This is a genomic window from Staphylococcus canis (assembly GCF_016238445.1).
Taxonomy (GTDB): domain Bacteria; phylum Bacillota; class Bacilli; order Staphylococcales; family Staphylococcaceae; genus Staphylococcus; species Staphylococcus canis.
This window is the reverse complement of the sequence record NZ_JABANU010000017.1, coordinates 1-56,381: the sequence shown is the minus strand read 5'-3', so window position 1 is coordinate 56,381 and position 56,381 is coordinate 1. Positions and strand designations below refer to the sequence as shown.

General features: G+C 32.2%; 54 protein-coding genes and 1 riboswitch. Of the genes, 33 read left to right on the top strand and 21 right to left on the bottom strand.

From position 1 onward, the window contains the following. Window positions 1-170 precede the first annotated feature (170 nt). The 4 genes from HHH54_RS07640 to HHH54_RS07625 all read left to right on the top strand — a co-directional run bounded on the left by HHH54_RS07640 (window position 171) and on the right by HHH54_RS07625 (window position 6,892). Window positions 171-1,295, top strand: a complete 1,125-nt coding sequence (locus tag HHH54_RS07640) for a THUMP domain-containing class I SAM-dependent RNA methyltransferase (protein ID WP_198618255.1) — start codon at window positions 171-173, stop codon at window positions 1,293-1,295. Between the two features lie 37 nt (window positions 1,296-1,332). Beyond that, window positions 1,333-2,250 carry an EamA family transporter RarD gene (rarD, locus tag HHH54_RS07635; protein WP_198618254.1) on the top strand — a complete coding sequence of 306 codons (918 nt, stop codon included), beginning with the start codon at window positions 1,333-1,335 and terminating at the stop codon, window positions 2,248-2,250. Between the two features lie 285 nt (window positions 2,251-2,535). Next, entirely contained in the window at window positions 2,536-6,006 is a 3,471-nt protein-coding gene (locus HHH54_RS07630; protein WP_198618253.1) for a dynamin family protein, read from the top strand. After that, entirely contained in the window at window positions 5,999-6,892 is an 894-nt protein-coding gene (locus HHH54_RS07625) for a 5'-3' exonuclease (RefSeq protein ID WP_198618252.1), read from the top strand. The genes HHH54_RS07630 and HHH54_RS07625 overlap by 8 nt, the downstream gene beginning before the upstream one ends. Before the next feature lie 52 nt (window positions 6,893-6,944). On the opposite strand, the gene HHH54_RS07620 is transcribed toward HHH54_RS07625, so the two are convergent. Together HHH54_RS07620 and HHH54_RS07615 are read right to left on the bottom strand one after the other, a co-directional pair. Continuing rightward, the gene (locus tag HHH54_RS07620) at window positions 6,945-7,349 is read right to left on the bottom strand and encodes a ribonuclease HI family protein (protein ID WP_198618251.1); all 405 of its coding nucleotides are present in this window, start codon (window positions 7,347-7,349) and stop codon (window positions 6,945-6,947) included. Window positions 7,350-7,488: 139 nt separating this feature from the next. Next, window positions 7,489-8,199 (bottom strand): queuosine precursor transporter, encoded by a 711-nt coding sequence (locus HHH54_RS07615; RefSeq protein ID WP_198618250.1) that lies wholly within the window; start codon window positions 8,197-8,199, stop codon window positions 7,489-7,491. 171 nt (window positions 8,200-8,370) lie between these two features. Here HHH54_RS07615 and HHH54_RS07610 point away from each other — a divergent pair, with 171 nt between their 5' ends. From HHH54_RS07610 to brnQ3, 23 genes are all read left to right on the top strand, one after another. Next, window positions 8,371-8,592, top strand: coding sequence for a zinc-finger domain-containing protein (locus HHH54_RS07610; protein ID WP_232796286.1), 222 nt, complete (start codon window positions 8,371-8,373; stop codon window positions 8,590-8,592). A gap of 23 nt (window positions 8,593-8,615) precedes the next feature. Further along, window positions 8,616-9,728, top strand: coding sequence for a virulence factor (locus tag HHH54_RS07605; RefSeq protein ID WP_198618249.1), 1,113 nt, complete (start codon window positions 8,616-8,618; stop codon window positions 9,726-9,728). 25 nt (window positions 9,729-9,753) lie between these two features. Continuing rightward, a complete protein-coding gene (gene brxA / locus HHH54_RS07600) occupies window positions 9,754-10,188 on the top strand; it encodes a bacilliredoxin BrxA (RefSeq protein WP_198618248.1) in 435 nt (144 codons plus the stop codon). A 179-nt stretch (window positions 10,189-10,367) separates the two neighbouring features. Further along, entirely contained in the window at window positions 10,368-11,321 is a 954-nt protein-coding gene (locus HHH54_RS07595; protein WP_198618247.1) for a thymidylate synthase, read from the top strand. 13 nt (window positions 11,322-11,334) lie between these two features. Next, entirely contained in the window at window positions 11,335-11,811 is a 477-nt protein-coding gene (locus HHH54_RS07590; protein WP_198618246.1) for a dihydrofolate reductase, read from the top strand. 18 nt (window positions 11,812-11,829) lie between these two features. Further along, window positions 11,830-12,681, top strand: a complete 852-nt coding sequence (locus HHH54_RS07585; protein WP_198618245.1) for a DegV family protein — start codon at window positions 11,830-11,832, stop codon at window positions 12,679-12,681. Between the two features lie 18 nt (window positions 12,682-12,699). Continuing rightward, window positions 12,700-13,224, top strand: coding sequence for a peptide-methionine (S)-S-oxide reductase MsrA (gene msrA / locus HHH54_RS07580; RefSeq protein WP_198618244.1), 525 nt, complete (start codon window positions 12,700-12,702; stop codon window positions 13,222-13,224). After that, entirely contained in the window at window positions 13,221-13,646 is a 426-nt protein-coding gene (msrB, locus tag HHH54_RS07575) for a peptide-methionine (R)-S-oxide reductase MsrB (protein WP_198618243.1), read from the top strand. The genes msrA (HHH54_RS07580) and msrB overlap by 4 nt, the downstream gene beginning before the upstream one ends. Window positions 13,647-13,664: 18 nt before the next feature. Further along, window positions 13,665-14,165 (top strand): PTS sugar transporter subunit IIA, encoded by a 501-nt coding sequence (locus HHH54_RS07570; protein ID WP_198618242.1) that lies wholly within the window; start codon window positions 13,665-13,667, stop codon window positions 14,163-14,165. Continuing rightward, the gene (locus tag HHH54_RS07565) at window positions 14,165-14,386 is read left to right on the top strand and encodes a YozE family protein (protein ID WP_198618241.1); all 222 of its coding nucleotides are present in this window, start codon (window positions 14,165-14,167) and stop codon (window positions 14,384-14,386) included. The genes HHH54_RS07570 and HHH54_RS07565 overlap by 1 nt, the downstream gene beginning before the upstream one ends. Before the next feature lie 137 nt (window positions 14,387-14,523). Further along, the gene (locus HHH54_RS07560; protein ID WP_432813800.1) at window positions 14,524-15,966 is read left to right on the top strand and encodes a S41 family peptidase; all 1,443 of its coding nucleotides are present in this window, start codon (window positions 14,524-14,526) and stop codon (window positions 15,964-15,966) included. A gap of 85 nt (window positions 15,967-16,051) precedes the next feature. Continuing rightward, the gene (gene murG / locus HHH54_RS07555; protein WP_198618240.1) at window positions 16,052-17,122 is read left to right on the top strand and encodes an undecaprenyldiphospho-muramoylpentapeptide beta-N-acetylglucosaminyltransferase; all 1,071 of its coding nucleotides are present in this window, start codon (window positions 16,052-16,054) and stop codon (window positions 17,120-17,122) included. A gap of 15 nt (window positions 17,123-17,137) precedes the next feature. Next, entirely contained in the window at window positions 17,138-17,767 is a 630-nt protein-coding gene (locus HHH54_RS07550; RefSeq protein ID WP_198618239.1) for a phosphatase PAP2 family protein, read from the top strand. A gap of 375 nt (window positions 17,768-18,142) precedes the next feature. Continuing rightward, window positions 18,143-18,817, top strand: coding sequence for a response regulator transcription factor (locus HHH54_RS07545; RefSeq protein WP_198618238.1), 675 nt, complete (start codon window positions 18,143-18,145; stop codon window positions 18,815-18,817). Then, window positions 18,814-20,190 (top strand): HAMP domain-containing sensor histidine kinase, encoded by a 1,377-nt coding sequence (locus tag HHH54_RS07540; protein WP_198618237.1) that lies wholly within the window; start codon window positions 18,814-18,816, stop codon window positions 20,188-20,190. Before HHH54_RS07545 ends, HHH54_RS07540 begins: the two co-directional genes overlap by 4 nt. 86 nt (window positions 20,191-20,276) lie before the next feature. Continuing rightward, window positions 20,277-23,066, top strand: a complete 2,790-nt coding sequence (locus HHH54_RS07535) for a 2-oxoglutarate dehydrogenase E1 component (RefSeq protein ID WP_198618236.1) — start codon at window positions 20,277-20,279, stop codon at window positions 23,064-23,066. 13 nt (window positions 23,067-23,079) lie between these two features. Continuing rightward, on the top strand, window positions 23,080-24,366 hold the full coding sequence (gene odhB, locus HHH54_RS07530; RefSeq protein ID WP_198618235.1) for a 2-oxoglutarate dehydrogenase complex dihydrolipoyllysine-residue succinyltransferase: 1,287 nt from the start codon (window positions 23,080-23,082) through the stop codon (window positions 24,364-24,366). Between the two features lie 178 nt (window positions 24,367-24,544). After that, window positions 24,545-24,778, top strand: a complete 234-nt coding sequence (locus tag HHH54_RS07525) for a hypothetical protein (protein ID WP_198618234.1) — start codon at window positions 24,545-24,547, stop codon at window positions 24,776-24,778. A gap of 32 nt (window positions 24,779-24,810) precedes the next feature. Then, on the top strand, window positions 24,811-25,632 hold the full coding sequence (locus tag HHH54_RS07520; RefSeq protein ID WP_198618233.1) for a VOC family protein: 822 nt from the start codon (window positions 24,811-24,813) through the stop codon (window positions 25,630-25,632). Between the two features lies 1 nt (window position 25,633). After that, window positions 25,634-25,837, top strand: coding sequence for a DUF6501 family protein (locus HHH54_RS07515; RefSeq protein WP_198618232.1), 204 nt, complete (start codon window positions 25,634-25,636; stop codon window positions 25,835-25,837). Window positions 25,838-25,925: 88 nt separating this feature from the next. Continuing rightward, entirely contained in the window at window positions 25,926-26,723 is a 798-nt protein-coding gene (locus tag HHH54_RS07510; protein WP_198618231.1) for an ATP-binding protein, read from the top strand. A gap of 13 nt (window positions 26,724-26,736) precedes the next feature. Then, window positions 26,737-28,632, top strand: a complete 1,896-nt coding sequence (locus HHH54_RS07505) for a vWA domain-containing protein (RefSeq protein ID WP_198618230.1) — start codon at window positions 26,737-26,739, stop codon at window positions 28,630-28,632. Window positions 28,633-28,750: 118 nt separating this feature from the next. Further along, window positions 28,751-30,097: a branched-chain amino acid-like transporter carrier protein BrnQ3 gene (gene brnQ3, locus HHH54_RS07500; protein WP_198618229.1), complete on the top strand. Its 1,347-nt coding sequence runs from the start codon at window positions 28,751-28,753 to the stop codon at window positions 30,095-30,097. A gap of 80 nt (window positions 30,098-30,177) precedes the next feature. Here the strand turns inward: brnQ3 and HHH54_RS07495 are convergent, their stop codons facing one another. Genes HHH54_RS07495 through HHH54_RS07485 form a run of 3 tightly spaced genes read right to left on the bottom strand, consistent with a single transcriptional unit; the run spans window position 30,178 to window position 32,252 of the window. Next, a complete protein-coding gene (locus tag HHH54_RS07495; protein ID WP_198618228.1) occupies window positions 30,178-31,332 on the bottom strand; it encodes a toxic anion resistance protein in 1,155 nt (384 codons plus the stop codon). Next, window positions 31,329-31,967 carry a 5-bromo-4-chloroindolyl phosphate hydrolysis family protein gene (locus HHH54_RS07490; RefSeq protein WP_198618227.1) on the bottom strand — a complete coding sequence of 213 codons (639 nt, stop codon included), beginning with the start codon at window positions 31,965-31,967 and terminating at the stop codon, window positions 31,329-31,331. Before HHH54_RS07490 ends, HHH54_RS07495 begins: the two co-directional genes overlap by 4 nt. A gap of 12 nt (window positions 31,968-31,979) precedes the next feature. Beyond that, window positions 31,980-32,252, bottom strand: a complete 273-nt coding sequence (locus HHH54_RS07485; RefSeq protein ID WP_198618226.1) for an acylphosphatase — start codon at window positions 32,250-32,252, stop codon at window positions 31,980-31,982. 162 nt (window positions 32,253-32,414) lie between these two features. Between HHH54_RS07485 and HHH54_RS07480 the strand changes: the two genes are divergently transcribed. Continuing rightward, a complete protein-coding gene (locus HHH54_RS07480) occupies window positions 32,415-32,723 on the top strand; it encodes a DUF1033 family protein (protein ID WP_198618225.1) in 309 nt (102 codons plus the stop codon). Between the two features lie 175 nt (window positions 32,724-32,898). Continuing rightward, complete coding sequence (gene cspA / locus HHH54_RS07475; RefSeq protein ID WP_002433901.1) at window positions 32,899-33,099, top strand: cold shock protein CspA; 201 nt, start codon at window positions 32,899-32,901, stop codon at window positions 33,097-33,099. 75 nt (window positions 33,100-33,174) lie between these two features. On the opposite strand, the gene lysA is transcribed toward cspA, so the two are convergent. From lysA to HHH54_RS07435, 8 genes are all read right to left on the bottom strand, one after another. Beyond that, window positions 33,175-34,440: a diaminopimelate decarboxylase gene (gene lysA, locus HHH54_RS07470; RefSeq protein WP_198618224.1), complete on the bottom strand. Its 1,266-nt coding sequence runs from the start codon at window positions 34,438-34,440 to the stop codon at window positions 33,175-33,177. Next, a complete protein-coding gene (locus HHH54_RS07465) occupies window positions 34,440-35,510 on the bottom strand; it encodes an alanine racemase (RefSeq protein WP_198618223.1) in 1,071 nt (356 codons plus the stop codon). Before HHH54_RS07465 ends, lysA begins: the two co-directional genes overlap by 1 nt. 5 nt (window positions 35,511-35,515) lie before the next feature. After that, window positions 35,516-36,664 carry a M20 metallopeptidase family protein gene (locus HHH54_RS07460; RefSeq protein WP_198618222.1) on the bottom strand — a complete coding sequence of 383 codons (1,149 nt, stop codon included), beginning with the start codon at window positions 36,662-36,664 and terminating at the stop codon, window positions 35,516-35,518. Between the two features lie 104 nt (window positions 36,665-36,768). After that, window positions 36,769-37,491, bottom strand: a complete 723-nt coding sequence (gene dapD, locus HHH54_RS07455; protein WP_198618221.1) for a 2,3,4,5-tetrahydropyridine-2,6-dicarboxylate N-acetyltransferase — start codon at window positions 37,489-37,491, stop codon at window positions 36,769-36,771. Window positions 37,492-37,509: 18 nt separating this feature from the next. Continuing rightward, window positions 37,510-38,232 carry a 4-hydroxy-tetrahydrodipicolinate reductase gene (gene dapB, locus HHH54_RS07450; protein WP_198618220.1) on the bottom strand — a complete coding sequence of 241 codons (723 nt, stop codon included), beginning with the start codon at window positions 38,230-38,232 and terminating at the stop codon, window positions 37,510-37,512. After that, window positions 38,229-39,107 (bottom strand): 4-hydroxy-tetrahydrodipicolinate synthase, encoded by an 879-nt coding sequence (dapA, locus tag HHH54_RS07445; RefSeq protein WP_198618219.1) that lies wholly within the window; start codon window positions 39,105-39,107, stop codon window positions 38,229-38,231. The genes dapB and dapA overlap by 4 nt, the downstream gene beginning before the upstream one ends. Window positions 39,108-39,109: 2 nt before the next feature. Continuing rightward, window positions 39,110-40,096, bottom strand: coding sequence for an aspartate-semialdehyde dehydrogenase (locus HHH54_RS07440; RefSeq protein ID WP_198618218.1), 987 nt, complete (start codon window positions 40,094-40,096; stop codon window positions 39,110-39,112). 129 nt (window positions 40,097-40,225) lie between these two features. Next, a riboswitch (Lysine riboswitch) is annotated at window positions 40,226-40,401 on the bottom strand. A 187-nt stretch (window positions 40,402-40,588) separates the two neighbouring features. Then, a complete protein-coding gene (locus HHH54_RS07435) occupies window positions 40,589-42,199 on the bottom strand; it encodes an ABC-F family ATP-binding cassette domain-containing protein (protein WP_198618217.1) in 1,611 nt (536 codons plus the stop codon). 144 nt (window positions 42,200-42,343) lie between these two features. On the opposite strand from HHH54_RS07435, the gene HHH54_RS07430 reads away from it, so the two are divergent. After that, a complete protein-coding gene (locus HHH54_RS07430; protein WP_198618216.1) occupies window positions 42,344-43,240 on the top strand; it encodes a CvfB family protein in 897 nt (298 codons plus the stop codon). 63 nt (window positions 43,241-43,303) lie between these two features. Here HHH54_RS07430 and pepF read toward each other — a convergent pair whose 3' ends face one another. After that, on the bottom strand, window positions 43,304-45,115 hold the full coding sequence (gene pepF, locus HHH54_RS07425) for an oligoendopeptidase F (protein WP_198618215.1): 1,812 nt from the start codon (window positions 45,113-45,115) through the stop codon (window positions 43,304-43,306). Window positions 45,116-45,258: 143 nt separating this feature from the next. Between pepF and HHH54_RS11315 the strand changes: the two genes are divergently transcribed. Further along, window positions 45,259-45,582, top strand: a complete 324-nt coding sequence (locus HHH54_RS11315) for a hypothetical protein (protein WP_232796284.1) — start codon at window positions 45,259-45,261, stop codon at window positions 45,580-45,582. Window positions 45,583-46,314: 732 nt separating this feature from the next. On the opposite strand, the gene HHH54_RS07420 is transcribed toward HHH54_RS11315, so the two are convergent. Further along, complete coding sequence (locus HHH54_RS07420; protein WP_198618214.1) at window positions 46,315-47,568, bottom strand: aminoacyltransferase; 1,254 nt, start codon at window positions 47,566-47,568, stop codon at window positions 46,315-46,317. A 22-nt stretch (window positions 47,569-47,590) separates the two neighbouring features. Continuing rightward, a complete protein-coding gene (locus HHH54_RS07415; RefSeq protein ID WP_198618213.1) occupies window positions 47,591-48,853 on the bottom strand; it encodes an aminoacyltransferase in 1,263 nt (420 codons plus the stop codon). Between the two features lie 263 nt (window positions 48,854-49,116). On the opposite strand from HHH54_RS07415, the gene HHH54_RS07410 reads away from it, so the two are divergent. Next, complete coding sequence (locus tag HHH54_RS07410; RefSeq protein WP_198618212.1) at window positions 49,117-50,208, top strand: prephenate dehydrogenase; 1,092 nt, start codon at window positions 49,117-49,119, stop codon at window positions 50,206-50,208. A gap of 85 nt (window positions 50,209-50,293) precedes the next feature. Here HHH54_RS07410 and HHH54_RS07405 read toward each other — a convergent pair whose 3' ends face one another. The 3 genes from HHH54_RS07405 to HHH54_RS07395 all read right to left on the bottom strand — a co-directional run bounded on the left by HHH54_RS07405 (window position 50,294) and on the right by HHH54_RS07395 (window position 53,168). Next, the gene (locus HHH54_RS07405; RefSeq protein ID WP_198618211.1) at window positions 50,294-51,556 is read right to left on the bottom strand and encodes a Y-family DNA polymerase; all 1,263 of its coding nucleotides are present in this window, start codon (window positions 51,554-51,556) and stop codon (window positions 50,294-50,296) included. 138 nt (window positions 51,557-51,694) lie between these two features. Further along, window positions 51,695-52,102, bottom strand: a complete 408-nt coding sequence (locus HHH54_RS07400) for a sporulation protein (protein WP_198618210.1) — start codon at window positions 52,100-52,102, stop codon at window positions 51,695-51,697. 64 nt (window positions 52,103-52,166) lie between these two features. After that, the gene (locus HHH54_RS07395; protein ID WP_198618209.1) at window positions 52,167-53,168 is read right to left on the bottom strand and encodes an LCP family protein; all 1,002 of its coding nucleotides are present in this window, start codon (window positions 53,166-53,168) and stop codon (window positions 52,167-52,169) included. A 136-nt stretch (window positions 53,169-53,304) separates the two neighbouring features. On the opposite strand from HHH54_RS07395, the gene msrA (HHH54_RS07390) reads away from it, so the two are divergent. Continuing rightward, window positions 53,305-53,841 carry a peptide-methionine (S)-S-oxide reductase MsrA gene (gene msrA, locus HHH54_RS07390; RefSeq protein ID WP_198618208.1) on the top strand — a complete coding sequence of 179 codons (537 nt, stop codon included), beginning with the start codon at window positions 53,305-53,307 and terminating at the stop codon, window positions 53,839-53,841. 98 nt (window positions 53,842-53,939) lie between these two features. Here the strand turns inward: msrA (HHH54_RS07390) and HHH54_RS07385 are convergent, their stop codons facing one another. Together HHH54_RS07385 and glcT are read right to left on the bottom strand one after the other, a co-directional pair. Next, window positions 53,940-55,133: an AI-2E family transporter gene (locus HHH54_RS07385; protein ID WP_198618207.1), complete on the bottom strand. Its 1,194-nt coding sequence runs from the start codon at window positions 55,131-55,133 to the stop codon at window positions 53,940-53,942. 90 nt (window positions 55,134-55,223) lie between these two features. Continuing rightward, on the bottom strand, window positions 55,224-56,075 hold the full coding sequence (glcT, locus tag HHH54_RS07380) for a glucose PTS transporter transcription antiterminator GlcT (RefSeq protein ID WP_198618206.1): 852 nt from the start codon (window positions 56,073-56,075) through the stop codon (window positions 55,224-55,226). Window positions 56,076-56,381 lie beyond the last annotated feature (306 nt).

The window sequence follows — 56,381 nt, the reverse complement described above, 5'->3', positions numbered from 1 at the left end:
TTATTATAAGTGAGGGCTTTATTTTTTTGAAACAATATGTGTAAATTATATAAAGAACCCCGCTAAAATCCAATTTGGAATCTTAGCGGGGTTCTTTTGGAGCTGTATTTATGTCCCAGCCCCTTTCATTTTTATAAATTAATAACCATTAACAACAAGGAGGGAAAATGATGTATCAACTACTAGCAGTGTGTCCTATGGGTCTAGAATCAATTGTCTCTAAAGAACTTAAAGATTTAGGCTATGAGACACGAGTTGAAAACGGTCGTATTTATTTTGAAGGTGATGAAAAAGCTATTGTTGAAACAAATCTATGGTTAAGAACCGCTGATCGAGTAAAACTTGTCGTGGGTGAGTTCAATGCTTACAGTTTCGATGAACTTTTTGAAAAAGTTAAAGCTTTACCGTGGGAATTATTCATTCCTGAAAATGGTGCGTTTCCTGTGCAAGGTAGAAGTTTAAAGTCTAAACTACATAGTGTTCCAGATGTTCAATCTATCACAAAAAAAGCTATTGTTGAAAAGTTAAAACAAGCACATCATGTAAAAGGATGGCTTGATGAATCTGGGGCTACATACCCAATTGAAGTTAATATTCTCAAAGATAAGGTATTACTTACAATCGATACGTCAGGATCTGGATTAAATAAAAGAGGGTATCGCCTTGCACAAGGGGAGGCTCCAATAAAAGAAACCCTAGCTGCCAGCCTTGTTAAGCTTGCTAATTGGACAGGTGATACGCCGCTTATAGATCCATTTTGTGGATCTGGTACAATTGCAATTGAAGCTTGTTTAATTGCGCAAAATATTGCACCTGGCTTTAACCGTTCATTCGTTTCAGAGGAATGGGATTTTATCCCAGATGGATTATTCGCTCAATTAAGAGCTGAAGCTGATTCAAAAGCAGATTATGATAAAGAGATTACCATCTATGCTTACGATATTGATCCAGATATGATAGATATAGCTAAAAGAAATGCTGACGAGGTCGGTGTTGGGGATATTATACAATTCGACGTGAAAGATGTTAATACTTTAACCATCGATTATGATGGGCCAATTGGCTTAATTGGAAATCCACCTTATGGAGAACGTATTGGTGATCGTGACGAAGTAGAAGAAATGTATCGATATTTAGGTACGTTACTCAAACAAAACCCTCAATTATCACTATATATTATGACAAGTCATAAAGCTTTTGAGTATCTTGTGAATCAAAAAGCAACAAAGCGTCGAAAATTATTTAATGGTTATATTGAAACTACTTTTTATCAGTATTGGGCTAAAAAGAAATAATTTCATTGTATTTATAACTATAGAATAGGGGGATATTATGCAACCACAAGAATTTAAAAAAGGAATATTCTTTGCATTTTTAGCATATTTTATGTGGGGGACTTTACCTCTATACTGGGCACTTATACATGGTATTGATGCGATTGAAACTTTAATGATTCGAATTGTTTTATCATTGATTTTATTGGCTGTACTTGTACCACTATTAAAGCAGAAACATCAATTAACACTAGACCTTAAATATTTATTAGAGTATCCTAAGAAATTATTCATTATTATTTTAGCAGGATATATCGTTACGATTAACTGGGGAACTTTCATTTATGCAATTGAAGCTGGGTATGTTCTCCAAACAAGTCTAGGCTATTACATTAATCCTTTAGTAAGTATATTTTTATCGATGATTTTCTTTAAAGAACGATTCAGTCGATTAGAATGGTGTGCTATTATTATAGCAGCAGCTGGTGTTTTATACATGACAGTAAAAGTAGGGGAGTTACCGGTAATCTCTCTAGTACTTGCTTTCACTTTCGGGTTTTATGGTCTGTTAAAAAAACTTGTACCTTTAAATGCATTAAGCGGTATCACAATTGAAACCATTGCAACAACTCCAGCAGCTCTTATCTATTTATTTTATATTTATCAACATTCTGGATTAAGTGTTGGATGGAATTTATCAACATTCTGGTTACTATTTTCTGGTGCAGCTACTGTTTTACCATTACTTGCATTTTCTGCTGGTGCTATACGTATTCCTTTATCACTAATGGGTTTTATACAATACTTAGGACCAACAATTATTTTCATTCTAGGTATACTCGTATTTAAAGAACCATTTAACACTGACCAATTTATTACATTTTGTTTTATATGGTTAGGCATTATTATTTATGTTATTTCACAAATAATGAAAATTCGAAAACAGAAAAAAGTTTCAAAAGACCTCACTTTATAATATTAAGTAATCACATCTTTGGAATTAGAGTATAATCGTCATTGTAAGTTCCTCATTATGGGCCTTGCTATAATGACGATTTGCTATAGTTCTACACTTTTTATCATTCTCCATTTTTAGATATATGTACTCTCTTTTTAAATCCTTTGAAATTCTAACCCATATCTTTATATATGCCAATTGAATCAATGATTGTTATATTATAGTTTTAACGATAATTCTACTTTTGTAACATCGTTAAATGTAATACAATTAAAGATAGACTGAAACAAGGGGTATATATTAATGCAAAATCAAACTGAATTAGATATATTATATAAATTAAAAAAAGAAGTTGAAAAGTCAGATCATCATCAACTTGTCACAATGATAAATCAAATTATTAAAAAAGTATTTTTAAATCATTATACTCTAACATTTGTAGGCCACTTTTCAGCGGGAAAATCAACGCTAATTAATCATTTGATTGAACAGGAAATATTACCAAGTTCACCTGTACCAACAACAAGTAACACCGCTTTAGTAACAGTAGCTAAAGAAAATAGTATTACTGCTAATTTAGAAAATCAAAAATATACTATTTTAAAAGATTATAGTGAAGTCAAACAAATGAATAGGGAAAATTTTAATGTAGAATCTATTGATATCCGCTTCAAAACAAATCTTTTTAATGACGGTCTTACATTTCAAGATACACCCGGAGTAGATTCTAACGTACAATCACATAGTATGAGTACAGAAAGCTTTTTATATACAAGTAATATTGTCTTCTATACTGTAGATTATAATCATGTTCAGTCAGCACTCAATTTTGAATTTATGAAACGCTTAAATCAAGCTCGTATTCCTGTTGTCTTTGTTATCAATCAAATAGATAAACATCAAGATAATGAAATTAGCTTTGATACTTTTAAAACACGTGTACAAAAATCGATATCAGATTGGGATATTGACCTTATTGAAACATTCTATGTATCAAAATTCGACCATCCTAATAACCAGATCGATCAGCTCAAATCATTTATTCATTCTCATGACAACAATCGAGAATCCATTTCAGATTTTGTTAATCGAATTACAACATTCATTACTTCTAAACAATCAAGCTATTTAAATAATGCGATGGATTTCATTCTTGAAGAACTTAATATAGAAGCTGACGAATTTGATCATGCTTATAATAAATTCCAACAAAATGAAGCTGTCAGTGAAGAAGCAAAATTATTAAATGATAAATCGGCGTTAAAACATTATCTATATGAAAAACGTAAATCTATAATAGATAATGCCTATATCATGACACATGATACACGTGAACAAATACGTCACTATTTAGAAAGTATGACGAAAGACTTTAAAGTTGGAGGATTCTTAAATAAAAAGAAAAAAACCGAAGCTGAAAGGACAGTACGTCTTGAACAGTTAATGTCACAACTCCAAAATAAAATTACACAGAATATTTATAAACCAATGCAAGATGATATGGCATTTTTAACACGTTTTAGCAATGATACGAATTTAAATGAACATATACTTAATCAAGAAGTAAAATTGCCTGAAACATTAGTAACCGATTTATATCAAACTCAAATCAATATTAGTAATCAATATGTATTAACTTTTGCAGAAGATCTTATGAAATCAATCAGACAATTTATTTTAAAAAATTCTGAACCACTTGATGAGAAAATTGTCAAAACAGTTAAAGCTGATGATAATACTCATGTGGATAATGAAACCCAAAATCTATATGATCGTTATCTTTCACTTAACCAATTAAAAAGATCTTTGGATACTGAGAATTATAGACATTATTATATTCATATGGATGATTCACTCGATAAACTGATTGATAGAAAACGTATCGAATATCATCCTAAACATGAAGACTCTATTGACGAACACAAAAATAGTGATACGGAAATCAAAAAATCGTTATCATCAAGCTTTTCAAAAGATGAGGTTTTATCCGCTTTAGATTTACTTAAAAATGGTCCATTATTCCATAATACACTTCAAAATATACAAAACACTTTGAAACGTATGGATAATCGTATTATAAAAATTGGTGTTTTTGGAACATTTAGTGCTGGTAAAAGTAGTTTAATTAACGCTTTATTAGGCGATCACTATTTAGTGAGTTCACCTAATCCAACAACAGCAGCTACAACTGAAATATCTTATGGTAATCAAAATCATATTACTTTCAAAACACAAGCGTCACTGTTAGAAGAAATAAATAATGTGACTGACATTATCGGACATACTTTTAACTCAATTCAATCTTTTTTAGATTTTGACAAAACACAACTTAAAGCAAGTATTGATAAAAATCGTGTAGCATTTATTGAAGCAATTGAAAAGAATTATACTTTGTACGAAGATTTAGTCCAAAAGGGGTTAGAACATGCTATTTCTAAAGATGAAGTTAGAAAATGGAGCGCTGAAGATGAATATGCAACATTTGTAGATAAAGTTAGTATTCAATTACCTATTGATTGGCTTAAAGATAAAGTTATTATTGACTCACTAGGATTACATTCTAATAATCAACGCCATACACATGAAACCGAAAAAATCTTGACGACATCTGACCTTATTTTATACGTAAGTTACTTTAATCACTCATTTACTGATAATGACAAACTATTTATTGAACATATGAAAAATATTAATCAATTAGCTGAACAACAAGCATTTAAGATGGTGATTAATGCATCAGACCTGGCAGAATCTGAACATGATGAAGAAGCAGTTAAAGAATATGTAAGAAATGCACTATTAGATGTGCAAATGTCGCCTGAAATCTTTAGTGTTTCAAGTCGAAATGCATTGATAGATTCTGATGATGGCGTTGCAGCACTTAAAGAAAGTATCGAACATTTCACGAAGGTTGAGTCTAAACACGTATTAGAGCGTAACATAATGAACCAACTTGGATATGTACGCCATGCGTATCAAAATATGGTAACTGATTATGAGACGAATCATCATGAATTACAACAAAATAAACAACAATTAAAAACATTATCACAACCAACTATTTTCAATCAAGATCAAATCATTTCATCTTTAGTCCAAAAAACAAGTAATGAAATTGACGACCAATTGTATCATTTAAACGAAAGATTAAAAATCCAATTATTAGATGATGTTAAATCTGTATTTAATGGACAAATGACTGATACTAAAGATTTCAAACAAGAAAAGATACGTGCTTCAAAAATTTATTTAGATCAAATTCATCAAAAATTATATTTAGAACAAACTCTGTTAGTAGAACGAGTAAAACATTTTCATCGTAATACTTTTGAAAATGAGATTGCTCCAGTTTTAAAACAACTGCAACAGTATCATATTATGGTTGAATCAGATTTAAGTAAAAAAGTTGATGACATACAAGAGGCATTTCTCAAAATTGAACTAAATTCCTTTACACGTGAATTACCTAAAGTGTTAACTAAAAAACATATTTTAAACCCGCAATACCAAAAAGAAATTCATGAAATCATTAAAGATAACACGATAGAGCTTTTACAACCAAAAATTCATGATTTAAAGCAATCTCTTGAAGATCTATTAAACCGTTTAAAATCATCTTCAAAAGAACGCTTAAATGAAATGGAAGCAACAGCACAACACGAAGTGACCTCTATGATTCAATTCGACTTAGATGATGAGCAAATTAATGAAATTAAATCACTCATCAAACAGTTTGATCAAACCATATCAATCGAGGAGGCGCAACATGTCTAACAAAATTTTGTTAGTTGACGGCATGGCTTTACTATTTCGTCACTTTTATGCTTCAAGCATTCATAAAAACTATATGTTGAACTCTGAAGGAACACCTACAAATGGTGTACAAGGTTTTGTGAGGCATATTTTTAGTGCCATTTATCAAATCAATCCAACACATGTCGCTGTGTGTTGGGATATGGGAGCTACAACATTTCGAAATGAAACTTTTAATGATTATAAAGGACATCGACCAGAACCTCCTGAAGCTCTGAAACCTCAATTTAATCTGGTTCATCAAGTTTCAGAGGCATTACAATTTGAAAATATTGGTGTTAAGAATTATGAAGCAGATGATATCATTGGTACTTTAACAAAATATTTATCACATTCTGAAACAAATGAAATTTATATTATTACGGGTGATAAAGACTTACTACAATGCTTGGGTGAACGAGTTAAAGTGTGTCTAATCAAAAAAGGATTCACAGAATATAATGTTTATAATAAAGAGCGATTTGAAAATGAATATGGTATAGTACCACATCAATTAATTGACGTAAAAGCATTCATGGGAGATACTGCAGATGGCTATTATGGCGTGAAAGGAATTGGAGAGCGAACAGCTATAAAACTTATTCGTCAATACCATTCTGTTGATGGAGTTTTACAACATTTAGACGAATTAACGCCTCGCCAACAGTCAATGATTACACGCGATATGGATCATTTAAAAATTTCTTATTTCTTAGCGACAATTCATACAGACGTGCCATTTACTTTTTCAAATATAGAAAACCAACTACGCTATACTTTCAATAGTATGCATGTACTTGATGTTTGTGAAAAATATGAGTTGAACGTCTCAAAAAATTATATTAACAAATTATTTAAATCTAAATAATAGTAACAAAAGCATGCCGTTAAAAGTGACGACATGCTTTTGTATTTCAATTTTACTTTGATTTATTATTTTTGAGTTGAAATAATGCATTTTGTGCTAAATGGTTCGCTTCTTTATTTTGAGCACGAGGCACCCATTTTACAATACTTAGATCAAATAATTGAGCTTTTATGAAATATTGTTTTAAGTAATTCTGAAATACAGGATTTCTCACAAACTCCCTTTCCACAGCTTCTTCAATTAATTTTGAGTCAGTATGGAGTAATGCATTACGTATATTTAGACTGTGTGCTTTATCTAATGCTAATAACATTGCTTCCCATTCAGCACTATGATTATCCATCTCACCTAAAAATCCTGAATATGTCTCTCTAACATCGTTATCCACAATTGCTATACCGTAAGTACTCATACCAGGATTTCCGTTAGAAGCAGCGTCAAAATATATTTTAGCCATATGTTCATCTCATTTCTATATATATTCTAACAAGACTTCAAATATAATGTTATATGATATTAATATAACAAAACAACTAATCTATTTACTTCAAAATCTGCATTATTCATTTGAAAAACATGAACTCAACACTTTAGTACTATTTGATAAATGTTTCACTTTCGTTTATTTTAGAACGACGATACATTGATTTCGCCCAATAACCAAAGGGAACATTGAGTACAGTAGCTAAAAGCTTTAAGAAATATGTTGTGATAAATATCTCAAAAATTACTGCGTTTGGTAGCGGACCTCCGACAAAAGCAATAACAACAAATAATGCCGTATCAATAATTGAGCTAATTGCTGTACTGCCGTATGCTCGAATATAAAAAGTTCGATCAGAACTAAAGATTTTGCGTATTGTACTAAATATAAATACATCAATATGTTGACCAATGATATATGCCAATATAGATGCAAAAGCTATACGTGGTACGACACCAAAAATAGATTTTAATGCTGAATGTGCAACATCTGCACTACTGGGATGAAAAGCGAGAGAAACTTGCATTACGATAATCATAACTAAAGTTGAAGAAAAACCAAGCCACACCGCTTTTTTTGCAACTTTTCTTCCATAAATATCATTCAAAATATCTGTTGCTAGATAAATTGAAGCAAACATAACATTACCAAGTGTTGCTGAAATCGTAAAAATATCAACAGTTTTTAAAACTTGAATATTTGCGATAATTGTTCCAATAGCTACCCATGCATAAAGTCCTTCTTTCCCAAAAAAACGAAACATAAGAACCATTAATATAAAAGTGGTTAAGAAGGCAACTAACCCTAATAATTCATTATACATTTAAACATTCCTCCTAAATTTTGATGACGCGGGTGTTTAGAAACCGCTTCGTTTAACAACTCAACTATCATAATGCATAATAAATACTTTTTCAACAATGAAATTTTATTCATGCAATTGTTGAGTCAAACGCTTCAATGTCCTATAAAATCGTGTTATCATAATTTAGAAATGCAGTGTACCATATTTAGTGAAAGGGTGAGACATGTGTTAACAGATTCTAAAAAAGAAGCAATTAATCATATCGATAGATTAATGTATGAATATTGTCAACATTGTTTGATTAAAACGCATTTACGTAAACATAAAAATCGAACGCAAGCTCATCACTTTTGTATTAATGAATGCTCAATAGGGAAGCAAATTCAACAACTAGGTAATGAACTGCAATAAGTTATCTATAAGGGAGGTTGAGTATGGAGGTTATTAAAGTTGAACCTACACCGAGTCCAAACACAATGAAGCTCGTACTTTCTGAAAAGAGAGAAGATAATCAATCTCAAACATTTACTGAAATCGATGATGCGAATCCACAATTTATAAATACAATCTTAGCAATCGAAGGTGTAAAATCAGTTTTCTATGTAATGGATTTTATTGCTGTCGATAAACAACCTAAAGCAGATTGGGAAGCGTTACTTCCAAAAATCACTGCCGAAGTTAATGGTAAAAGTGATGATCCAATAGCACAAGAGCCAGAAGAACACTTTGGAGAAGTTAAGGTTGAAGTTTTAAAGTTTAAACAAATTCCTTATCAAATTAAACTCACTACACCTGCAGAAGAATCGCGTTTACAGTTAGAAGACCGTTTTATTGATGCAATGATGAAAGTACAAAAGCCAGATGATAATGTAATATTCCTAAGAAAGTGGGAAGACATCGGTATTCGTTATGGATCATTCGACGAAATTTTAAAAGATGTTGAAGATGAAATGAATGCTATGTATCCAGATGAGACATTGAATGCTTTAATCGAACAAGCCCTTTCATCTAATACTGATACACCTATCAAAACTTATCATCATGTGACATTGTCACAGTATCAAAATGAAACTGATTGGAAAGTTCGTTTAAATATGTTGAAGCAATTCCCGACACCTACAAAGGACGACTATAGTTTACTGAATTATGCTTTAAATGAGTCAAAAGTGCCTTTACGTAGAGAAGCTATTGTCTTGCTAGGGATGATAGAGGATAAAGCAACCCTTCCTTATTTATATCAAGGATTACATGATCAAAGTCCAGCGGTGAGACGTACAGCTGGGGATTGTCTTAGTGATTTAGGGTTTAAGGAAGCACTTCCTGAAATGGAAAAAGCATTATCTGATTCTCAAAAAATTGTAAGATGGCGCGCCGCTATGTTCATTTTTGATGAAGGCGGACCTGAACAACTTGAAACATTAAAACAACATCAAAACGACCCTGCTTATGAAGTTAAATTGCAAGTACAAATGGCCATAGAGCGTATTGAAAATGGAGAACAGGCACTTGGTTCAGTATGGAAACAAATCGCAAATCGAAATCAGTAAAAATGAATAAAAGGAGATATCTATAATGAATGCTTATGATGCTTATATGAAAGAACTTGCTGCTCAAATGCGCGGCGAATTAACACAGAATGGCTTTAAAAGTCTAGAAACTGAAGAGGACGTATCCCAATACATGGAACAAGTTAATCCTGACGATACAACATTTGTCGTAATCAACTCTACTTGTGGCTGTGCGGCAGGATTAGCACGTCCAGCAGCAGTTGCTGTTGCAGAACAAAATGAACGCAAACCTTCTCACAAAGTAACAGTATTTGCTGGACAAGATAAAGCAGCTACTGAAAAAATGCGCAACTATATTCAACAAGTGCCTTCAAGTCCTTCATTTGCACTATTTAAAGGTAAAGATTTAGTTCATTTTATTCCACGTGAACATATTGAAGGTCGAGATATTAATGATATTGCAATGGATTTAAAAGATGCATTTGATGCACATTGCTAACTCTATTAAATATTAACGAAGTGTAAATTAGTTATAATGAGAAAATGAAATGTGGAAGTAGAACGCGATTTCATTTTCTCATTTTTTTGGTTGGTATTATTTGTTATCGTTTTTCAATTACTACAAAATCATCTATTATAGATATTAAGTACGAAATTATGAAGGAAGAGGTGTATGCCATGAATCCATTTGATACAGTTTACCATCAATTGTGTGAAGAAATTTTAGAAGTCGGCAATAAACGAGATGATCGCACGGCTACAGGTACAGTTTCTAAATTTGGTCACCAGATGCGCTTTGATTTATCTCAAGGATTTCCTTTACTTACAACGAAAAAGGTATCATTCAAATTAATTGCTACAGAATTAATTTGGTTCATAAGAGGCGATACTAACTTAAGATATCTATTGCAATATAATAATAACATTTGGAATGAATGGGCTTTTGAGAACTACGTGAAGAGTCCTGATTATCACGGTCCAGATATGACAAATTTTGGTCACCGCGCTCAACAAGATCCTAAATTCAATGAAATTTACAAGGCTGAAATGGAAAAATTTAAAACAAAAATACTTGAAGATGATGATTTTATGATTAAACATGGAGATTTAGGTAATGTTTATGGTAAACAGTGGCGCGATTGGAAAGGTATTGACGGTACTTCCATTGATCAACTTAAAAATGTGATTGAACAGCTTAAAACTCACCCTTATTCTAGACGTCATATTGTGAGTGCTTGGAATCCAGCTGAAATTGATTCAATGGCATTACCACCTTGTCATACATTGTTTCAATTCTATGTAGAAAATGGTAAATTAAGTTGTCAATTGTATCAAAGAAGTGCAGATATTTTCTTAGGTGTTCCTTTTAATATTGCAAGTTATGCTTTACTAACCCACCTTGTCGCTCGAGAATGTGGATACGAAGTGGGTGAATTTGTGCATACCTTAGGCGATGCACATATTTATAGTAACCATTTTGATGCAATTCATAAACAGTTAGAACGAGATGGATTTGATGCGCCTGAATTAGTGATTCATTCTGATCGTTCAATATTTGACATAGAATACGAAGATTTAGAAATTAAAAACTATCAATCACATCCATCAATCAAAGCACCAATTGCAGTATAAAGGAGGTAATCAAATGACATTATCAATTTTGGTAGCTCACGATCAAAATAGAGGTATTGGTTATAAAAATGCTTTACCCTGGCATTTACCAAATGACCTAAAGCATGTAAAAAAACTATCAACAGGGAATACACTTGTTATGGGGCGCGGAACTTATGAATCTATTGGTAGACCTTTACCCAACCGTCGTAACGTTGTGTTAACATCTAACCATGACTTCAATCCAGAAGGCGTTGATGTCATACATGATATTAAGGAAATCGATGAGTTAGAAGGACATGTCTTTATTTTTGGTGGTCAATCATTGTTTGAAGCATTTATAGATAAAGTAGATGATATGTATATCACTGTCATTGAAGATAAATTTCAAGCTGACACTTTTTTCCCACCTTATCATTTCTCTGATTGGACGGTGGAATCTTCAGAAGAAGGTATTGTTGATGACAAAAATAAATATCCACACACATTTTTACACCTTGTTAGAAAGTAGATTTAGGGGGCATTAAACATGAAAAAAATTATAGTTACAGATTCTACATCAGATTTAGATCCTTCTTTTTTGGAGGCTCATCAAATCCATGTCATACCACTTAGTGTGACTATTAATGGCAAATCACATGAAGATCAAGTCGACATTTCTTCTGATGAATTTATCCAATATTTAGAAGATGATCAAAACGATTTAAAAACTAGCCAACCTCCTATTGGTAAATTTGTTGAAAAATACACAGAATTAACACAAAAGGGATATGAAGTCATCAGTATTCATTTATCTGCGGGATTAAGTGGTACTTATCAAACTGCACTTCAAGCAAGTCAAATGGTAGAAGGAGAGATTACAGTTATAGATTCAAAGTCAATTTCCCATGGGCTTGGCTATCAACTTAAATATCTTATCAAGTGGATTGAGGCCGGTTTATCTACTGAAGAAATTATTCATAAGATAGAAAAACTACAAAAAAATATAAAACTTTACGTTATTATCGGTCAACTTGATCAATTAATTAAAGGCGGCCGCATTAGTAAAACAAAAGGGTTAATTGGTAATCTTATTAAAATCAAGCCTATAGGTGAATTAGTTGACGGAAATCTCGAAATGATTCACAATGCTAGAACACAAGGCGCTACTATAAAATATGTCATCAATGATTTGAAGTCATTTATAGGTAATGATGTGGTTGAATCTGTTGGTATTTCACATGCCAATGCATTAGGCTTTTTAGAGAAATTTAAAGAAAAATTAGATGATACATTTCAAATACAGCACTTCGATACAAGTAGTACAACACCTATTATTTCAGCTCATACTGGTCAAGGAGCTATTGGTCTCATTGTTTTAAAGAATTCAACACATATTTAACTATTGGAGGTTGTTAGTATGGCACATGCAACATTAGCAGGTGGTTGTTTCTGGTGCTTAGTCAAACCGTTTACAAGTTTTGACGGCATTCATGAAGTTATATCTGGTTACAGTGGCGGACACACTGAAAACCCCACTTATGAAGAGGTTTGTACTAACACAACTGGCCACGTTGAAGCTGTTCAAATTGAATATGACCCAGAAGTGATTTCTTTTGAGTCAATTTTAGATATTTATTTTAAAACATTTGATCCAACTGATAAAAATGGTCAATTCTTTGATAGAGGTGAAAGTTATCGCCCTGTAATTTTCTATCATAACGACCAACAAAAAGATGAAGCGCTTCAAAAAATCACTGAATTAAACAATTCAAATATTTTCAATAAACCAGTTGTAACACCAGTAGAACCATACAAAAACTTTTATCCAGCTGAAGAATATCATCAAGATTACTATAAGAAAAACCCTACCCATTATGCACAATACCAGGTTGGATCAGGTAGAAAAGCATTTATTGAAAAACACTGGGGGAATCAGTCATGATAAAAAAAGATAAAAAAGATTTAACGGATTTAGAATATCTTGTTACGCAACAAGATGGCACTGAACCACCATTCGAAAATGAATACTGGAATCATTATGAAAAAGGTATCTATGTGGACAAATTATCGGGTAAACCATTATTTACATCTGAGGATAAATTTGAATCTGATTGTGGTTGGCCAAGCTTTTCAAAAGCTATTGATGATCAAGATATTATTGAACTCGTAGATAAATCATTTGGCATGATTCGAACTGAAGTACGTTCTGAGGACAGTAACAGTCATCTCGGTCATGTATTTAACGATGGTCCTAAAGATCGTGGGGGCTTACGTTATTGCATTAACTCAGCTGCTATTCAATTTATCCCTTACGACAAACTTGAAGAGTTAGGCTATGGTGATGTTGTTAAGCTTTTTGATTAAACTAAAGGAGAGAATAATATGTTTAAAAAACTATTTGGAAATAATAAAAACTTAAGTAAAGATGTTGAAGTATACGCACCTATTACAGGTGAATACGTTAAAATCGAAGACATCCCTGACCCTGTATTCGCTCAAAAAATGATGGGGGAAGGATTTGGAATTAAGCCTACTGAAGGTGTTGTAGTATCACCGATTAATGGAACAGTGGATAACGTGTTTCCTACTAAACATGCTATCGGCTTAAAAACAGATAATGGCTTAGAAATTTTAGTTCATATTGGGATAGATACAGTTCAATTGAATGGTGAAGGTTTTGAAATGTTAGTAAACAGTGGAGATAAAGTGAATGTTGGAGATGAATTATTAAAGTTTGATATTGATTTTATGAATCAAAATGCTAAATCTGTTGTATCACCAGTGATCATTACAAATACTGATCAAACTGATTCTATCCAAATTCATGATGATGCAACGTTAACACGTGGTACTTCTAAAGTGATTGATGTGAAGCTATCGTAATGAAAAACACCTCTTTTTATCAATTTGCACTTACAGTAAGAGGACGTTCCGATGAAAAAGGGCAGTTTGCTGAGTTAATCTACAACGATTTAACCTTTCCTAAACATGAAAGTGATTTTAACACGCTTTCAGATTACATCGAGACTAACGGTAACTATACACTACCGTTATCTGTTTTTGATGAATTATATGAAGAATTTTTAGAATGGCGCCAATTCTAAATATATTTAAAGTCAAGCAAGATTGAAGTTAGGTTGAAATCCTGCTTTCGAGATACTGTTATACAGTCGCTCTGAGTATTGGTGATATAAAACCTAACTCATCTTGCTTCTTTTCGCCTAATAGAAAGGAGACGTATCTGTTGAAGGAAAAAACACATGATCAAGATGAAAATTCCTCAAAACATCGCATTACGTTTCGCCAATTAATTCTAAGCATCATTCTTACAATGGTGGTCACATTATGCTTAACAAGTGCGTTTTTTCTGTTGTATATCAATCATCAACACCACTCTAAAACTCAACAAAATGCTGATAAAATTGGACAAGTTTATCAATTAATTGCTAACCATTACTATAAAAAACAAGACCAATCACAATTGGTGGATCATGCTATTAAAGGAATGACCCAAAGTCTTGATGATCCATATACAGAGTATCTGACAAAATCTGAAACTGTATCATTTAACGAAGATATATCAGGTGATTTCGTAGGTATAGGTGCCGAAATGGAACAAAAAGGCAAAAAAATCTTTATTACAACACCTATTAAAGATTCACCTGCAGAAAAAGTGGGGCTTAAGCCGAAAGACGAATTGATTAAAGTAAATCATAAATCCATTCATAATCAAGATTTAAATCAAGTCACTTCAAAGGTTCGTGGTAAAAAAGGAACGACTGTTCAACTGACGATCAAACGAAATAATGAAATTAAAACATTTAACATAAAGCGTGATACTGTACATATCCAAAGTGTGGAACGTGAGGCACATGGCAAGACAGATGTATTTAAGATTAGTAAATTCCAAGAAAATACAGCTTCCGAACTCAAACTAGAAATCCAGAAATCATTGCAAAAAGGACATAAAAATATTATTTTGGATTTAAGAAACAATCCGGGTGGTTTATTAGATGAAGCTATCAAAATGGCAAATATTTTTCTTGAAAAAGATCAAGTCGTAGTTGAACTTGAAAAAGATGGTCAAACTGAGAAGATAAGAACTTCAAATCAACCCCTTAAAAATATAGACAAAGCAAAAATCTCTATTCTAATCAATGAAGGATCAGCAAGTGCTTCTGAAGTATTTACAGGCGCATTAATGGATCATCATGTCGCAAAGGTTTATGGTGAAACATCTTTTGGAAAAGGCATTGTTCAAACCACTCATGAGTTTAGCGATGGGTCACTTTTAAAGTTTACTGAAATGAAATGGCTCACACCACATCATCGTTATATTCACAATAAAGGGATTACACCTGATGTTAAAATAGCTAGCCCAGAGTATGAAAAGATAAAAGCTATACCTGATAACTATACAGCCCAGTTGGGAGACAATAATGATTATGTTCAATCGATTAAGGTAGGCTTAAAATCACTAGGATATGCTGTCAATTCAAATGATGCTTCATTTGATGAATCATTAAGACAAGCTATAACACAGTTTCAAGGACATGAAGATATTATCCAAACAGGCGAGTTTGATAATGAAACAAACCGCAAATTTACAAAAAAGATAATCGATAAAATTAATAATGAAGATCCTGTTTTAAAAGAAATGATACAAAAAACAGAATCATCATAGATACCAACCTCATATGGTACCTAGAATACTTTAAAATGTAGTATTCTAAAATCACTAAATTTTTCTAGAAATGAGAGGAATAACTATGGTCAAAATCGTGTTTACAGGCGGTGGAACAGTTGGACATGTCTCTGTCAATTTAAGTTTAATTCCAACTGCAGAAGCAAAAGGACATGAAACGTTCTATATTGGTTCAAAACAAGGGATTGAAAAAGAAATGATAATGTCTCAACTCCCAAATACACCTTACTATACTATTTCAAGTGGAAAGTTACGCCGATATTTATCATTTGAAAATCTCAAAGATATATTCAAAGTGCTTAAAGGCATTATTGATGCCCGTAAAATATTAAAACGTGAAAAACCAGATATGCTATTTTCTAAAGGCGGATTTGTATCAGTTCCAGTAGTATTAGCAGCAAAATCTTTAAATATTCCTACGATTATACATGAATCTGATTTAACGCCAGGATTGGCTAACAAAATTGCATTAAAATTCGCGAAAAAGTTATATACAACATTTGAAGAGACACTAAAATATGTACCTCGTTCTAAATCAGAATTTATTGGTGCAGTGATACGTGATAATTTAAAATCTGGAAATAAAGAAAAAGGTTATCAATTTACCCAATTATCTCCTAATAAAAAAACATTACTTGTTATGGGAGGAAGCATGGGTAGTTCTAAGATAAATAAAGCAATTCGTGATAATCTTGACAGTCTATTAAAAGACTACCAAATTATCCATTTGACTGGAAAAGGCCTAAAAGATGATACGATAAAGCGAGAAGGATACGTTCAGTATGAATTTATAAAAGATGAACTAAACGACTTATTAGCGATTACTGATTTCGTTGTTTCGCGTGCTGGTTCAAATGCTATTTATGAATTTTTAACATTACGTATTCCGATGTTGTTAATACCTTTAGGTTTAGATCAATCAAGAGGAGATCAAATTGATAATGCGAGTCACTTTGAACAAAAAGGTTATGCTACAATGATAGATGAATCAGAATTAAGTGCTCAAACATTATTAGATTCCATTACTAAATTAAACCATAACAAAGAACAATATGTGCATAATATGGAGTCTTTTAAAGAAAGTTATACAAAAGATGAATTATTAAACAAGATTTTATTAGATGTATTACATTAGGGAGGATATTCATTCTTGAATTATTGGAAAAGAATTACGTTATTAATTGTTTTTACTTTAATCTTTTCTACGATTGCTTTATTTCATGAATCACGAATTGGAAAATGGATAGATAATGAAGTTTATACCTTCATATATTCATCTGAAAGTTTTATCTCAACTTCAATTTTCTTTGGTGCAACACAGATAGGCGAAGTTTGGGCAATGGTTACATTATCTTTAATTGTTGTCGCTTTATTAATGTTATATAAGTATAAAATAGAAGCTTTATTCTTTGCACTTACAATGATTTTATCTGGAGTTTCAAATCCTATTTTAAAAAATATTTTTGACAGAGAACGACCAACTTTATTGAGATTAATTGATATTTCTGGATTTAGTTTCCCAAGTGGTCACGCTATGGGATCTACTGCTTTTTTTGGTAGCCTAATCTATGTTACACATCGTATTATTAAGGGAAAATCAAAAGCAGTTATCATGGCTTTAAGTGTCATACTCATTTTACTTATATCCACTTCTCGTGTTTATCTAGGAGTACATTATCCAACAGATATACTCGCTGGTTTTGTTGGGGGATTATTCTGTATCGTATTATCTCAATTGATTTTGCGAAAAGGTCTTGAATCCAAATCAAATAATATATAAATAAAAAAGCCCATGATACTCAATTTTCATGGGCTTTTTTATGAAATAACAATGATTATAACGTGGCAGTGTCTATAAATCATAATCATTGTATTATGAACGCATTACGTCGTTCATACTTATTTAGAAAGTTGACAATATTTTGGCTCAACCAAAACATATCACAATAACTAGCTTAATATAACTTGCGGGCATATAAAGGGGATATTTGAAAATGATTCAATACTTATTACTTGTGTGGGGGGATGTTAATATTGATAATCATTTTCAATTACATTATACCTTATTGATAATGATTGTCAATTAGAAACATTGAATTTTTTCTTTTTTTATGACTTAAATTAGAATATATTATCACTATAAAGAGGTGACAACATGGCAAAAGTATTAATTGTAGAGGACGAACAAAACTTAGCACGTTTCATTGAGCTTGAACTCAAGCATGAAAATTACGATGTGGATATACAATATGATGGACAGAAAGGTTTAAACAAAGCGTTACAACAAGATTATGATGTTATTTTATTAGATTTAATGCTCCCAGAAATTAGCGGTTTAGAAGTGTGTCAGAGAATACGTAAACAAAAGGATACGCCTATCATTATTATTACAGCTAAAGGTGAAACTTATGACAAAGTTAAAGGATTAGATTGTGGCGCAGATGATTATATTGTGAAGCCTTTTGAAATTGAAGAGTTACTTGCAAGAATGCGCGCTAGAATTCGTCGTTCTGCTAATCATCTTTCTCAAAGTGATATCGTAACAATTGATGGGCTTACAATTGATAAGGATGCTTTTAATGTGACATATCAAAATAAGAAAATAGAATTAACTAAAACAGAATTTGATTTACTACTGATATTAGCAGAAAATAAAAATCATGTTTTACACCGTGATCAGATTTTAAACCATGTTTGGGGATATGAGTCTGAAGTTGAAACAAATGTTGTGGATGTTTACATTAGATATTTGAGAAATAAGTTAAAAGTGGTTGATAAACAGAAGTTAATAGAAACAGTACGTGGCGTTGGATATGTGATTCGTCAATGAAACATTCTACTTTAAAAAAGAAATGGACACTAGTAACTACAGTTATTACTTTTTTGATTATATTTATATTTTGTTTGTTAATCATTTATGCTATCAGTAGTTTGTTGAAGCAAAATGAATTAACTAAAGCTGAAAATAGTGTAGACGACGTATTAAACCTGTTAGATACAAAGCCTTTTAATAACATTAATGCAATTGAATATAATTCAGTTACAGATAGTTATCAAAAAGTCATTATCTTTAATCGAAATGGAGAACAGCTTTTAGAGAACTCAAATACAAGTGATATCCAATTCAGCCCGGAATTTAAACCCTATCAAACTCGCAATATTAAAATAATAACTAAAGATATGCACTCTTATATTGTTGTGTTTAGTCCTGCAGATACAAATTATTTTAAAGGGTATGTGGTTGTGATACACTCACTTGATGTTTACGATAGTTTATTAAACTTTATGACATATCTTGCTTTAATTTTTGGATTAATAGCGTTATTTGCAACAGCAATCATTAGTTATATCTTCTCATCTCAAGTTACAAAACCTTTAAATATCATTACAGATAAAATGACACAAATCCGAAAAGATGGATTCCAAGAAAAGTTACAAGTTCAAACTAATTATGAGGAAACCGATGCATTAATCGACACTTTTAATAGCATGATGGGTAAATTAGAAAATTCATTTAACCAACAACGTCAATTTGTTGAAGACGCATCACATGAATTACGTACACCACTTCAAATTATTCAAGGTCATTTAAATTTGATTAAACGATGGGGAAAAAAAGATCCACTGGTGCTTGAGGAGTCATTGAATATTTCCCTTGAAGAAATGAATCGTATTACTAAATTAGTGGAAGAATTATTATTACTGACTAAAGGTGACATTCACCTCAATGAAAATATAACTGAGAGGGTAGATGTGAATTTAGAAATTAAAAGTCGAATTAATGCCTTACAAAAGCTACATAAAGATTATCATTTTAAATTCATATCTAATGAAAACTCTATATATCTGAACATTAATGCTTTTCATTTAGAGCAAGTACTACTCATCTTTATTGATAATGCTATTAAATACGATAAAAAAAATAAAAAAATAGAAATTGAAACTCAACTTCATAAAAATCAAGTATCTATCTTTATTACCGACTATGGCGTTGGAATACCTGAAGAAGATCAATCTCATATATTTGATCGCTTTTATCGTGTGGACAAATCTAGATCACGTCAACAGGGAGGAAATGGATTAGGTTTATCAATAGCTAAAAAAATTGTAAATCATTATCATGGCCATATTTCAGTAAAAAGTAAACTCAATGAAAAAACTACATTTACACTGACATTCAATGAAAATTCCAATCAACATTAAGCTAGTTTTTTGTCTTTAAATGTTCACAATTTAATGATATTATTGAACTGTAAGCGTTTTAACTTTTTTTCTGTGGAGGGTGGATTATGAAGAACGATAAACAGGTGACAGAGGCACCTGTAAACTTCGGAGCAAACTTAGGATTAATGCTAGAATTATACGATCAGTTTTTAGAAGATCCTAGTTCTGTAACTGATGATTTACAAGTACTCTTTAGTACAATTAAAGATGGTGAAGCCACTGTCACATCTCAATCAAATCAATCTAGTTCAGGGGATAGCACAATTAAACGTGTTATGAGACTGATTGATAATATTAGACAGTATGGGCATTTAAAAGCAGACATATATCCTGTGAATAGACCGGAAAGAAAAAATATACCTAAATTAGAAATTGAAGATTTTAATTTAGATCAACAAACACTCGAAGGTATATCTGCAGAAATTGTATCAGATCATTTTAAAGATATTTATGATAACGCATATGAAGCAATTTTAAGAATGGAAAAACGTTATAAAGGACCTATCGCTTTTGAATATACACATATTAATAATAATGAAGAGCGCGTATGGTTAAAGCGTCGAATTGAAACACCATATAAAGCAGGGTTAAATGACAACGAAAAAATCGATTTATTTAAACTACTTGCGCATGTAGAAGGATTCGAGAAATACCTTCATAAAAATTTTGTGGGGGCTAAACGATTTTCAATTGAAGGTGTAGATGCATTAGTACCAATGATATCTCGAACTATTAAACGTGCATCTGAAGAAAAAATTGGTCATATTCAAATCGGTATGGCCCATCGTGGTCGATTAAATGTCCTAACTCATGTATTACAAAAACCTTATTCAATGATGATTTCTGAGTTTATGCATACTGACGCAATGAAATTTATACCTGAAGATAAAAGTTTAGCATTAACTTCTGGATGGACTGGTGATGTTAAATATCACTTAGGTGGCTCAAAAACAATTAACGATTACGGCATCGAACAAAAAATCACTTTAGCAAATAACCCAAGTCATCTTGAAGTTGTGGCACCAGTTGTTACTGGTCGTACTCGAGCTAATCAAGATAATACAAATCAACCAGGAAAAATCTCTACTGATTATAATAATGCAATGCCAATTATTGTTCATGGTGACGCTGCATATCCAGGTCAAGGTGTTAACTTTGAAACAATGAACTTAGGTAATCTTAACGGATTTAGCACTGGTGGAACACTACACCTTGTAACAAATAACCGCATTGGATTTACAACTGAGCCTGTAGATGGTCGCTCTACAACATATGCAACTGATGTGGCTAAAGGTTATGACGTACCTATTATGCACGTCAATGCTGATGATGTTGAAGCAACAATTGAAGCTATTGATATTGCTATGGAATTCAGAAAAAAATTCCATAAGGATGTTGTTATTGATATAGTAGGATACCGTCGTTTTGGTCATAATGAAATGGATGAGCCTACTTTAACAAATCCTTTACCTTATAAAAATATTAAAAAACACGATACAGTTGAGTATATTTATGGAAAAAAACTTGTTGACGAAGGTGTTTTAAAGCAAGATCAAATGGATGAAGTCATTGATAAAGTTCAAAAAGAAATGCGACAAGCACATGATCAAATTGATAAAAATGACAAAATTGATAACACTGAAATGGACATTCCAGATAACATTTCTGAACCGTTATCAAGCAATGAAAGTGAATTATCATTCGATCGTCTTAAAGAGATAAATGATGCTATGCTTTCATATCCAGAAAATTTCAATATCTTTAAGAAATTAAATCGTATACTTGAACAACGTCGTGCGCCTTTCAATGATGAAAATGAATTAGTAGATTGGGCACATGCTGAACAATTAGCATTTGCCACTGTTATGCAAGAAGGGACACCAGTTCGATTAACTGGACAAGATTCAGAAAGAGGTACATTTAGCCATAGACATGCTGTTCTGCATGATCAAGAGACGGGTGAAGAATACATTCCACTTCAAAATGTACCTGATCAAAAAGCAACATTTGATATTCATAATTCACCACTTTCAGAGGCAGCTGTAGTTGGTTTTGAATATGGATATAATGTAGAAAAACCACATTCATTTAATATTTGGGAAGCGCAATTTGGCGACTTTTCAAATATGGCACAAATGTATTTTGATAACTTTATTTTCTCAGGTAATGCTAAATGGGGTGAACGTTCAGGACTTACTTTCTTTTTACCACATGCGTTTGAAGGACAAGGACCTGAGCACTCATCAGCACGTCTTGAACGCTTTTTACAACTGGCAGCAGAAAATAATATGACAGTTTGTAACTTATCTAGTGCAAGTAACTATTTCCATTTATTACGTGCACAAGCAGCAAGTCTTGGTACAGAGGCCATGCGACCTCTTGTCTTAATGTCACCGAAAGGTTTATTAAGAAACAAAACCGTTGCTAAACCTATTAAAGAATTCACTTCTGGACAATTCTCACCAATTCTTGTTGAATCACACGACGCATCTAAAGTGAAGAAAGTTATTTTAGCTTCTGGTAAAGTGTTTATCGATTTAAAAGAAAAATTAAAAGAAGAACCTAACGAAGAAATATTACTAATAGCGGTAGAAAGAATCTATCCATTCCCAGAAAAAGAAATTGTGGACGTTCTAAATGAATTACCTCATTTAGAATCAGTGAATTGGGTACAAGAAGAACCTCAAAACCAAGGTGCATGGCATTCGGTTTACCCAGTTTTAAATCGTATCGTAGGGGATAAATATACTTTAAACTATCATGGAAGAAAACATCGTGCTGCACCAGCTGAAGGTGACGGAGAAATTCATAAACTTGTTCAGAAAATGATTATTGAAAATAGCTTAAATAAATAGGGGGCATTTTAAAATGGCAGAGGTAAAAGTTCCAGAATTAGCAGAATCTATTACAGAAGGTACTATAGCAGAATGGTTAAAAAGTGTAGGGGATACTGTTGATAAAGGAGAAGCAATTCTAGAATTAGAAACAGATAAAGTTAATGTAGAAGTAATTTCCGAAGAAGCCGGAACAATTCAAGAATTATTAGCAGAAGAAGGCGATACTGTTGAAGTTGGACAAGCTATCGCTATTGTAGGTGAAGGAAGCGCATCTTCACAATCAGATAATCAAGAGTCATCTGATAAAAAAGAGAAGTCAGAAAATGAATCTAATAGTCAAGAATCAAAATCTAATGAAAAAGCAGAACAACAAGAATCAACTTCAAAAGAAAAAGATTCAGAATCACAAAAATCATCAGAACGTATTAATGCGACACCATCTGCGCGCCGTGCTGCTCGTGAAAAAGGTATTGATTTAAGTGAAGTTAGTGGTAAAACAAACGACGTAGTTCGTAAAGAAGACGTTGAGCGCGGTACACAAAAACAAACATCAAGCAAAGAGCAACAGTCAACTCAACAATCACAACAGTCTCAACAACCACAAAAACCATCTAAACCTGTAATTAGAGAAAAAATGAGCCGTAGAAAACAAACAGCAGCTAAAAAATTATTAGAAGTAAATAATAATACAGCTATGTTAACAACTTTCAATGAAGTTGATATGACAAATGTAATGAATCTACGTAAACGTAAAAAAGAGCAGTTTATGGAAAATCATAACGGTACTAAACTTGGATTTATGTCATTCTTTACAAAAGCTGCAGTTGCTGCATTGAAAAAATATCCAGAAGTTAATGCAGAAATAGATGGCGATTATATGGTCACAAAACAATACTATGATATTGGTATTGCCGTGTCTACACCAGGTGGCTTGTTAGTACCGAATGTTCGTGACTGTGACAAGAAAAACTTTGCTGAAATCGAACAAGAAATTGCAGACTTAGCTACTAAAGCACGTGATAATAAATTAACATTAGATGATATGATGAACGGATCATTCACAATTACAAATGGGGGTATTTTTGGTTCAATGATGTCAACTCCTATTATTAATGGTAGTCAAGCTGCTATTTTAGGAATGCACTCTATTATTACTAGACCTATCGCTATTGATAAAGATACTATTGAAAATCGTCCAATGATGTATATTGCATTAAGTTACGATCACCGCATTATCGACGGTAAAGAAGCAGTAAGTTTCTTAAAAACAATTAAGGAATTAATCGAAAACCCAGAAGATCTGCTTTTAGAATCATAATCCTAAAGAGATAACACGATAATATAAAGAGAAAGAGGTTGAGACATTTAGCGTTTGAAGTTACTTAACGTTTAAGTGTCTCAACCTTTTTATATAGAAATTGATACAAAATAAGAATAAAGCCATTTTTAGCAATCTATGATAAACTAGCTTTATAAGCTCACAGGAAGGATTACTTATGACACGTAAATTACTGATACCTTTATTAACATTTGGAATCTTTTTATTTTTAATTAATTGTGTGCTTATTGTGCTTTATTTTGTAGGTAAGGTAGACCATAATCCTATCTTAGAGACAATAGGTATACTCTTGATTTTGATTTATGGCATTGATACTTTAAGAAATAACTCTGGCAAATTATTATACTTTTTAGTTGGGATGATTTTCCTAATTATAGGAATATCTATGTAAAATTCGTAACTCATAGGGGGCATCTATAAATAATGACTGGAATTCGTAGTGTTACTTTAGGAACCGAAAATATAGACAAAACTATTGAATTATTTCATAATATGATAGGTATGCGATATCATCAAAAAGCGCATTCAGTGCAGTTAGGTGATGGTCATTTACAAGCTGGTACACGTTTGCAATTTGTTGAAATACCCAAAGCATTATCGCCTGATCAATCACACTTTAAATCTATTGGGTTACGTACACCAACTAATGAAGGTTTGAAAGAATATATCAACATTCTGAATAATCATCAAATTCACCATTCGGATGAACTAAAAATTAATCATCACTTATATTTTTATTTCCATGATTTTAATGGACAACGTTTTGATCTATATTCAAATGAAATGAATAGTGGTGTGCCCTTAGGAGTACCAGATGATAATGATATTGTTAATCCGCTTCATCAAGTACAAGGATTAGGTCCAATCGTATTATGTACAAATGAAGTTATGGTAACTTTGACATTGCTTACAAAAATATTTAATTTTAGGCCATTTGCAAAATATCAAAATCATAAAGGTATCGAAACAACAGTGTTGCAACGTGGAGAAGGTGGTCTTGGTGCTGAAATACACCTCTATCAACCTGAACAACCGATTCAACTTCCTGAATATGGAATTATTGAACAACTTGAGTTTACAGCACAACATCAAGAAGAATTTTATCATGCGATGAGTCAATTAAAACAACATGATATACCTTATCATACATTAAAAAGCACAGAAAACCATACAGAATCAATTCGAGTCAATGACATTAGTGGTATTTCATTTATACTCACACTCGATAAGGAAAAGGATGATTAACATGCTACATGAAACATGGAAAGATAAACCTGCAATTAAAGAAGTTAAGGTTGTCCATACAGATGCGAAGAAATTTACAGTAAGTAATATGCTAACAGTAGGGGAAACATATCCAGTTGTGAATGAAACTGAAGAATATTATCAAATTATTGATAACTCTGGTCATGTTGGTGGTTACTACAAAGAATACTTTGAAGAAGTCTAAGTAAAATTAAATAGTAACAACATAAAAAGCGAGGATATTTTTAATATCCGCGTCTTTTTAATGTCTAAAAAAGGAAAGGTGATTTATAATGCCTCAAATTCAAACAGGCTATATTAACTCAGATCAAACAGTATATGAAGATGCTAAAAAAATGTTTGACTTAAATAAAAATATTTTATTGAAAGGGCCTACAGGTTCAGGTAAAACAAAGCTTGCTGAAACACTTAGTCATGATTTAAATGTGCCTATGCATCAGATCAACTGTTCAGTCGATTTAGATGCTGAAAGTCTATTAGGCTTTAAAACTATTAAAACTTCTGAACAAGGTCATCAAGAAATTGTATTTATAGATGGTCCAGTGATTCAAGCAATGAAGCAAGGGCATATATTGTATATTGATGAAATCAATATGGCTAAACCTGAAACTTTACCTATTCTAAATGGTGTGCTTGATTATAGACGCCAACTTACAAACCCATTTACTGGTGAAGTCATTCATGCTGCTCCAGGATTTAAAGTTATTGCGGCAATAAATGAAGGTTATGTAGGGACACTACCAATGAACGAAGCACTCAAAAATAGATTTGTTGTGCTTAACGTAGAATATATTGATGGGGATACTTTACATGATGTAATCAAAGCACAAAGTTTACTTCAAGATGACCAACTCATTACACAAATCATCAAATTTAATGCAGATTTAAGAACAATGACACAACAAGGACAACTATCAGAAGAAGCTGCAAGTATCCGTGCATTAATTGATATGAGCGACTTAGCCACTGTAATGCCTGTTGAAAGAGCTATTCAACGTACTATTATAGATAAGTTAGAAGATGAGCGTGAACAACAAGCGATTATCAATGCTTTGGAACTAAACTTTTAAAGGATGATATGTTATGAGCGATCGTTTTATTATGTTTAATGATGAACAGCTAGATGCTATGAAGGTCATGATGCTTCAAGACTTAGCGCGTTTATTATTAAAAAATAAAGATGTAAACGTAAAAATTCATAAATTCCCATATTATGATGCAATCGACAATGAATTGATTTGCAGTTCTTTTTGGGCTCATCGATCTGAAACAATTGAACACACTGGCTTAAAAACTGATGTATTGCTAGCGACTTATAGCTACTTTCATATGGATCCTCAAATCGTCAATGAAGTTTTGGCCAATAATGAATCGTTTAAACATCAAAAACTTTATTTTCAACTGTTCAAGATGATTGAAGAAATGCGTATCCTCAATTTAATTTCACAAGATAGACCTAAAACAAAACCTATGATTCAGTTGAGAAAAGATACTAGACTTCAGTATTGTGAAACTCAAATAAAAGTTTATCAAACTAAAACGTTGTTCACTGAACTTTTATTTTTAAATTTAGAACACTCATTTTTAACTGAAAACTTCTTTGATGTTCCTCAAATTTATTCTAAATTAGATGATGTATTGCATTTAATTTATCAATATTTACCTGATTCATTCACATTAACTTCAAGTGAAGACACAATGTTTTTAGTCCAGCGTATTATGTTTCAAGTTGATGATTTATTGGAAGAAGACATGCTTAACGAGTATTATCACATCCCAAAACACGTCTATCATGCGCTATCCGACTTTACTCTTGATGATATTAAACGTATGGATGCTGCAAATGTGGATGGTCAATCTGATGAACGTGATGATGAAGTTGAAACTGAGGAAGTAATGTCTAAATCCGCTGATAGTGAGACAGCAGGTGGTGCATACTTAGAAGCTGAACTACATCAAGGAGAAAATAGTGAAGTTCTATCAGATAATGATACCGCACGTGAAGGTGATGCCTCTGACGATATGACAGATATGATGGCGAAAAAAGGTAAAGGCACTAGTAATGATATAAAAGATAATGAAGAAGGGGGATTCTTAGGCATTACTTCACCGCTACTTTCATTAAAAGGCATTAATCAGTATGTTGATATTAAATGGGAAGTTCCGCCTATATTACCTGAATATATAGACACCTATCAACATGTTAAAAATGATGTGCAATTTGAGACAAAAGATCTGATACAAATTATCAAAAAAACGATTGATAGAGAATATCAAGATATTCGTCATAATCTCACAAAAGGGCGTTTACAAAAGAATTTAATTAACTGGTTTATTGACGACCAATATAAATTATTTTATAAAAAAGCGGATTTAAGTCAGACGTTTGACGCTACATTTACATTGTTAATAGATGTATCGGCTAGTATGCACGATAAAATGGATGAAACAATTAAAGGTGTCATTTTATTCCACGAAACATTAAAAGCATTAAATGTAAAACATGAAATTTTAACTTTCAGTGAAGATGCTTTTGACACAGATGAAACGTATCAACCGAATATTATCGAAGAAATCATCTCTTATCATCGTTCAACATACAAAAGCGATGCACCTAGAATTATGGCGTTAACGCCTCAAGATGATAACCGAGATGGAGTGGCAATTCGTGTTGCCAGTGATCGTTTACTTAAACGACCAGAATCTCAAAAGTTTCTAATCGTTTTTTCTGATGGTGAACCTTCTGCTTTTAATTATAGTCAAGACGGTATATTAGATACGTATGAAGCAGTAGAAGCTTCTCGTAAACTAGGAATTGAAATATTCAATGTCTTTTTAAGTCAAGACGCGATTACAGAAGCAATTGAGCAAACGATTCATAACATTTATGGTCAATATGCCATTTTTGTTGAAGGGGTAGAACATCTACCAAGCTTACTGTCACCATTACTCAAAAAGTTATTACTGAAGTCATTTTAAAGTAATACAGCATTAAATGCCTAAAAAAGTTTCAAATTTTCAGAAATCTTATAGACTTCTAAATTTTAATGTGATAGAATGAATCATGTTTAATAGAAGGAAGTTGAGGAGAAGATTTATGAACAAAAATACGGTATTTATTGGGTTTATGTTATTTGCAATATTTTTTGGTGCAGGTAATCTGATATTCCCTCCAAATTTAGGATTAGCTAGCGGTGAGTACTTTTGGCCAGCAATTATAGCATTTGTCATTACAGGTATCGGCTTACCACTGTTAGCTGTCGTTGTTGGAGCTCTGGATAAGCAAGGTTACATTGGTTCAATCAATAAAATACATCCAGTTTTTTCTGTTGTATTTTTACTCGTTATTTACTTAACAATTGGACCATTATTTGCAATTCCGAGAACTGCATCAACATCTTTTGAAATGACTATTACACCGATTATCCATTCGAGTAATCCGCTTTGGTTATTAATTTTTACTATTATTTATTTTATCATCGTTCTATATTTATGTTTAAATCCAGGTAAAATTGTAGATCGTATCGGAGCTATATTAACTCCATTATTATTAATTACAATTTTAGCGATGATAGTTAAAGGATTTGTAGATTTCGGTAATAAGACTCAAACAATGGCTGACCCCGAAGCTTTTACGAGTAATTTAACCGGCTTTTCAAAAGGATTTACTGAAGGTTATCTTACAATGGATGCGATTGCAGCCATTGCTTTTTCAATGATTGTAGTAAATGCAGTTAAAGCGACAGGAATTAAACATGCTAATGATATTTTCAAACAAACTGCTATGGCAGGTGTTATTGCTGCTGCAGCTTTAGCATTTATCTACATCTCTTTAGGTTTTATCGGAAATCATATGGTCATTCCTGAAGATACAATGCAGAATCTCATTAAAGAAAACCAGAATGTCGGAACTTACTTATTAATTACGATGGCGAACACTGGATTTGGTTCACTCGGCAAATACTTATTAGGTATCATTGTTGCATTAGCATGTTTAACAACTGCATGTGGACTTATTGTTTCAGTAAGTGAGTATTTCCATAGCATTCTACCTAAAGTATCATATAAAATGTATGTAATTATTTTTACACTTATTAGCTTAGTACTATCAAACTTAGGATTAAACACGGTAATTAAATTATCAATTCCTGTATTATCAATTGTTTATCCAATTGCAATAACTACTGTATTAATGATTTTAGTTGCACGTTTTGTACCAACTCGTCAAATCGTTCAACAAATAACAGTAGGGGTAATCACGATTGAATCTATTTTATCAGTAATGAACAGCAATGGTTGGCTTAAACTTAATTTTTTAAACCACTTACCATTACATGAATACGCTTTAGAATGGTTCCCAATTGCCATCATTACATTTATTATCGCATTTATCTTTAGTCATATTACTAAAAAATCTCATGTTATCGTGTATGAAAAAGAATAAATATTAGCATAAAATGGCAAACTATATCGAGATGATTATTATAGAACCATCCATATAGTTTGCCATTTTTATATCTATTTTTACAAATTATCGTAATTTCTTTGCGTTTTTGCGATATCCAATCGATTTCTTAAATCCTGTTCTAATCCTTGGAGTGTTTTTTCAGCTTCCTGTCGTTTGCGCTTGCCATTTTCTTGAATTTGTAATGTTTCCTCAATTGTTTGAATAATATTATCTTGCGTCGTTTTTAATGTCTCGATATCAACAATACCACGTTCATTTTCTTCTGCAGTAATACGCGCATTTTGTTTAAGGAGCTCCGAATTTCTTAATAGTATCTCATTAGTAGTATCTGTTACATTTTTTTGGGCCTGTGCTACTTTATTTTGTCGTTGCAACGTCAAGGCTATAGTCATTTGATTCTTCCATAATGGAATACTTGTTAAAATTGAACTTTGAATCTTTTCAACGAGTGCATGATTAATATTTTGAATCATACGAATTTGAGGTGCTGTTTGTAAGGTAATTTGACGTGATAATTTTAAATCATATATTCTCTTATCTAAACGATCTACAAATTGTTCAATGTCAGCAACATCTTGTACTGCCATTTGATTATCTGTTTCACGTGCTTTACGTCTCAATTCAGGTAAAGTAGTTGCCTCAATCTCTTTTTTCTTTTGCTCTGCTGCTGCAATATAGAGTGTGATAACGTCATAATAATCCTTATTTTGCTCATAAAGTTTATCCAATAACTGAATATCATGAGATAGTAATGACTTATTTTTATCTAATGTTACAGAAATTCTATCTACCTGTGCACTTACTGACTGCATTCGTGAGAACAATTGTTGAACCGAATGCTTAGAACGTTTAAAAATCTTTTTTAAAAAATGATCATTCTTTTGAGATAGTTCTTCAGGGTTGATTTCCTTGAGTTTTTTCATCAGCGTTTCAAGTGTGTCTCCAACTTGACCAACATCTTTGGATTGAATCTCATCTAACATATGATGTGAAAACTGTGATAAATGAGACTGCGCATTGGCTCCAAAGTTTAATAAACTATCGTGATCAAGTGGTTCAATTTGTTGTGATAAAGTATTAATTTTGGCTTTATCTTGTTCTGAAAATTGCGGTGCCGTTTCTTTTTCTTGTACTTGGTATGAAGAATTTTCTATCTCATTAAAATAATCATCTAATGGGTGAGATGATAACGTATTACGGTTTTCAGTCATTTATCTAACTCCTTTTCTGAATTTCTTTTCTTATAAAGTTGATTTAACTTAATTTCTGTATCTAATTGTTCATAGTCCTGTTCATTGATTTGTTTTAAATCTGCTATGAGTGTTCTTTTGACCTCTTCTAAAGTTAAACGCGTTTGTTGTAATGTCTGACGTTCATCTCTGGATTTGATTGGCATTTTTGCTAAACGAGTATAGCTTTCAACTAAATTCAAAGCATGATCAATATGTGAATAATAAAAACTTTCGATATTAAAAAATTGAAAGGGTCTTTGTCGAACTGCATAGTTTATTGTACGTGATAATCGGTAAATGTCATTAATTAATCTAAAATCTTGAATAGAACGAATTTTAATAAATGATTTCAGGATACGTTTTATTTTAGACCCTGCAATCGTAATTTGATGTTGAATATAACGATAATCTTTACGGGTTAAATTCATTTCTCTTAAATACGACCGTGATGTCAATCTTTGAGTAGGGATATAACTTAATAAAAATCCCCCAAACCCAATTAATACATCAAAAAAATACATTACATCTATTGTAAAAACACTAATAGTAAATGCGATTAGTGAAACGGGTATACCAACTAAAACACCAAATATTCGTGATAAATTATATCTCATTATCATCGCCCTCTATGATATAACTTCAAAACTTTTAAAAGTATCGTCAATTGATTCTTCATCCACTGTATATCTTGTAACGGAAGAAGCTGGAGAAGCACCATTTGTCACTGATTCGGTGAACTTCTCTAATTCTTCATCAGAACCTTGTGCATGAATCTCAACATAATCCTCGACATTCGCTACCGTTCCAACAATATGGTATTCATGTGCAAAGCGTTCTGTATAATAGCGAAAACCAACACCTTGCACTTTTCCAAAAACTCTAATAACGTATTGTTTCAATATAACCACCTCTTATATATAATTATACGTACTTTTACTTTAAAACTCTAATAATAGAGTATTTTCGATTAGGTTTTGATTAGTGATAAGCTTTTTAACTTGATTTTTAACACTAAAAATATTAAGTTGAAAATTATCGATATTATTTTTGGGGGATTTATCATGTGGAAGTTAATTAAAATCAGAGCAGATTATGAAGGTTGGTGGCTTTTTGACGATTGGACTGAACGCATTCAAGATGTAAAACAATTTGATACTTATGAGGCGTTTATTAACGCATATAAACGTACAATTCATACTGCAATGCAGCATTACGATAATTACATACTAGGTAAATACAATATGTATGCATTTTATAATAATTGTGATTTAAACTATTGTGAAGATTGCAATGAAGACTTACAAATTTTTTATAGTTATATTACCTTAAAAAATGAACAAATTTTTTATAATCTACCAGTCATTGACTAATTGAAAATTTTAATTTCTGTATTGCAAATAGAAAGTGGTTACATTATAATAGAAGGTAAGCAATTGTATTATTCCATATTGCAAAGAATATTTAGCATTTTTATTAATACTTAGTATTTTTTGTAATATGCGAATAATAGCATATTGAATTTTAGTCTTGGAGGTTTCACACATTATGAAACAAGGTACAGTAAAATGGTTTAACGCTGAAAAAGGTTTTGGTTTTATCGAAGTTGAAGGAGAAAACGATGTATTCGTACATTTCTCTGCGATTAACCAAGATGGTTACAAATCATTAGAAGAAGGTCAATCAGTTGAATTTGAAGTAGTTGAAGGCGACCGTGGTCCTCAAGCTGCGAACGTTGTAAAACTATAATTAATAGATGCAATGTTGACTAACAAAAAACAGTGAATGTATATTCACTGTTTTTTGTTTTGCTTAATTTTAATATTATTTCACATCATTGATGATGAGTTGACGTAAACTTTGTCGTTTAATAACTTCTCTGGCTTTTCCATCTGAAATAAAAAACACAGCTGGTTTTTGCATTTGGTTATAGTTAGATGCCATACTATAATGATATGCACCTGTTGAGAGAACTGCTAAATAATCACCGCGTTTTACAGAAGAGGGGAGTTTAGCCTCATGAATAATAATATCTCCAGATTCACAAAGCTTTCCTGCTACCGTGACTGTCTCATCTGCTACGTCATCTCGATTTACTAACATCGCTTTATATTCTGCACCGTATAATGCTGTACGAATATGATCGCTCATACCGCCATCTACAGATACATATTTATTAACATCTGGTATATCTTTAATTGTACCTACCTCATAAAGCGTAACACCCGCTTCAGCTACAATTGATCTTCCAGGCTCAATGCTTAATTTAGGGAGAGGGTAGTCTAGTGCTTCACATTGCTTTTTAATATTCTCAACGATTTCAGGTATTCCAGTCTCAATATTAAATGCTGTATCTTTTTCAGTATATTGCACACTGAAGCCACCACCTAAATTTAACAATTCAATTTCTATATTTTCTTCTTTTAACCAATTTAAAACAATTTTAGCTGTTTCAATCATTCCTGTTGTATCCTCAATTTGTGAACCGATATGAAAGTGAATGCCTTTTAAATTTAAATGCTTTGTTTCTTTAATTTGTGTAATCGCTTTATCTGCTAGACCATGTTTAATTGATAAACCGAATTTACTTTTTTCTTGGCCTGTCTGGATAAATTCATGTGTATGTGCCTCGACTCCCGGGTTCACTCTTAATAAAACATCCACTTTTGATGAAGCATATTCGTCAATCATCTCAATTTCATCTAAAGCATCAATCACAAAATAACCAATGTTATTGTCTAATGCATATTGAATTTCTTCTTTCGTTTTATTATTACCATGAAAATGAATACGTGTAGGGTCGAATCCCGCTTCTATTGCTGTGTATAATTCACCCATAGAAACGACATCAAGTTCAAAATTTTCTTCTTCTGCGAGTTTTACCATTTGAATACATGTAAATGCTTTTGAAGCATAAGAAAGTTCATAAGGAACATTACTTTTTTGAAAAGTATCATGATAGCGTCTCATTTGATTACGGATTTGCTTTTCATCGTAAACAATAGTAGGTGTGCCAAAACTTTGGGCTAAAACTTTTAAATTTGTACCATCCATTGTCAATTCGCCATATTGATTATATTCTACTGTCATTATACATACTCCTTTTTTAAAGAATCTAAATTAAGGGCACTCAATTGTTCTGAATTTGCACCTACACCTTTGAACGTATAATCATCAATTCTTAGGTCATTGTCATAAATAATAACTTCATCAGTTGAAGCAACATTTTCATCTACTTCTACAAACATATGACTCATCATTAAAGCGCGAATCGGATATTTACGTCCTTTGATGCTTACTTCATGTTGTGCTCTTGTTCTTAAAATACCATCACCATAACCAATGTCAACAACCGCTAATCGTGTATGATCGTGCTTTGCTTTAAAAGCAAAACTGTATCCGCAGTAATCATTTTCATTCACTTCCCGAATTTGAATGACATTTGCTTTCACACGAAGTGATTGTTGTATCGTATCTCTAGAAAGGCTAGAATAGGGACGTGAACCATATAGTGCAATCCCAATACGCACATGAGTATGATGATTTAACACTTTACTTTCTCTCATAAAACTAGCGCTATTTTGCGCATGAATCATCTCAAATTGGTATCCTTTTTCCAATAAGGTATCAACTATGTTCATCCAATCTTGAAGTTCTTTCTCATACTCAGGGCCATCAAATTCATCAGCGTAACCAAAATGTGTCCACAAACCAGAAACTTTCATTTTAGAATCAACATCAGAAAAATGCTCTACGAGTACGGATAAGATTTCATCTAATGTTTTAAAACCTGATCGATGAAGTAAGTTTTCATATTCCACATGTACATGAATATCGTGTAATTCCGATTTATATTGATGATAAAAAGATAGAGATGGTAATGTCATATGAATATCATGCGCTCGTAATTTTTCGAATTCAATTGAAGGATTCATTAAAAAAATAGTAGCATCTGGTGCTAACTGTCTTACACGTATAGCTTCATTCAATGAAGTTGTACTAAATGTGCTGATACCCGCTTTTAAAAACTGATTCACAGCAAATTCTAACCCATAGTTATATGCATTATTTTTAACAACTGCCATCACATTATAATCTCCGATGACACGTTGAACATTTTGTTGGAAAATATTTGAATTGACTTCCCATGTTGCTACCATAAGTCTTACACCTCATTATAATTGAAAAGTAGTTGTTCATAATAATCTGCAATATCCACTAGTATTTTTTCATCAAAATTAAGCGTTGGCGTATGCAATCCTGTCACAAATTGCTTATCCGTATTTCTAACACCTACAAATACAAAGTAAGATGGGGCAATTTGTCTATAAAAACTGAAGTCTTCACCAAAAAGGTAAGGAAGCGACTGTTCTTTCACTTTCTTTTGATTATGTTCAATACTATTGATCACATATTTCTTTAGTTTAGGATCATTAACAGTAGGGGGATAACCTTCCGCAAATTCAACACGACATTTAACATTGAATAATTGTTCAACACTATGTGCAATTTTTTCCATTTGTGATTTAATAACTTTCAAATCTCCCAAATCATATGTACGAATTGTACCTTCTAAATAACCTTGAGTTGGAACAGTATTGATTGCCTCACCAGCGTGGAATCTTCCAATATGGACAATGTTATATTTTAGACCATTTAAATGATATTGTTGAATTTGTGATAATTGCGTTAAAACATGTTGTAAACCTTGACTTGCTGCATGACCTTGTTCTTTGTTAGCCACATGACTGGAAGTACCTTCTAAGTAAAATCTATATTCAGTAGCACTTGCTGTAATCTCATTGTCTTTTACAATATAAATACCTTCTTCTTCAAAAGGCATAACATGGACACCATAGATTGCCTCTATTTTATAGGAATCAAAAATGCCAGATTTTATTAATAAATTTGCACCGCCTCCAGATTCCTCAGCAGGTTGAAATATCAATACTACATTATGAGGAAGTTGACCTTGTTCTTGTAATGCTTTACATCTTTTAACAAAGAGCATTAACGCTGTTGTATGACCGTCATGTCCGCATGCATGCATTTTACCTTTGACTTGACTATGGTAGTCGACATCATTCTCTTCTTCGATAGGTAATGCATCAATATCTGCACGAAAGGCGAGGGTGTGTTCCGATTTTCCTTCTAAATAGGCCACTACTCCAGTATCTAAAGGTGTTTCGTATGGAATGTTAAGATCATCTAAAAACTTTTTAATATAGTTTGTCGTTTCATATTCTTCTAAACTTAACTCTGGGTTTTGATGTAAATGACGTCTATGTGTTGTTACAAACTCTAGTTCACTCAATGTATTCACCTCATTAATAATATGTATAAATTAAAGAATTAGGTAGAGAGAAAGTAAGTATCTTTTATAATATCAAACTTCTCCTACCTAATCCTATTTATATATTAAGATTGATCAAGATTTCTAAGTGCCGCTACAATATCTCTTTTAGAATTTTCTACGTCACTTGTTTGTTTAATCACTTTAGCAGGTGTACCAGCTACAACTACACCTGCTGGTACATCTTGTGTTACGATTGCACCAGCAGCAACAATTGCACCTTTTCCAACGCGCACCCCTTCAAGAATAACAGCATTTGCGCCAATAAGAACATCATCTTCAATCACGACTGGTTGTGCACTAGGTGGCTCGATAACGCCCGCTAATACTGCTCCAGCACCAACATGTACATTTTTTCCAGTAGTTGCACGTCCACCTAATGTTGCGTTCATATCAATCATTGTTCCTTCGCCAACTACAGCACCAATATTAATAGTAGCACCCATCATAACTACAGCACCATCACCAATTGTTGCATGTTCACGAATAAATGCTCCTGGTTCAATTCGTGCATTTGTATTAATAAGATCTTTTAGAGGAATTGCTGAATTACGTCTATCCATTTCAATTTCCAAATCTTCAATGAGCATTTGATTTTCTTCATAAAAAGTTTTCCATTCAGATGCTTCACAGAAAATAATTTTCGAGTTTTCAGAACCAAATACGTTAAAAGAACTTGGGAACTGAACTTCACTGAATTCACCATTAACATAAACTTTTAATGGTGTTGATTTTTTTGCATCACTAATATATTGAATAATCTCTTCAGCCGTAAAACTTTTAACCATAACAATAAATCGCTCCTTTTATAAATTGTCAAATGTATAATACCCTGGTTGACGCTCAATTAATTGTTTAGCCGCGCCTAATGCACCATTTGCAAAGATATCTTTAGACTGTGCTTTATGAGATAACGTTATCGTTTCATCAACACCAGCAAATAGTACATCATGTTCTCCTACAATAGTACCACCTCGTAAAGCATGAATACCAATTTCATTTGAATTTCTTTTAGTTTCTTGCTCACTTCTATTGTAGTTTGCATACATATTTTCACGCAACTCAGTAATAACATCATATAATTTTACCAATGTTCCACTTGGTGCATCTACTTTTTGATTGTGATGTGCTTCTGTTAATTCAATATCATAATCTTTTAATAAAGGCACTGCTAACTCAAGTAATTTAGTTAAAACATGCACACCGTAGCTCATATTCGCACTAAAGAAAACAGGCATGTCAGCGCTTAATGAACGCAACTTTTGAGTGATTTCTTCTTTCTTACCCGTAGTAGCAATGACTAAAGGTAATTTAAAATCGTCTTCTAATAGTGGTAAGAGTAAATCTGGGTGTGAAAAGTCTATTGCAACATCAGCATCTTGAATTTCACTGATTTTTTGATAGATAGGGTAGGGTAAGGATTGATTTTGATCTTTTACGATGACACCAACAATCTTGTGACCTTCTTGTTCAGCAAGACGAGCGACGCGTTGGTTCATTGCACCATAACCAATTAATACTATATTCATTCTTGTGCACCTTCTTTAAATTGATTATATGCATGTTTTAGTTCAGTTTGCTCAGACTGATTGAGTGGTACAAGTGGTAGACGTACTTCATAATTACCAAATCCTTCTAATGCTGCCAAATATTTAATAGGAATAGGGTTAATATCTACACTCATGGCATCTAGAAGCGCTTCTATAGGTTTAAAGCGTGATGCTCTTTCGTTACTATCGGTATAAATATCTTGCATTGCTTGCGGAATAACATTAGCAACTACTGAAATGACACCATGACCGCCTTTATCGTAATAAGTTGTAATATTATCATCATTCCCACTATACAGTGCAAAGCTATCTGTATCAACAAGTGACTGAATTTCTTTTAAGTACTCAAAATCATTTGTTGCGTCTTTTAAAGCAACGATATATTCATTTTTACTCAATGTTTGAATTGTTTCTGGCTCAATTGTAGAGTTTGTACGTGACGGCACATTATACAATACAACAGGGAGTTTCGTTTGATTTGCTATTGTTTCAAAATGTTGAATTAATCCACGTTGACTTGTTTTCAAATAATATGGTGTGATTAACATAATTGCATCAGCACCTAGTTCTTTTGCTCTTAGAGATGCTTCTATAGATTGTTGAGTATTATTTGTACCTGTTCCAACAATAACAGGAACTCTTGATTGGTTTGCATCGATGACTGTTTTTAAAACTTGGTCTTTTTCATCATTTGTTAAAGTAGGATTTTCGGCAGTAGTCCCATTAACAACCAATGATTGAATGTTTTGTTCGATTAAAAAATCAACTTGTCTACGTATTGCATCATAATCCACCTCGTTTTCAACAAAAGGTGTTATCAATGCTACTCCAGTTCCCTCAAATAGATGTGCCATTTTTATGCTCCTTTCAATTCTAATACTTGTTCTAATATTTGAACTGTATTCAATGCTGCACCTTTCAAGAGGTTGTCAGATGTGACCCAAATGTGAAATGTATTTTCTAGTGTGTCATCTCTTCGAATACGTCCAACAAATACTTCATCTTTACCTGTAGAATGGATTGCAAGAGGATATTCATTTTGTTGTGGTTGATCTACTAATACTACACGATTATCTTGTTCGAATAATTGTTGCAGTGATTCAACTGTTGCTGGCTTTTCTAGAGTTACACTTATATGAACACTGTGACTATCTTGCACCGGTACTCGAACACAAGTTGCCGTTACTTTTAATTCAGGAGAGTTTAAAATTTTTCGAGTCTCATCAATCATTTTATGCTCTTCTTTTGTATAACCATCTTCTTGAAATACATCAATATGTGGTAATACATTATTATAAATAGGGTGAGGGTAGGCTTTAGGTGCTTCGCCTTTAGCACCATCTTCAAGATCTTTTTTACCTTGCATACCAGAACCTGATACAGCTTGATAAGTAGTATAAGCAACACGTTTCAATCCAAATTGCTCTTCCAATACTTTCAATGGAATAACTGATTGTATCGTTGAGCAGTTAGGATTCGCTATAATCCCTCTATTAAAAGTAGGTGTGTTCACTTCAGGAACAATCAAGTCAATATCTTCTGACATTCTCCATTGACTTGAATTATCTACTACGATTGCACCGTGTTCTTCAAAAATAGGTGCAAATTGAGCACTTGTAGCACCACCAGCACTCATTAATACATAATCAAACTTTTCAGAAGCTGCTTCTTCTGTTAATTCTTGTACTGTATAGACTTTATTCTGAAAAGAAACTTGTTGACCAGCAGAACGTTTAGATGAAAAAAGTACTAGTTCATCAAATTGAATGTTTTTGCGATCAATTGTTTCTAAAATTTTTGTTCCTACTAAACCTGTTGCTCCAACAATCGCCAATTTTACCATAATCATTCACTCCATCTTCTAAAAAGTTGATATATTTTTATGATTCTGAAAATATTCTTTTTAATACTTGCTTTTTTATTTTCTTGGATAATAAAAAAACAAGTTCGAGTGCGAACTTGTTCAACCGTTTACAAGTGATGCACTCCATTATTTTGAAATAATGACAGACTCTTAGCTCTTAACCCTAGAGTCCAATGAATAGTCACTGCAACTACTATTCATTTCGGCATCTCACCCTTTCAGTAAATTCTGTTTGCAGACAAATGAATTTACTTAATTATGATTGATGCGCCTCATCAACATATTCAATTTGTTTATGAATTACATTATACATAGAATCGCACATAATGTAAACATGAAACTAGAAAATTTAGAAATTTACTGACAATTAGTAACGTTTTTTAATCATAAATTAGAATCTTTTGTTATCAGAAATAAAAGGGCAAGACCAATAAAAAAGTATTAATCTTGCCCCTAATATAAGGTGAAGGATTAAGCTTGAGCTTTTAATACACCTTTTTCCTCTAAATAGGTTTCATAAGGAATTTCTTTAGATAAGCCGCCTTCAACATCTAAATCAATAACTCGATTAGCGATAGTATTAATAAATTCAAAGTCATGTGATGTAAAGATAATAGACCCTTTAAATGCTTTTAAACCTTCATTGACTGATGTAATACTTTCTAAGTCAAGATGATTTGTCGGCTCATCTAATAATAAGACATTAGCACTTGATAACATCATTTTACTTAACATACATCTGACTTTTTCGCCACCAGAAAGTACGTTTGCTTTTTTCTTAACTTCTTCTCCACTAAATAGCATGCGACCTAAGAAGCCACGTAAAAATGTTTCTGTTTGTTCATCTTCAGGTGCATATTGACGTAACCAATCAACTAAATTTAAATCTACATTATCAAAGTACTCAGAGTTATCTTTAGGGAAGTATGATCGCGAAGTAGTGACTCCCCATTTAACAGAACCACTATCAGGTTCCATTTCTCCAGCTAAGATTTTAAGTAACGTTGTTTTAGCAATTTCACTTTGTCCAATTAAAACAGCTTTATCGTTTGGATTCATTGTAAAAGATAGGTTATCGAGTACTTTCTCGCCATCAATCGTTTTAGTGAGGTTATTGACAAATAATAAATCATTTCCAATTTCTCGTTCTGGCGTAAATTTAACGTAAGGATAACGTCTTGAAGATGGTTGAATATCGTCAAGCTCTATCTTCTCAAGTTGTTTCTTACGACTTGTAGCTTGTTTAGATTTTGATGCGTTCGCAGAGAAACGCGCAATAAACTCTTGTAATTCCTTAATTTTTTCTTCTTTTTTCTTATTTTGTTCTTGAGCCATTTTTTGAGCGAGTTGACTAGATTGATACCAGAAATCATAATTCCCGACATAAATTTTAATTTTACCAAAATCTAAATCGGCAATATGCGTACACACGTTATTTAAGAAATGTCGATCATGTGATACAACAATTACAGTATTCTCAAAATGGATTAAAAAGTCTTCTAACCAACTGATAGCTTGAATATCAAGACCGTTAGTAGGCTCATCCAGTAATAAAACATCTGGATCGCCAAATAAACTTTGAGCTAGTAATACTTTAACTTTTTGGTTATTTTCTAATTCAGCCATTTTTTTGTCGTGAAGATCTGTATCAATACCTAAGCCCGACAGTAGCGTCGCAGCATCAGATTCCGCATTCCATCCATTCATTTCAGCAAATTCGCCTTCAAGTTCAGCCGCACGAATACCATCCTCATCACTGAAATCAGGCTTCATATAGATTTCATCTTTTTCTTTCATCACTTCAAATAATCGCTCATGTCCTTTAATAACAACATCTAGAACACGTTCATCTTCATATGCAAAGTGATCCTGCTTTAATACTGCTAGACGCTCATCTTTACCGAGTGATACATGTCCAGTTTGAGAATCAATCTCTCCAGATAATATTTTTAAAAATGTAGATTTTCCAGCTCCATTTGCGCCAATTAAACCATAGCAATTACCGGGTGTAAATTTAATATTTACATCTTCAAATAATTTACGGTCGCCAAAACGCAAACTAACATCTGTAACTTGTAACATGAATTTTCTCCTTTATCGTTTATATCTTAATGGATGCATTATATCATATAACATGACGACTTTCGACGTTCTTTATTATCTTTAATGCTTACACTATAACATCATGCTATAATAGGAAGTAACTTAAACTATGAGGAGTACATTATGTCTTTTAAAGAAAACGAAATTGTAGGGACTATCGAATTTTTAGAAGTTGTTGCACTAGAAGGGTCAACTTATATTTTAAGAGGTCCCAATCAAGAAGTTGTAAAACTTAATCAATCAGAGGTCGATGAAGAAGATGACCTTGAAATAGGGGAGTCGTACAGTTTCTTTATTTATCCTAACCGCTCAGGTGATTTGTTCGCAACTCAAAATATGCCTGACATTATCGTAGGTCGTTATGACTTTGTACGTGTTTTAAGTACGGATCGTGACGGCGCTCGTTTAGATATTGGACTTCCTAGAGAAGTGCTTATCCCTTGGGAAGATTTACCAAAAATTAAATCATTATGGCCTCAAAAAGGGGATTATGTTTTATGTACTTTACGGATTGATAGGGAACGTCAAATGTTTGCACGATTAGCATCTGAAACAACAGTTCACAATATGTTTACACCTGTACATGACGATCACTTACAAAATGAAATGATCAAAGCACGTCCTTATCGTTTACTAAAAGTGGGTACATTCTTGTTGTCAGAAGACGGCTATAAAATCTTCGTACATGAATCAGAACGAAAAACTGAACCTCGTTTAGGGGAAGCCGTAGAAGTGCGTATTATTGGGTTTAATGAAAAAGGGGAGTTAAATGGCTCTTTCTTACCATTTGCGCATGAGCGTTTAGATGATGATGGCGAAACCATCTTTAATTTGCTTGTCGAGTACGATGGAGAATTACCTTTTTGGGATAAATCAAGCCCTGAGGCAATTAAAGAAGTCTTTAACATGAGTAAAGGTGCATTTAAACGTGCAATTGGTCATCTTTACAAAAAACGCATTATAAATATTGAAACGGGTAAAATCACGCTGACTAAAAAAGGTTGGTCTCGCGTTAAGTAAGTCTTACTAAAAACAAACACAAGAAGTTGAAAAGTAGTCCATCAACTTCTTGTGTTTTAATTTTTAATTATTTTTTTCGATGTGTTGCGTAAGTTGTTCTAATTCCGAAACAAGTGACTCGATAAAAGCAATTGTTTCTTTTAAAGGTTGATCCGTCGAAATATCAATACCAGCTTTATTCGCCAGTTCTAATGGTGATACGCTCCCTCCAGCTTTTAATGTCTCTAACCACGCTTCAACTGCTGGTTTTCCTTCTTTTTGAATACGATGCGCCATTATCGTTCCTATTGTTAATCCTGCTGAATACGTATACGAATAGAGTCCCATGTAATAGTGAGGCTGGCGCATCCATGTTAATTCTGCACCTTCTGTGATAGTAATATCTTCACCCCAAAAGTTAGTAATCACTTCTTTTTTAATCTGGTTTAAAATAGGAGCAGTTAGCGTTTCACCTTTATCAACAAGACGATACACTTCACGCTGATATGCTGCTTCTAAAAGGTGTGTAACCATATTGTGATAATATGTTCGTGCGATAATAGAACCAATAGCCCAACGTTTGAATTTAGGATCTTCACTTTGTTTTAATAAGTAATCTAACATCAACATTTCATTCATTGTTGAAGGCGCTTCAACGAAATACATTGATGCTTCAGATTGTAAGAAATTTTGATTTCTTTGTGCTAAATTAAAGTGTCCCGCATGACCAAGTTCATGAGCTAATACAAATGTTTCAGTCATCTTACCTGTCCAAGAAATAAAAATATAGCTATGTGAAGCGTAAGGGCTAGCACAATAAGCCCCTGTATCTTTACCTTTATTTTGAGGAAAGTCTATCCATCTTTCATCATAAGCTTTTTGAACCATATCTAAATAATCTTGACCTAAAACACCCAGTGCACCATAAATATAAGATTTAGATTCTTCAATAGATATTTGAGGTTCATAAGTAGGATCTACTGATATTTTTAAATCTTCAAATCTCATCTCATCTAAGTGATTGGTACGCTGAATAACTTTAGCATAGCGTCGCATAATTGGCGCAAGATCTGACATGATAACATCGATTTGTCTGTGATACATATCAGAGGTAACATCTTGCTCCTCAAGTAAAAAGTCAAAAACTGAGTCGTATCCTCTTAAATTTGCCTCTATTTTCTCATTTTGGACATGTCTATTATAAAGTGCTGCAGTTGTATGTTGATAACGACGAATCGTGTCACTAAAATGTTTAAAACTCTCTCGACGCAGTGAAGTGTTTTCATGGTCTTCATAAATACCTTCAAATGTTGTATAATCCATGTCATATAATTTCCCGTCAACTTCAAATTGACCAAAATCAATATCTAACATTTTAGTAATTCCATAAATATGACTAGGGGAGTTCAGTGCTTCTGATAAATTCGCTAGTAATTCCTCAGAAGTTGCATCTAATTGATATTTTTTTCGATTATGTAAACGTGTTAAATAATAAGCGTATTTAGATTGATCAATTGCATCTTTTAAAACATTTTCATCAAGTGCTAATAGTTCTGTTTCTAAAAAAGCAAACTGGCTTAGAATTTTACCATAATGAGATGTAAAAAATGCTTCCAAGCGTTGACGTTCTGAATCTGTAGTATCGACACTGAGTTGCATTTCAGCATAATTAGCACCACGATCTAATTCAATTAGCAATTGATTAAGATCATCCAATGCAGATTCAATCGTTGATACATCTAGCAATTTATTTAGATATTGAGTACGAAAAGATTGAGATTGCTCAAGTAAGTGTTTTACTGATTTTTCAAACGACTCAGAAGTAGGGAATAAGTGCGATAAATCCCATGTTTCATTCTCTATAACTTCTGATCGATATGGCAGTTTCTGTGTCATCATAATCCTCCTTTTAATCTATTAATCACTATTATACAATACGGTATTAAAAACACTAAATAAAATTGATTTTATGTTAAAATAATTGAAACATATTAGATGTAACCTAAATTAAACTCTATAAGTTATTAAGGAGCGGTATTTTGTCTATTTTAGATCTGCCTCATTATTTAATTTACTCAATTATAATAATGATACTATTCACTGTGTTTTCTAGCTTATTACTTAATAAATGGTTTAGCACAGCTATTCTAAGTTTTATCATATTAGGTATATTAGCATTCATATTGCCGAACTTTTACAACATCACGTATGAACCATTATTAGGTTATGCAGCATTTGTTGCTATACTAAGTCTTATTTTGAGCGGATTGCTATGGTTTTTTACTCGCAATTGGCGAAAAAAACGACGTCTTAAAAAACTAGAAAAAAATCGTATGTACTATAGAGACTACGATGAATATTAATTACCATAAAGCCAGTTAAATTAAAAGCTGGCTTTTTTGATATCAAAAGATAAGAATAGGTGTGTATATTAAGAAATGATGAGCTATACATAACTTCCTATAATATATATTATGTAAACTAAAATGATGATCATTTGAGATGTTTAATGTATGAGCTCCAATGACATTCACATGTATATTAAACTAATTTAACCATATATGTACCAATACGAAATCTTTTTACATATACGTATTAAACACATACGTATATGTTGTTATAGATCATACAGAATTCATAAAAAGACCAGATTTAAATAAAAAATACCATTAATTCTAAATATAGATAATAAATAATTACGAAGTTAATATGCAATAAAGATTCCCTTATTGGTATTTATAATTCATATATTAACACTTTAAGTTTACATAACATAATTAAAGTCCTTATATTAACATTTAATCATATATCAAATTTGAGTACATTTAACTAATAAGGCTTATCTACAATTATCATACCTATATCTACTAACAATCACAGCAATAACGTCTAACATTAGCAGCCTTAGCAGCCTTGAAAACTCTAAATTCTTGATCAAATGAATCAATATAACACTTTGCTGCATCCATCATACAACATCCCCTTTGTATATATGAATTTATTATAACTCTTTTATAGTTTACATAACATAAATATGGTTTCTATTATTCTATATAAAACAGACGCATTTTTAGTGCGTCTGTTGTTGTAATTTACTATTTTATTTTACTTCTTACTTTATTAAGCGTATTAAATAGGAAATACTTCACTTTATTGATTGGCTTATAAAAATCTCCAATCAATTCCTCTATTTGAACGTTGAATCCGCGCTTAAATCGATATACACCGTAATCTTCGCTGTCTTCAGTAAAATCTCCTGATAAACCGTAGAAGTTATATCTTTGATATCCATGTTCAAAACAGTAATTAATCATGAACCAATGCATCGCATAAGGTCCCATAAAATGATTATATTTCTCACTAGATCCTCCAGAGAAATAATTCATTTCATAAGCATTTGTAAAGAATACACCAGAAGCTAAGTTTAAAATAGCCCCATCTGTTTTACGTAATTCACTTGCTTTTAACAACTCTTTTTGATCATGTTCAATTTGCTTGTCTAGTTCTGCAATTTTCTTTAATTGTTTATCTGATTTCTGCTCTTTTGACATCATTTGATCTCGTCTATTTTCTTTGTCATTTAGACCATCTTGTAATGTTTTAACATACTCATCTAAATCAATATACGCTAATGGAATTAACACTTTAGACTTGTAATGTTTGATAAAGTTTTTGAAGTATTCATCAGTTTTCGAAGTGAAACCTGTTCTTTCTTCTGTTTCACGATATAAATCTAAAAATTGATCAATTTCATTCTCTTCTAAAAACTTCACTTTGACTCCAAAGTTTTGTGCTTTATTAACATTGCGTTTACGTTGGCTATCAAATTTTTTCTTTAATGTTTGAGGTGTTTCATCTTTTAGATCTAACACACCCATCCATCTTACTTGACTCGATGTATCATATTTTGTAGTGAATCCATGATGTTCGTAGCCATGTGATTTAAATAATTGAACGAGTTGATCATTAGGTTCATTTGTAATTGGGTTGATATCTTTATCATATACTCGATAAATCCAATAAGGATCCATTTTCACATAAAGACATTTATTTTTTTGTAAATATGCTGTTAATGATTTTAAGAAAAAGTCTACTAATCCTAAGTCTGTATAATCCATCACTGGGCCACGATTAGAATAATAAACGTAGCTTCCCATTGTCGGTATTTTTGAGAATAAACTTGCTGCTATGACTTGATTGTTTTCATCTTTAACCCCTAATAAAACAACTTTGAAGTCATCAGCTTCACGCGTAGCTATATTCTCTTTAACCTGAAAATAATGACTTTCTAAATTAGGATTTTGTACAAATTGCTCGTACTCTTCCACTGTTAATTCTGTAAATTTCATAGCATTAAATCCCTTTCTTTGCTTAGTTAAAACGCTTCTTCAGTTGTTTTAATATTGAATAAACGGTGTAAGCTGGTTTATTAATTGGCTTTACAAAGTCACCGACATACTCAATAACATCTGCATTGTATCCTTTTTTAAACTTGATGACGCCTGCATCCTCTGCGTTTTCTGAAAAATCTCCACTTACACCATAAAAATTATATCTCGGTATCTTATGATCAATGGCGTATTGAATCATTTCCCATTGAATAGCATAACTTCCTGCAAAATGACGGAATTCATTTGCTGTGCCACCAGCATAATATACAACTTCAAAAGGATTGATAATAAAGAAACCTGCAGATATAGGCAATTCATCACCATGCTTTTCTTGTAGTTGTTGTGCTTCACGTACTTTTTCATGGTTCGCTTCTAATTGTTGTGTTAAATTTTGTTTTTTATTATGTGCTTTTTTATTATCTGGACGTTTCTCAATGTCTTTTTCTGCTTTATCAATTTCTTTTTGCAACTGTTGCCCTTCTGAATTTAGCTCTTCAATATATTCTGGAAAGTTGATATACGCAAGTGGTACAAGTACGCGATCTTTATAATATTTCAAACGATTATAATAAAAATCGTCTTCTCTATCGACAAAATCTTTAGTTTCTGTTGTATCTTGCATAAATTGACGGAAAATATAAAGCTCATCTTCACCTAAGAAACGAACCTTAACGCCATTTTTTCGAACTTTTTTAGTGTTACGCTTTCTTAAACTGTCCATCTGATTCAAAACATCTTTAGCTGTTTTATCTTTTAAGTCTAATACCGAATGAAATCTAATTTGACGTACTGGGTCGAAACCGATTGTAAATCCTTCATGTTCGTAGCCTAACGCTTTAAATTTATCAAAAACCCATTCATTATCATATGTTTCAATAATCTCTCCGTCATGATTGCGCTTTTGTAAAGGTAAATAAGGATCAATACGTAAATATAATGCATTATATTTTTTTATGTATTTTGCTAATTCATTAAAAAAGAAATGTACAAGTTCCTTATTTTCAAAATCAATAACCGGTCCACGATTAGAATAAAAGTATTTAAATACTTTCATTACTGGAACAGCTGTTAATAAACACGCTGCAAGTACATTATTATCTTTATCTTTAATCCCTACTAAGTGTGTTTCTGTACCTTCAGAAACTTTCAACTCATAGTTTCCAATCATTTGAGTGAAATGACTATATGGCATTTGGTCTGTAAATGCACCAAATTCAGCTGTAGTCAAATTTGTAAATTTCATATTTATTACTCCTACTTCATTGTTATATCTTTACATGTAATAGCTTTGTATACCCTATTATATTTTAACGTATTCATTTTAATTAAGCCAATATGATGATAGTCGATTATATCACATTTATAGTATTGTATGTATTTATTTATAGTTAAAAAGTTCAAGAGTATTTTAGCTTGTTTGTTTTCAATATTTGTACTTTAGCACTTGCATTTTACCGCTTTAAAATGTTAATATATCTGAAAATTAAAATAATTGGTGATGGTATTATGCAAAATATTTTTATTGTCGGTTTAGGTTTGATAGGCGGTAGTCTTGCAAGTAACTTAAAGTATTATCATAAAGATGTTACAATTGCCGCATTTGATGCAAACCCTAATCAGTTAGAACGTGCGGGCTCTATCGGAATTATAGATAAGGCTATCCAAAACTATGAAGATGGTGTTGTAGATGCAGATATTATTATTTACGCAACACCGGTCCAAACGACTATTAAGTATTTAGAAAACATTCATACATTAAAAACTAAACCAGGTGTTATTATTACCGACACTGGAAGTACTAAATTATCGATACAAAAATTTGAATCCGCTCTTCTAGATCACAATATCCATTTAATTGGTGGTCACCCTATGGCGGGGAGTCATAAGTCAGGCGTGCTTAACTCAAAAAAACACTTATTTGAAAATGCCTATTATATTTTAGTGTATCAATTACCTGAAAATCGCCCTGCCTACGAAAGAATATTACAATTATTAAGTTGTACTCAGGCTAAATTTATTAATTTAACAGCAGATGAACATGATTTCATTACAAGTATCGTTAGTCATGTACCACATATTCTAGCTTCTCATCTCGTTCAATTGAATGCAAAACATAATAATCATAACGCGTTGATTAAAACATTATCTGCTGGTGGCTTTCGAGATATTACACGTATCGCTAGTAGCAGTCCGGATATGTGGAAAGATATCTCATTTGAAAATAAAACGCATATTATTAACGTATTAGAAGAACTACAACAGCAAATCGCGCTAACAATTGATGCTTTAGAATCAGATCAACATTCTCAGGTTTTCAACTTATTTAAAGAGGCTAAAGACTATCGTGATGATTTACCTATGAATCGTCAAGGTGCTGTATTAAGTACATTTGATTTATATGTAGATATTCCTGATGAAGCGGGTATGATTTCAACAATTACCACAATCCTTAGTAATCACCGTATTTCAATTAGTAATTTAAAAATTTTAGAAATTCGTGAAGATATCTATGGTGCTTTAGTGATTAGTTTTAAATCCGCTTCAGATCGCGAAAAAGCAATTGTAGCACTCTCTGACTTCAATACGTATCTCCCATAGTATTTATCTTAGGACGGGACATTATCAACTCACATTCTCAGTCTCAACTTAATGTCCCTATCTTCTCCCATGATGAACTCTGAAATTACATTTTATGCCCTGCCATAAGTCCTAAACGTCCATGCTTCGTTCCCGCTTCAGTATAAGAAATCGCTTTTGACACAATCCCTTTTCCGTATCTTCTTTTCAACGTGTCAATAGTTTTCGCAAGTGCTTCCTCGCGTTGACGTTGATATTCATCAACAAATAGATTAAGTTGATGCTGATCTTCTGATGTGAATTGTGATAACGATACGCTTAACGTCCGATAAAGTGCATGATGATCACACAGCTTATCCGCCCATCGTTCGATGACATTAAACACATCTTTATCCAAATTCGTCCCACTGTCTAAAGTGTATTGCTTACTTACTGTTGTACCGTCTTTATAACCAAACGTAAATGCAATTGTTTTAGCAAGCTGTTCCTTTTCCCTTAAACGACTCGTTACATCTTCAATTAATTCTTGCATAACTACCTTACAATCCTTGTATGTATAGTCACGCATTAGAATTTGACTTTTAGAAAGAGAAGGTGTATGTGTTTGATAATGTTCATTAATTCGACTATGATCAATACCATTTGCATGTAAATGTAAATCAACACCAATAATACCAAAATCTCTTTTTAATAAGTAATGGGGGTACTTAGCAAGTTGTCCAATACTAAAAATTCCTCGTCGATTCAATTTTTGCTCGGTTTTACGATTAATTCCCCAAAATTTAGATAGTGGCTGAATAGGCCAAACTTTAGTCGGTACATCCTTATAACGCCACTCTGCAATCAAATTAGGCTGATGTTTAGCTTCAATATCTAGTGCAACCTTGCTCAGCAACATATTAGACCCTATTCCAATTGCACATCGTATTCCCGTCTCTTCTAATATCTCTTTATTCAAGCGTTCACAAAAAGAATGCAATGTTGTATTAAAACGGTAATATGTATGCGTCACATCAATAAAAAACTCATCAATACTGTATTGGTGAAGGTCTTCTGGTGGCACATAACGTAATGTAATTTCTGAAATTTTCAATGATACTTCTAAATATCTGCGCATACTTGGATTAATAATATAAATATCATTACGATGTGGTATTTCAAATAATCGAGATCCTGTTTTAATACCGATTGCTTTTAAAGGTGGTGTTGCTGCAAGAACAACTGATCCTTGTCTTTTTGTATCAGCAACCACTGCAAGCTTTGTAGTCATTGGATCTAATCCTTTATCTATGCATGATACACTTGCAAAGAAACTTTTTTGATCAACACATAAAATATCTCTATCTTCTAATAAATGATAATCATACATCTAATCTCCCCCAAAAAGTTGTACTTTTATTATATAGAACACCTGTTCTGTTTTCAACTCTTTTTAAGAATATATGTTCTTTTAGCTACACAAAAAAAGAGAAGTACATGAGTACCTCTCTTACTTAATACTTGAACATTATCGATGATACGGAATAACCGCTTCTGTTTCCTCATCTATGCCTAAGTCAATATATACATGCGTATTTAAATACACATGACTCTCTTTAGATTTAAAATTTAAGTTTTCTGGCTTAAACTTAAAAGGAATTGTTTTTTCTTCATCAACTTCGATTGTAAATGTATCTTCAATCAAAAATTGATCTAAATCATTTTCGAGATGTGAAAACTCACTTGTTTCATCATCATTTTCATATTTTTCAATCACTCTTAAAGCGATATGCGTCACTTCTTGGCTACTCTGACCCGCTTTTAAAATCACACTTCCAGTAATTTCATCTGTAACGTGATAAGATTTTTGATCAAGTCTTATAAATACTTTCATGCCATTAATACCTAACGACGTTATAATATTTTCAAATCCCATAATACACCCTCCATTTGTTGGTTAATGATTCGCATCAAACAAATACTACTTTATTTGATACTTATTATTGTTGTACATTCGGCTTATCTTTTTGCTTAGTATTTAAAAATTCATGAATTTTCTTTTTGTTCACTTCTTTATCAATGCCTAACGCAGATGCTCCGTCATTTGTAGTAATATCTTCATAACTGCCCTTTACTGGCACACTTAAAGTCTTAATATCTTTGTCTCCACGAACTAAAAAGTTTAAGCCTGTTTGATAAATTGCAGAATCTGGCATATTTGTGCTCACAAACCCTCGCATAATACCAGCCAATTTAGGTGCTTTAAAAATCGATGAAGGACTTGCAAATTCTTGTTTTAATGCTGAAATAACTTGCTGTTGTCGTCTAACACGTCCAAAGTCTCCTTCCTCATCGTTTCTAAAACGTGCATAACCTAAAAGTTCTTTACCATTTAAGCGATGATTTCCCTTTTTTAGGGATACGCCTATTTTTTCAGACATGTCTTTTTCAACATTGATAGGTACACCTTCTGGGGCTAATTCATCAATCATTGCTTCAAAACCTTTAAAGTCTAAAATAGCATAGTATTCAGGTTCAATGCCTAAATTTGACTTTAACGTTTTTCTTAATAGTTCAGGTCCACCAAGCGAGAAAGCAGAATTAATTTTATAACTATTATACCCAGGAATATCAGCGTATATATCACGCATTACAGAAATGACCTTCATATCTTTATGTATGTAATCATACTGCGCAACCATGATAGAATCGGTACGAGATACGCCACCATCTTCTCTATCTGCACCTAAAATGAGTACAGTAGCCTTCCCATCATTATGTACAGCTCCATTAAATTTATAGAGCTTTGGAGCTTGGTTACTCTCTTTCGCAACTTTTAACCCAGACTGGTAACTTGAAATACTATATATTACAGTTAGTCCTATTAATAGAAGAACAATCAAAATTATTATAGGAAATTTACGTAATTTTCGTTTTTTACGGCGTTTCATAGTGTTATGTGTTGTAGTTTTACTTCTCGTTTTAAAATTATTTTCTGTCATCTTATCAACCTTATATCTTCAAAATTGGGTATCTATGTAATATAATAAATACATATTAACATTATATAAAATTTTTTTGAAAATCAAGTGATAACTCAAAGAATAGGACTAATGTCTTAGGAGAAAGGGTGTTCTGATGAATATCAATAAAGCATATTTTGCAGGGGGATGTTTTTGGTGTATGACCAAACCATTCGATCAATTCGACGGCATTGAGGGCGTCATTTCAGGATATATGGGTGGTCATGTCGATAATCCGACATATGAAGCGGTTAAATCTGGTAAAACGGGCCATTACGAAACGGTTGAAATAGAATATGATGTTGCGTTATTTTCATATCAAAAATTATTAGAGATTTTCTTTTCAGTCATAGACCCTACTGATGCAGAAGGTCAATACCAAGATCGAGGTAGCCAATATCGCACAGCTATTTTCTATACAAATGATGAACAAAAGCAAGTCGCTGAAGACTATATACAGTCTCTTGAAAATACAATTTATCACGATAAAGGTGTCGCAACTAAAATTTTACCCGCTTCACAATTTTTTGAAGCCGAGGAACATCACCAAGATTTTTATAAAAAAAATCCAGAACGATTTGAACAACAAGAAAGAGAACGTCAAGACTATGCTGAACAAATGAAATTAAATCAAAAACACTCAAATCATTAGGATCATTTAGCATAAATCCTCATAAAAAAGCAACGCGATATCATTCACGTTGCTTTTTAATCTACCTTTATAAAATGTCTCGCTATTAGTATAACGCTTTACATAACTTTAGTATTAGGATTGTTATCTGTCACTTCATATGACCCGTATTCATCTGAGTAAAATTTATTATATCGTCTTTTAAACAACATAAAGAGATGAGAGACTAATACCTTCAAAATAGCGTAAGCTGGTATACCAAGTATTACACCAATCACCCCAAGTAAATTCCCTGCGCTTAATAATACGAAGATAATCGTAAGTGGATGGATGCGAAGGGTTTTCCCCATTACATTAGGTGAAATAAAATGACCTTCAATAAATTGAACGAGCGTCCAAACAATAATCAATTTGATTACCATAAATGGCGATGTAGTTAACGCAATGATAATCGCTGGTGAAATCGCAATCGTAGGCCCAAGATAAGGTACTACACTTGTAACAGCAGCAATGCTAGCTAAAATCAAGGCATATTCTAACCCAATTATTGAATAACCAATGAGTAATAAAATACCTATACAAAAAGATACGATAATTTGACCTTGAATATAAGACCCTACTTGTTCACTCATTCTATCTAGTAAATCATGAACATCTCTACGAAACTTAGGTGGTGTTACTTTAATTGTTGCTTCTTTAAAACGATATCCATCTTTTAGCATAAAAAATAACACAAAAGGCACTGTAATAACTACAACAGTAATGTTAACCAACGTCTCAGCAAATACTCTTAATTTAGAACTAAAGGTATCTGCAAAGGAAGGCAACTTATCTTGTAACCCACGTATAGAATTTTCAACCTGAGTGTAATAATCTGCTAAAAATGGCACATGTGTAATACGATTAAAAAAGCTCGTTACGCGATTCAAATACTTAGGAAAATTATGTAAGAGATGTTGAAATTGTACCGTTACAACAGGAATTAATAAATTAACAACTAACGTAATCAATCCAATAATAAGCAAAAATAGAATTAAGATTCCCCAAACTCTTCTAATATTGTAACGCTCCATAATATTTATAATCGGATTAAATAAATAATATAGAATCAAAGCAATAATTATAGGTGCCGCAATGGTATTAAATATAATAATAAACGGCTGAAAAATGTAAGAAACCCGATCAAATATGAAAATCACAATACCAATTAAAATAAAAACACATAACGCAAAAATTAAATCTTTACCACCAAAAAATTTCATAAAACGACTTTCACGTATATCTAAATTTTTGGCTTTAGTTTGAGTATCCATCTTATTATCTTCCAATAAAATCACCAACCTTTTATCCTAAATAAAATATAGTTTAATTTCATAATTAACCTAGATTTCTTTTTTTAAACGTTATTCATCTTTTTTTGAACTGAGTGATAACTGATACATGTGTAGCGTGAGATATGCGATTTCTGCACCATACAATGAAAAGCCAATTTGAGATTGAATCATTCGACTCGCTTTAATTGCTATATTGTAACACAGTGGATATTGTGCTTTTAATAAAGTTTCAAAATTCAAATCGATTGAAGAATGCTCATTTTTTCTTAAACGATGCAAAAGAAAGTGGATATGTCTCACAAAACGTTGATACTGAATAGATTGTGTGGACACTGTAACACTTAAATCATTCTCGATAAGTTTAATAATATTTTGTATTAATTGAGCTGCTTTTTGTGTATCTTGAATTTGTATATCATCAATTTGAGAAGCGATATGCAACGCAATAAACCCCACCTCATCTTCAGGAAATGTAACATTTAATTCAAGATTAATTCGTGCCACTACTCTTTTTGCAATTTGATAAGCCTCAGGGTAACTATACTTTGTCTCGCTTAAAAAGGGATTGGAAATTAATTGATTCTGCTTTAATCGCTTTAAAGCAAAAATAATATGATCTGTTAGAGAAACAATAAATGATGATTTATTACTCAAATCAAAGTAAGACAATATTAATTGTACAGAATCAATGACAACTCTTAAAATATGCTCATCAGTTTGCTCAATCAGCATCTTGTAATGGTCTTGATCAGATTTATTTTGTAATACAAAAACTTTTTCTATAGTTTCAGGTTGATCTATTGTCATTCCTGGTTTCATTTTAAACCCTAAACCTTTACCAATCACAACCACTTCAGCATTGTCATGTTCACAAATTAATACGTTATTGTTGAGGACTTTTTTTATCGTATATGAATTCATAAACTCTTCCTTTCTATCATTTCTAAAGTTATTGAATCGATAATGATGCCACATCAACTTACAAACGATAGTATTCCAGATTTTAGACATTAATAATATCCATAATACTACTTTATGATATATATAGACAATCATTTGTATAATATTTTTTCAAACCTAATAAAAAAGGTTGAAGCACAATTGTACTGCACCCCAAAAGTTGAACCTACAAAATTCAACTTTTGGGGTGTTTAATTATGAATAAAAGTTATAGTTTAGATTTCAAACTTAAAATATTACAAGAATACAAAAGCGGGCAACTTGGTT

Coding starts and splice junctions, on each gene's coding strand:
- HHH54_RS07640 (WP_198618255.1), top strand. CDS start 171: ATGTATCAACTACTAGCAGTGTGTCCTATGGGTCTAGAATCAATTGTC.
- rarD (WP_198618254.1), top strand. CDS start 1,333: ATGCAACCACAAGAATTTAAAAAAGGAATATTCTTTGCATTTTTAGCA.
- HHH54_RS07630 (WP_198618253.1), top strand. CDS start 2,536: ATGCAAAATCAAACTGAATTAGATATATTATATAAATTAAAAAAAGAA.
- HHH54_RS07625 (WP_198618252.1), top strand. CDS start 5,999: ATGTCTAACAAAATTTTGTTAGTTGACGGCATGGCTTTACTATTTCGT.
- HHH54_RS07620 (WP_198618251.1), bottom strand. CDS start 7,349: ATGGCTAAAATATATTTTGACGCTGCTTCTAACGGAAATCCTGGTATG.
- HHH54_RS07615 (WP_198618250.1), bottom strand. CDS start 8,199: ATGTATAATGAATTATTAGGGTTAGTTGCCTTCTTAACCACTTTTATA.
- HHH54_RS07610 (WP_232796286.1), top strand. CDS start 8,371: ATGCAGTGTACCATATTTAGTGAAAGGGTGAGACATGTGTTAACAGAT.
- HHH54_RS07605 (WP_198618249.1), top strand. CDS start 8,616: ATGGAGGTTATTAAAGTTGAACCTACACCGAGTCCAAACACAATGAAG.
- brxA (WP_198618248.1), top strand. CDS start 9,754: ATGAATGCTTATGATGCTTATATGAAAGAACTTGCTGCTCAAATGCGC.
- HHH54_RS07595 (WP_198618247.1), top strand. CDS start 10,368: ATGAATCCATTTGATACAGTTTACCATCAATTGTGTGAAGAAATTTTA.
- HHH54_RS07590 (WP_198618246.1), top strand. CDS start 11,335: ATGACATTATCAATTTTGGTAGCTCACGATCAAAATAGAGGTATTGGT.
- HHH54_RS07585 (WP_198618245.1), top strand. CDS start 11,830: ATGAAAAAAATTATAGTTACAGATTCTACATCAGATTTAGATCCTTCT.
- msrA (WP_198618244.1), top strand. CDS start 12,700: ATGGCACATGCAACATTAGCAGGTGGTTGTTTCTGGTGCTTAGTCAAA.
- msrB (WP_198618243.1), top strand. CDS start 13,221: ATGATAAAAAAAGATAAAAAAGATTTAACGGATTTAGAATATCTTGTT.
- HHH54_RS07570 (WP_198618242.1), top strand. CDS start 13,665: ATGTTTAAAAAACTATTTGGAAATAATAAAAACTTAAGTAAAGATGTT.
- HHH54_RS07565 (WP_198618241.1), top strand. CDS start 14,165: ATGAAAAACACCTCTTTTTATCAATTTGCACTTACAGTAAGAGGACGT.
- murG (WP_198618240.1), top strand. CDS start 16,052: ATGGTCAAAATCGTGTTTACAGGCGGTGGAACAGTTGGACATGTCTCT.
- HHH54_RS07545 (WP_198618238.1), top strand. CDS start 18,143: ATGGCAAAAGTATTAATTGTAGAGGACGAACAAAACTTAGCACGTTTC.
- HHH54_RS07540 (WP_198618237.1), top strand. CDS start 18,814: ATGAAACATTCTACTTTAAAAAAGAAATGGACACTAGTAACTACAGTT.
- HHH54_RS07535 (WP_198618236.1), top strand. CDS start 20,277: ATGAAGAACGATAAACAGGTGACAGAGGCACCTGTAAACTTCGGAGCA.
- odhB (WP_198618235.1), top strand. CDS start 23,080: ATGGCAGAGGTAAAAGTTCCAGAATTAGCAGAATCTATTACAGAAGGT.
- HHH54_RS07525 (WP_198618234.1), top strand. CDS start 24,545: ATGACACGTAAATTACTGATACCTTTATTAACATTTGGAATCTTTTTA.
- HHH54_RS07520 (WP_198618233.1), top strand. CDS start 24,811: ATGACTGGAATTCGTAGTGTTACTTTAGGAACCGAAAATATAGACAAA.
- HHH54_RS07515 (WP_198618232.1), top strand. CDS start 25,634: ATGCTACATGAAACATGGAAAGATAAACCTGCAATTAAAGAAGTTAAG.
- HHH54_RS07510 (WP_198618231.1), top strand. CDS start 25,926: ATGCCTCAAATTCAAACAGGCTATATTAACTCAGATCAAACAGTATAT.
- HHH54_RS07505 (WP_198618230.1), top strand. CDS start 26,737: ATGAGCGATCGTTTTATTATGTTTAATGATGAACAGCTAGATGCTATG.
- brnQ3 (WP_198618229.1), top strand. CDS start 28,751: ATGAACAAAAATACGGTATTTATTGGGTTTATGTTATTTGCAATATTT.
- HHH54_RS07495 (WP_198618228.1), bottom strand. CDS start 31,332: ATGACTGAAAACCGTAATACGTTATCATCTCACCCATTAGATGATTAT.
- HHH54_RS07490 (WP_198618227.1), bottom strand. CDS start 31,967: ATGAGATATAATTTATCACGAATATTTGGTGTTTTAGTTGGTATACCC.
- HHH54_RS07480 (WP_198618225.1), top strand. CDS start 32,415: ATGTGGAAGTTAATTAAAATCAGAGCAGATTATGAAGGTTGGTGGCTT.
- cspA (WP_002433901.1), top strand. CDS start 32,899: ATGAAACAAGGTACAGTAAAATGGTTTAACGCTGAAAAAGGTTTTGGT.
- lysA (WP_198618224.1), bottom strand. CDS start 34,440: ATGACAGTAGAATATAATCAATATGGCGAATTGACAATGGATGGTACA.
- HHH54_RS07465 (WP_198618223.1), bottom strand. CDS start 35,510: ATGGTAGCAACATGGGAAGTCAATTCAAATATTTTCCAACAAAATGTT.
- dapD (WP_198618221.1), bottom strand. CDS start 37,491: ATGGTTAAAAGTTTTACGGCTGAAGAGATTATTCAATATATTAGTGAT.
- dapB (WP_198618220.1), bottom strand. CDS start 38,232: ATGAATATAGTATTAATTGGTTATGGTGCAATGAACCAACGCGTCGCT.
- dapA (WP_198618219.1), bottom strand. CDS start 39,107: ATGGCACATCTATTTGAGGGAACTGGAGTAGCATTGATAACACCTTTT.
- HHH54_RS07440 (WP_198618218.1), bottom strand. CDS start 40,096: ATGGTAAAATTGGCGATTGTTGGAGCAACAGGTTTAGTAGGAACAAAA.
- HHH54_RS07435 (WP_198618217.1), bottom strand. CDS start 42,199: ATGTTACAAGTTACAGATGTTAGTTTGCGTTTTGGCGACCGTAAATTA.
- HHH54_RS07430 (WP_198618216.1), top strand. CDS start 42,344: ATGTCTTTTAAAGAAAACGAAATTGTAGGGACTATCGAATTTTTAGAA.
- pepF (WP_198618215.1), bottom strand. CDS start 45,115: ATGACACAGAAACTGCCATATCGATCAGAAGTTATAGAGAATGAAACA.
- HHH54_RS07420 (WP_198618214.1), bottom strand. CDS start 47,568: ATGAAATTTACAGAATTAACAGTGGAAGAGTACGAGCAATTTGTACAA.
- HHH54_RS07415 (WP_198618213.1), bottom strand. CDS start 48,853: ATGAAATTTACAAATTTGACTACAGCTGAATTTGGTGCATTTACAGAC.
- HHH54_RS07410 (WP_198618212.1), top strand. CDS start 49,117: ATGCAAAATATTTTTATTGTCGGTTTAGGTTTGATAGGCGGTAGTCTT.
- HHH54_RS07405 (WP_198618211.1), bottom strand. CDS start 51,556: ATGTATGATTATCATTTATTAGAAGATAGAGATATTTTATGTGTTGAT.
- HHH54_RS07400 (WP_198618210.1), bottom strand. CDS start 52,102: ATGGGATTTGAAAATATTATAACGTCGTTAGGTATTAATGGCATGAAA.
- HHH54_RS07395 (WP_198618209.1), bottom strand. CDS start 53,168: ATGACAGAAAATAATTTTAAAACGAGAAGTAAAACTACAACACATAAC.
- msrA (WP_198618208.1), top strand. CDS start 53,305: ATGAATATCAATAAAGCATATTTTGCAGGGGGATGTTTTTGGTGTATG.
- HHH54_RS07385 (WP_198618207.1), bottom strand. CDS start 55,133: ATGGATACTCAAACTAAAGCCAAAAATTTAGATATACGTGAAAGTCGT.
- glcT (WP_198618206.1), bottom strand. CDS start 56,075: ATGAATTCATATACGATAAAAAAAGTCCTCAACAATAACGTATTAATT.